Annotated in this window: 62 protein-coding genes (1 of these 62 cut by a window edge); 31 read left to right on the forward strand and 31 right to left on the reverse strand. The window is 66.0% G+C overall.

Going from position 1 to position 54340, the window contains the following annotated elements; translation table 11 throughout:
- Nucleotides 1–101: 101 nt before the first annotated feature.
- On the reverse strand, nt 102–1076 hold the full coding sequence (locus VB777_RS10710) for a choice-of-anchor I domain-containing protein (RefSeq protein ID WP_416238346.1): 975 nt from the start codon (nt 1074–1076) through the stop codon (nt 102–104).
- 493 nt (nt 1077–1569) lie between these two features.
- Between VB777_RS10710 and VB777_RS10715 the strand changes: the two genes are divergently transcribed.
- Nucleotides 1570–1776, forward strand: coding sequence for a hypothetical protein (locus VB777_RS10715; RefSeq protein ID WP_322758028.1), 207 nt, complete (start codon nt 1570–1572; stop codon nt 1774–1776).
- Nucleotides 1777–1806: 30 nt separating this feature from the next.
- Here VB777_RS10715 and VB777_RS10720 read toward each other — a convergent pair whose 3' ends face one another.
- The 3 genes from VB777_RS10720 to VB777_RS10730 form a co-directional block, all read right to left on the reverse strand.
- Complete coding sequence (locus VB777_RS10720; protein WP_197171123.1) at nt 1807–2421, reverse strand: TVP38/TMEM64 family protein; 615 nt, start codon at nt 2419–2421, stop codon at nt 1807–1809.
- Nucleotides 2422–2495: 74 nt separating this feature from the next.
- Entirely contained in the window at nt 2496–3203 is a 708-nt protein-coding gene (locus tag VB777_RS10725; RefSeq protein WP_323248843.1) for a molybdopterin-dependent oxidoreductase, read from the reverse strand.
- Nucleotides 3204–3245: 42 nt separating this feature from the next.
- Nucleotides 3246–3860 (reverse strand): cytochrome b/b6 domain-containing protein, encoded by a 615-nt coding sequence (locus VB777_RS10730; RefSeq protein WP_322758029.1) that lies wholly within the window; start codon nt 3858–3860, stop codon nt 3246–3248.
- 170 nt (nt 3861–4030) lie between these two features.
- Here VB777_RS10730 and mscL (VB777_RS10735) point away from each other — a divergent pair, with 170 nt between their 5' ends.
- From mscL (VB777_RS10735) to VB777_RS10755, 5 genes are all read left to right on the forward strand, one after another.
- Nucleotides 4031–4411, forward strand: coding sequence for a large conductance mechanosensitive channel protein MscL (mscL, locus tag VB777_RS10735; RefSeq protein ID WP_197158144.1), 381 nt, complete (start codon nt 4031–4033; stop codon nt 4409–4411).
- Nucleotides 4412–4823: 412 nt separating this feature from the next.
- Entirely contained in the window at nt 4824–4988 is a 165-nt protein-coding gene (locus tag VB777_RS10740) for a hypothetical protein (protein ID WP_323248845.1), read from the forward strand.
- Between the two features lie 12 nt (nt 4989–5000).
- Nucleotides 5001–5390 carry a hypothetical protein gene (locus VB777_RS10745; RefSeq protein ID WP_323248847.1) on the forward strand — a complete coding sequence of 130 codons (390 nt, stop codon included), beginning with the start codon at nt 5001–5003 and terminating at the stop codon, nt 5388–5390.
- A 359-nt stretch (nt 5391–5749) separates the two neighbouring features.
- Entirely contained in the window at nt 5750–6028 is a 279-nt protein-coding gene (locus VB777_RS10750) for a cupin domain-containing protein (RefSeq protein WP_197158150.1), read from the forward strand.
- Between the two features lie 22 nt (nt 6029–6050).
- The gene (locus VB777_RS10755; protein ID WP_197171111.1) at nt 6051–6287 is read left to right on the forward strand and encodes a hypothetical protein; all 237 of its coding nucleotides are present in this window, start codon (nt 6051–6053) and stop codon (nt 6285–6287) included.
- A 176-nt stretch (nt 6288–6463) separates the two neighbouring features.
- Here VB777_RS10755 and VB777_RS10760 read toward each other — a convergent pair whose 3' ends face one another.
- The 8 genes from VB777_RS10760 to VB777_RS10795 form a co-directional block, all read right to left on the reverse strand.
- The gene (locus tag VB777_RS10760) at nt 6464–6700 is read right to left on the reverse strand and encodes a chlorophyll a/b-binding protein (RefSeq protein ID WP_197158154.1); all 237 of its coding nucleotides are present in this window, start codon (nt 6698–6700) and stop codon (nt 6464–6466) included.
- 240 nt (nt 6701–6940) lie between these two features.
- Complete coding sequence (locus VB777_RS10765; RefSeq protein ID WP_197158156.1) at nt 6941–7084, reverse strand: chlorophyll a/b-binding protein; 144 nt, start codon at nt 7082–7084, stop codon at nt 6941–6943.
- A 7-nt stretch (nt 7085–7091) separates the two neighbouring features.
- Nucleotides 7092–7451 (reverse strand): hypothetical protein, encoded by a 360-nt coding sequence (locus VB777_RS10770; RefSeq protein WP_323248849.1) that lies wholly within the window; start codon nt 7449–7451, stop codon nt 7092–7094.
- A gap of 49 nt (nt 7452–7500) precedes the next feature.
- Nucleotides 7501–7719 (reverse strand): hypothetical protein, encoded by a 219-nt coding sequence (locus VB777_RS10775; RefSeq protein WP_322758033.1) that lies wholly within the window; start codon nt 7717–7719, stop codon nt 7501–7503.
- A 57-nt stretch (nt 7720–7776) separates the two neighbouring features.
- Nucleotides 7777–8349 carry a MarC family protein gene (locus VB777_RS10780; protein ID WP_323248851.1) on the reverse strand — a complete coding sequence of 191 codons (573 nt, stop codon included), beginning with the start codon at nt 8347–8349 and terminating at the stop codon, nt 7777–7779.
- 108 nt (nt 8350–8457) lie between these two features.
- Nucleotides 8458–9300, reverse strand: coding sequence for an alpha/beta hydrolase (locus VB777_RS10785; RefSeq protein WP_323248853.1), 843 nt, complete (start codon nt 9298–9300; stop codon nt 8458–8460).
- A 16-nt stretch (nt 9301–9316) separates the two neighbouring features.
- Nucleotides 9317–10039: a lysophospholipid acyltransferase family protein gene (locus VB777_RS10790; RefSeq protein ID WP_323248855.1), complete on the reverse strand. Its 723-nt coding sequence runs from the start codon at nt 10037–10039 to the stop codon at nt 9317–9319.
- 89 nt (nt 10040–10128) lie between these two features.
- Nucleotides 10129–10392, reverse strand: coding sequence for a hypothetical protein (locus VB777_RS10795; protein WP_322758036.1), 264 nt, complete (start codon nt 10390–10392; stop codon nt 10129–10131).
- A gap of 168 nt (nt 10393–10560) precedes the next feature.
- Here VB777_RS10795 and VB777_RS10800 point away from each other — a divergent pair, with 168 nt between their 5' ends.
- The 8 genes from VB777_RS10800 to VB777_RS10835 all read left to right on the forward strand — a co-directional run bounded on the left by VB777_RS10800 (nt 10561) and on the right by VB777_RS10835 (nt 15200).
- The gene (locus VB777_RS10800) at nt 10561–11211 is read left to right on the forward strand and encodes a DoxX family protein (protein ID WP_323248858.1); all 651 of its coding nucleotides are present in this window, start codon (nt 10561–10563) and stop codon (nt 11209–11211) included.
- A 467-nt stretch (nt 11212–11678) separates the two neighbouring features.
- Nucleotides 11679–11933 carry a transposase gene (locus tag VB777_RS17440; protein WP_197158168.1) on the forward strand — a complete coding sequence of 85 codons (255 nt, stop codon included), beginning with the start codon at nt 11679–11681 and terminating at the stop codon, nt 11931–11933.
- The gene (locus tag VB777_RS10810; RefSeq protein WP_323248860.1) at nt 11875–12177 is read left to right on the forward strand and encodes a hypothetical protein; all 303 of its coding nucleotides are present in this window, start codon (nt 11875–11877) and stop codon (nt 12175–12177) included. Before VB777_RS17440 ends, VB777_RS10810 begins: the two co-directional genes overlap by 59 nt.
- 181 nt (nt 12178–12358) lie before the next feature.
- Nucleotides 12359–12739 carry a large conductance mechanosensitive channel protein MscL gene (gene mscL / locus VB777_RS10815; RefSeq protein ID WP_197158170.1) on the forward strand — a complete coding sequence of 127 codons (381 nt, stop codon included), beginning with the start codon at nt 12359–12361 and terminating at the stop codon, nt 12737–12739.
- A 194-nt stretch (nt 12740–12933) separates the two neighbouring features.
- On the forward strand, nt 12934–13413 hold the full coding sequence (locus VB777_RS10820) for a hypothetical protein (RefSeq protein ID WP_323248862.1): 480 nt from the start codon (nt 12934–12936) through the stop codon (nt 13411–13413).
- A gap of 235 nt (nt 13414–13648) precedes the next feature.
- The gene (locus VB777_RS10825) at nt 13649–13915 is read left to right on the forward strand and encodes a hypothetical protein (RefSeq protein WP_197158174.1); all 267 of its coding nucleotides are present in this window, start codon (nt 13649–13651) and stop codon (nt 13913–13915) included.
- Nucleotides 13916–14246: 331 nt separating this feature from the next.
- Nucleotides 14247–14675: a hypothetical protein gene (locus VB777_RS10830; protein WP_323248864.1), complete on the forward strand. Its 429-nt coding sequence runs from the start codon at nt 14247–14249 to the stop codon at nt 14673–14675.
- Between the two features lie 48 nt (nt 14676–14723).
- The gene (locus VB777_RS10835; RefSeq protein WP_322758042.1) at nt 14724–15200 is read left to right on the forward strand and encodes a hypothetical protein; all 477 of its coding nucleotides are present in this window, start codon (nt 14724–14726) and stop codon (nt 15198–15200) included.
- Here VB777_RS10835 and VB777_RS10840 read toward each other — a convergent pair.
- From VB777_RS10840 to VB777_RS10850, 3 genes are read right to left on the reverse strand one after another with little or no spacing between them, the layout of a single operon-like run.
- Nucleotides 15112–15702, reverse strand: coding sequence for a molybdopterin dinucleotide binding domain-containing protein (locus tag VB777_RS10840; protein WP_323248866.1), 591 nt, complete (start codon nt 15700–15702; stop codon nt 15112–15114). The two genes, VB777_RS10835 and VB777_RS10840, sit on opposite strands and share 89 nt — an antisense overlap.
- Nucleotides 15703–15744: 42 nt before the next feature.
- Nucleotides 15745–16032 carry a hypothetical protein gene (locus tag VB777_RS10845; protein WP_322758044.1) on the reverse strand — a complete coding sequence of 96 codons (288 nt, stop codon included), beginning with the start codon at nt 16030–16032 and terminating at the stop codon, nt 15745–15747.
- A 40-nt stretch (nt 16033–16072) separates the two neighbouring features.
- Nucleotides 16073–16195 (reverse strand): hypothetical protein, encoded by a 123-nt coding sequence (locus tag VB777_RS10850; RefSeq protein WP_323248868.1) that lies wholly within the window; start codon nt 16193–16195, stop codon nt 16073–16075.
- Nucleotides 16196–16237: 42 nt separating this feature from the next.
- Between VB777_RS10850 and VB777_RS10855 the strand changes: the two genes are divergently transcribed.
- Both VB777_RS10855 and VB777_RS10860 read left to right on the forward strand, forming a co-directional pair.
- Nucleotides 16238–16672: a hypothetical protein gene (locus VB777_RS10855; protein ID WP_323248870.1), complete on the forward strand. Its 435-nt coding sequence runs from the start codon at nt 16238–16240 to the stop codon at nt 16670–16672.
- A 37-nt stretch (nt 16673–16709) separates the two neighbouring features.
- Nucleotides 16710–17321 carry a GNAT family N-acetyltransferase gene (locus tag VB777_RS10860; protein WP_323248871.1) on the forward strand — a complete coding sequence of 204 codons (612 nt, stop codon included), beginning with the start codon at nt 16710–16712 and terminating at the stop codon, nt 17319–17321.
- Between the two features lie 37 nt (nt 17322–17358).
- Here the strand turns inward: VB777_RS10860 and VB777_RS10865 are convergent, their stop codons facing one another.
- From VB777_RS10865 to VB777_RS10875, 3 genes are all read right to left on the reverse strand, one after another.
- On the reverse strand, nt 17359–20229 hold the full coding sequence (locus VB777_RS10865) for a valine--tRNA ligase (RefSeq protein ID WP_323248873.1): 2871 nt from the start codon (nt 20227–20229) through the stop codon (nt 17359–17361).
- Between the two features lie 76 nt (nt 20230–20305).
- Nucleotides 20306–20980 carry a 2OG-Fe(II) oxygenase gene (locus VB777_RS10870; protein ID WP_323248875.1) on the reverse strand — a complete coding sequence of 225 codons (675 nt, stop codon included), beginning with the start codon at nt 20978–20980 and terminating at the stop codon, nt 20306–20308.
- Nucleotides 20971–21513 (reverse strand): protein phosphatase, encoded by a 543-nt coding sequence (locus VB777_RS10875; RefSeq protein WP_323248877.1) that lies wholly within the window; start codon nt 21511–21513, stop codon nt 20971–20973. Before VB777_RS10875 ends, VB777_RS10870 begins: the two co-directional genes overlap by 10 nt.
- A 69-nt stretch (nt 21514–21582) precedes the next feature.
- Between VB777_RS10875 and VB777_RS10880 the strand changes: the two genes are divergently transcribed.
- The 6 genes from VB777_RS10880 to VB777_RS10905 all read left to right on the forward strand — a co-directional run bounded on the left by VB777_RS10880 (nt 21583) and on the right by VB777_RS10905 (nt 28600).
- On the forward strand, nt 21583–21837 hold the full coding sequence (locus tag VB777_RS10880; protein ID WP_197158187.1) for a hypothetical protein: 255 nt from the start codon (nt 21583–21585) through the stop codon (nt 21835–21837).
- Nucleotides 21838–21842: 5 nt separating this feature from the next.
- Nucleotides 21843–22676 carry a methyltransferase domain-containing protein gene (locus VB777_RS10885; protein ID WP_323248879.1) on the forward strand — a complete coding sequence of 278 codons (834 nt, stop codon included), beginning with the start codon at nt 21843–21845 and terminating at the stop codon, nt 22674–22676.
- 3 nt (nt 22677–22679) lie between these two features.
- Nucleotides 22680–24074 carry an extracellular solute-binding protein gene (locus VB777_RS10890; protein WP_323248880.1) on the forward strand — a complete coding sequence of 465 codons (1395 nt, stop codon included), beginning with the start codon at nt 22680–22682 and terminating at the stop codon, nt 24072–24074.
- Nucleotides 24071–25330, forward strand: coding sequence for a mechanosensitive ion channel family protein (locus VB777_RS10895; protein ID WP_323248882.1), 1260 nt, complete (start codon nt 24071–24073; stop codon nt 25328–25330). The genes VB777_RS10890 and VB777_RS10895 overlap by 4 nt, the downstream gene beginning before the upstream one ends.
- A 24-nt stretch (nt 25331–25354) precedes the next feature.
- Complete coding sequence (locus VB777_RS10900; protein WP_323248884.1) at nt 25355–28150, forward strand: HAD-IC family P-type ATPase; 2796 nt, start codon at nt 25355–25357, stop codon at nt 28148–28150.
- A gap of 81 nt (nt 28151–28231) precedes the next feature.
- The gene (locus VB777_RS10905; protein ID WP_323248886.1) at nt 28232–28600 is read left to right on the forward strand and encodes an AbrB family transcriptional regulator; all 369 of its coding nucleotides are present in this window, start codon (nt 28232–28234) and stop codon (nt 28598–28600) included.
- An 89-nt stretch (nt 28601–28689) separates the two neighbouring features.
- Here the strand turns inward: VB777_RS10905 and VB777_RS10910 are convergent, their stop codons facing one another.
- A complete protein-coding gene (locus VB777_RS10910) occupies nt 28690–29550 on the reverse strand; it encodes a CsgG/HfaB family protein (RefSeq protein WP_197158199.1) in 861 nt (286 codons plus the stop codon).
- Nucleotides 29551–29908: 358 nt separating this feature from the next.
- Here VB777_RS10910 and VB777_RS10915 point away from each other — a divergent pair, with 358 nt between their 5' ends.
- Nucleotides 29909–30385, forward strand: coding sequence for a redox protein (locus VB777_RS10915; RefSeq protein WP_197159013.1), 477 nt, complete (start codon nt 29909–29911; stop codon nt 30383–30385).
- A 38-nt stretch (nt 30386–30423) separates the two neighbouring features.
- Here VB777_RS10915 and VB777_RS10920 read toward each other — a convergent pair whose 3' ends face one another.
- Together VB777_RS10920 and VB777_RS10925 are read right to left on the reverse strand one after the other, a co-directional pair.
- Complete coding sequence (locus VB777_RS10920) at nt 30424–32619, reverse strand: putative bifunctional diguanylate cyclase/phosphodiesterase (RefSeq protein WP_323248888.1); 2196 nt, start codon at nt 32617–32619, stop codon at nt 30424–30426.
- Between the two features lie 163 nt (nt 32620–32782).
- On the reverse strand, nt 32783–34948 hold the full coding sequence (locus VB777_RS10925) for a putative bifunctional diguanylate cyclase/phosphodiesterase (protein ID WP_323248890.1): 2166 nt from the start codon (nt 34946–34948) through the stop codon (nt 32783–32785).
- A 208-nt stretch (nt 34949–35156) separates the two neighbouring features.
- Between VB777_RS10925 and VB777_RS10930 the strand changes: the two genes are divergently transcribed.
- Complete coding sequence (locus tag VB777_RS10930) at nt 35157–36251, forward strand: HD-GYP domain-containing protein (protein ID WP_197158204.1); 1095 nt, start codon at nt 35157–35159, stop codon at nt 36249–36251.
- 96 nt (nt 36252–36347) lie between these two features.
- Nucleotides 36348–36572, forward strand: coding sequence for a hypothetical protein (locus tag VB777_RS10935; RefSeq protein ID WP_323248893.1), 225 nt, complete (start codon nt 36348–36350; stop codon nt 36570–36572).
- 37 nt (nt 36573–36609) lie between these two features.
- On the opposite strand, the gene VB777_RS10940 is transcribed toward VB777_RS10935, so the two are convergent.
- From VB777_RS10940 to VB777_RS10960, 5 genes are all read right to left on the reverse strand, one after another.
- The gene (locus tag VB777_RS10940) at nt 36610–38823 is read right to left on the reverse strand and encodes a transglutaminase family protein (protein ID WP_323248895.1); all 2214 of its coding nucleotides are present in this window, start codon (nt 38821–38823) and stop codon (nt 36610–36612) included.
- 70 nt (nt 38824–38893) lie between these two features.
- The gene (locus VB777_RS10945) at nt 38894–41332 is read right to left on the reverse strand and encodes a glycogen/starch/alpha-glucan phosphorylase (protein ID WP_197158210.1); all 2439 of its coding nucleotides are present in this window, start codon (nt 41330–41332) and stop codon (nt 38894–38896) included.
- Nucleotides 41333–41455: 123 nt separating this feature from the next.
- The gene (locus VB777_RS10950; RefSeq protein WP_323248897.1) at nt 41456–42337 is read right to left on the reverse strand and encodes a transglutaminase family protein; all 882 of its coding nucleotides are present in this window, start codon (nt 42335–42337) and stop codon (nt 41456–41458) included.
- A gap of 31 nt (nt 42338–42368) precedes the next feature.
- Nucleotides 42369–43349 carry an alpha-E domain-containing protein gene (locus tag VB777_RS10955; RefSeq protein ID WP_323248899.1) on the reverse strand — a complete coding sequence of 327 codons (981 nt, stop codon included), beginning with the start codon at nt 43347–43349 and terminating at the stop codon, nt 42369–42371.
- Nucleotides 43343–44800 carry a circularly permuted type 2 ATP-grasp protein gene (locus tag VB777_RS10960; protein ID WP_323248902.1) on the reverse strand — a complete coding sequence of 486 codons (1458 nt, stop codon included), beginning with the start codon at nt 44798–44800 and terminating at the stop codon, nt 43343–43345. Before VB777_RS10960 ends, VB777_RS10955 begins: the two co-directional genes overlap by 7 nt.
- Nucleotides 44801–45496: 696 nt before the next feature.
- Between VB777_RS10960 and VB777_RS10965 the strand changes: the two genes are divergently transcribed.
- Nucleotides 45497–45880 carry a PilZ domain-containing protein gene (locus VB777_RS10965; protein ID WP_323248922.1) on the forward strand — a complete coding sequence of 128 codons (384 nt, stop codon included), beginning with the start codon at nt 45497–45499 and terminating at the stop codon, nt 45878–45880.
- A 66-nt stretch (nt 45881–45946) separates the two neighbouring features.
- On the opposite strand, the gene ureC is transcribed toward VB777_RS10965, so the two are convergent.
- The 4 genes from ureC to VB777_RS10985 form a co-directional block, all read right to left on the reverse strand.
- Nucleotides 45947–47674 carry an urease subunit alpha gene (gene ureC, locus VB777_RS10970; RefSeq protein WP_323248904.1) on the reverse strand — a complete coding sequence of 576 codons (1728 nt, stop codon included), beginning with the start codon at nt 47672–47674 and terminating at the stop codon, nt 45947–45949.
- Nucleotides 47675–47742: 68 nt separating this feature from the next.
- Nucleotides 47743–48060: an urease subunit beta gene (locus VB777_RS10975; RefSeq protein WP_197158221.1), complete on the reverse strand. Its 318-nt coding sequence runs from the start codon at nt 48058–48060 to the stop codon at nt 47743–47745.
- 54 nt (nt 48061–48114) lie between these two features.
- Entirely contained in the window at nt 48115–48417 is a 303-nt protein-coding gene (locus VB777_RS10980) for an urease subunit gamma (protein WP_197158223.1), read from the reverse strand.
- Nucleotides 48418–48490: 73 nt separating this feature from the next.
- Complete coding sequence (locus VB777_RS10985; protein ID WP_323248907.1) at nt 48491–49366, reverse strand: urease accessory protein UreD; 876 nt, start codon at nt 49364–49366, stop codon at nt 48491–48493.
- 68 nt (nt 49367–49434) lie between these two features.
- Between VB777_RS10985 and ureE the strand changes: the two genes are divergently transcribed.
- The 4 genes from ureE (at nt 49435) to urtA (VB777_RS11005) (ending at nt 52691) form a co-directional block, all read left to right on the forward strand.
- Entirely contained in the window at nt 49435–49980 is a 546-nt protein-coding gene (ureE, locus tag VB777_RS10990; RefSeq protein WP_323248909.1) for an urease accessory protein UreE, read from the forward strand.
- Nucleotides 49934–50632 (forward strand): urease accessory protein UreF, encoded by a 699-nt coding sequence (locus tag VB777_RS10995; RefSeq protein WP_323248911.1) that lies wholly within the window; start codon nt 49934–49936, stop codon nt 50630–50632. The genes ureE and VB777_RS10995 overlap by 47 nt, the downstream gene beginning before the upstream one ends.
- On the forward strand, nt 50629–51237 hold the full coding sequence (gene ureG, locus VB777_RS11000) for an urease accessory protein UreG (RefSeq protein ID WP_323248924.1): 609 nt from the start codon (nt 50629–50631) through the stop codon (nt 51235–51237). Before VB777_RS10995 ends, ureG begins: the two co-directional genes overlap by 4 nt.
- A 158-nt stretch (nt 51238–51395) precedes the next feature.
- Nucleotides 51396–52691, forward strand: a complete 1296-nt coding sequence (urtA, locus tag VB777_RS11005) for an urea ABC transporter substrate-binding protein (protein ID WP_323248925.1) — start codon at nt 51396–51398, stop codon at nt 52689–52691.
- Between the two features lie 151 nt (nt 52692–52842).
- Here the strand turns inward: urtA (VB777_RS11005) and VB777_RS11010 are convergent, their stop codons facing one another.
- Nucleotides 52843–53721, reverse strand: coding sequence for an MOSC domain-containing protein (locus VB777_RS11010; RefSeq protein WP_323248913.1), 879 nt, complete (start codon nt 53719–53721; stop codon nt 52843–52845).
- Nucleotides 53722–54311: 590 nt separating this feature from the next.
- On the opposite strand from VB777_RS11010, the gene urtA (VB777_RS11015) reads away from it, so the two are divergent.
- On the forward strand, nt 54312–54340 hold the 5' end (the start) of the coding sequence (gene urtA, locus VB777_RS11015) for an urea ABC transporter substrate-binding protein (RefSeq protein WP_323248927.1). It continues 1276 nt past the right edge of the window; only the first 29 of its 1305 coding nucleotides appear in the window; it begins with the start codon at nt 54312–54314; its stop codon lies off the right edge, out of view.

Here is a 54340-nt window from a genome sequence, read left to right on the forward strand (position 1 = left end):
CGAGATGCCATCGCTGTTGCCGAATCCCTGAATCGGCTGTCATCGATCGTGGTGTCTGTGGTCGCTCGTTGATCAACGATCAGGGGTGGAATGCTGCGCTGCTACGTCACGGCCCCTGAACGGGTACAGCCGACAAAATCCTGTCCCAGTTGGGGCAGGAAGTCCTCGCCACCGTTGCTGCCATCTCTGTCGGAGAGATCTACGGCCAACTGGCTGTAATCGACTGAGCCCAGTTCGTGAATCGCCACGATGCGGCGGGTCCTCAGATCAACTATGGCCACGCCGTTGTTTTCCTGAAGGGTGACGTAGGCTTTGTCACCGAGAATGCTGATGTACTCTGGCTCGATGTCCTGGGATGCGGTGGTGCCGTCGGGGCCGGAGATGCGCAGGCCAGTGGGTAGATCCAGGCCGTCAAAGCTGAGATCCGTATAGTTGAAGCGAGGGCTGAGTCTGGAGCCCTTGATGTCGATAATGCCAATCGAGCCCGCAGGATCGATGCCGTAGTCACCGCTGGGCTGGGCCTCATTGGCGATTACCAGTTGGCGTCCATCCTTGCTGAAGGTGATGCCGTCAGGCAGATAGCCGACTTCCACATCGCGCAACTGGGTGAGCCGGCCGTTCCTCCCCATCCGGAAAAAGCGCACCAGGCCCTTGGAGGGGATGTCGTCGTAGTCCGCCGGCGTGAGGGCCACAGCCACCAGGTTTCCGTAGGCCGCCACTGAGGTGCTGTTGTAGGCACCGCCGTAGCTCCGGCGCTCCACCAGTTGCGGCGAGGCCGGATTGGTTGCATCGGTGATCTGAAGCGTTTGACCTCCCCCCGAGGAGAGCAGAAACAGCTTCTTGCCGAGTCGCACATAGGCAGAGATCTCGGTCTGGAGCTGTTCGCCAGTGGTGCCGTCTGGCGAAAGATCGAGACTGCCAAGTAAGGGATCGGCAGGGTCCGCATTGAAACGGAACCTGCGAGCAAACCTGGAAAGCTTGTCCTCAAATCGATCGAAGGAGAATGACCTCCGGCGTCCACGTCCACCATGCAGCGCTTGATTCAGACCGAAGAAGCCGTTTGATGAAGTGACCATGGATGAAATCCTAGGCTCTTAAAGCTCTCAGAGGCCCCGCCTTGTGATCACTAACAACTGTTTAAGAGCCTGAAATTATTCTGGCAAAGGTGTTTGCTGACATGTCGGCTTGTGTTCCTTGATGCACTGAGCCCTGTGCTGAGCTGGATCAGAGCGATTCCAGGGCCAGAGGCGTGCCGGTGGGCCCACCCGCAGAATCCAGGAGGGAGGACAGAGAGCTGCTGAGCTCCTGTTGAGCTCTGATCACGACTGAGCGGTTGACCCATGTCGCAGACAGGACATGGTTTTTCAGCGAACTCTTAGGAGACTGCTGAAAAACCCCTTCAAGGGCCATTCAGCCCGGGAACGCCTGACTCCGAGCCCAGTGTTCACGGGCGCTGCGCCCAGAGGTCAGACTCAAGTCATGGCGACCTCGGGACTTTTTCAGCAGGCTCTTAGGCCAACCTGGCGCATGCGGCCCTTGCCGCTTCTGATTTGACCGTCTCTTTGTCCGATGCCCAGACCTCCTGCCTCCTCTGCGCCCCCGCCTGTCCCTCCGGCCGTTTTCCGCTGGATCAAGACCGAGTGCGGCCGGGCCAGCTACCTGGAGCTCGCCTCGCGCCCCGGCTTGCCGGCCAGGCTGCGGCTGGCCTGGTTCGTGCTGATCGCAGCGATCCGCGACTGGCCCCTGCCCGATCCGGACGTGCAGACCGGGCCCTGAACCCGGGCAGGGATCCTGGCGCGAGGTGCTTCAGCTGGATTCCTGCTGCTCCAGCGCCCGCCGGGCCGCCCTGCCCACCACCCACACCGAGCCCACCGTGGCGATCACGCCCAGGATCCGCAGGGCCCAGGTGCCGGCATCGGCCTGGCCGTGCAGCACGTCCCCGAAGCGGGCCACGTCGCCGGCCAGGGCACCGAGGGCACAGAAGAGCACGGTGCCAGGGAGGATGCCGATCAGGCCGATGCAGTAGTCGCGCAGGCTCACCTCGCTGAGCCCGTAGGCCAGGTTCAGCAGGCTGAAGGGAAATGCCGGCGACAGGCGGGTGAGCAGCACCAGGCGCAGCCCCTCGCGGCTCACGGCCACCTCGATCGCCTGCAGCTTCGGCACCGTCGCCAGCCGCCGGCGGGCCCAGTCGCGCAGCCAGTGGCGGCCCAGCAGGAAGGCGGCCACCGCCCCGAGGCTGGCGCCCACGAACACCACCACGCTGCCCCACCAGGTGCCGTAGAGGGCGCCCGCCAGCATCGAGGCCCACACGCCGGGCAGCAGCAGCGTGACCCAGAGGGCATACAGCGGCACGAAGGCCACGGCGCCGGCGGGGGAGCGCAGGGCGGGAAGGATCTGCTCGAGCAGGCCGGAGGCATCCATGGCACGAGCCCGGGAACGCAGCATTCTGGGGACATGGACAACCCCTCCGCCACGCACTGATCAGGCGGCGGACCTCAGAGCCCCGCAAACCACTCGTAGCCCTGGTCTTCCCAGGTGCCGCGGCGCTCGCCCAGGCTGGAGGCCACCCGCAGGCCCGTGACCCACTTGCTGAGCTTGTAGCCCAGTTTGATCGGGGTGGCGATCCGCACCGGGGCCCCGTTCGCCGCCGGCAGGGGCGCGCCGTTCATGCCCGTGGCCAGCAGGGTCTGGGGGTGGAGGGCCGAGGCCCGGTCCCAGCTGGAGAAATACTGATCGGCCGAGCTGATCTCCACGTAGCCCCCCAGGGGCGAGATCCCCGCCAGGCTGAGCACATCGGCCAGGCGCACGCCCGACCAGGCCACGATCGCCGACCAGCCCTCCACGCAGACGTGGCGCATGACCAACGTGTGTTGGGGCAGGGCCGCCAGAGCCGCCAGACCCAGGCTCTGGGGACGGCTCACCAGGCCATCGACCCGCAGGCGGTAGCTGTTGGGATCAAGCCTGGGCACTCCATTGAAGCTGTTGATCAGCAGGGCAGCCGGATCCACCTGATCGGGCCGGAACAGCGGCACCGGCCCCCGACCCTGCAGCAGGGCTTCGAGACGTTCGTTCAGGGGTTGGGTGGCGTCGCCCACCGAGGAACTGAGGTCATTGAGCGCACAACCGCCCAGCAGCAGCGAGGAGCCACCGGAGATGCCCAGGCCCAGGAGCTTGCGGCGGCTGAGAACGGGTGTGCTGGGCATGGCAGGGCTCAGGCGGGCATGGAGATTCAGACGGGCCTGCACTCAAGCGAGCATCGAGCGCAGCAGCCGCATCCCACCGATCCGCCACGACAACAGCACGTGGGCGATCAGCAACAGAGCGATGGCAGGGATCGTGGCGAAATGGCAGACCCGCAGGGTCTGCCAGGCGGTGACACCGAAGGACTCCCCGAAGGAAAACAGGCCCGAAAGCCACCAGAACTGGGCCGGCTTGTACATCGCCAGGCCGGTGATCAGGCTGAAGCCCAGCAGGATCAGCATCAGGCTGTACACCAGCCGGTGGCTGGCCAGCTGGCGCTTGCCAGCGTTGCCGCTGCCCTTGAGGGTGCTCAGATCACCGGCTTGGGCCAGCCGCCGCCGCCGCTGGACCAGCAGCAGGGCGATCCAGACGCCGAGGTTGAGGGCGTAGAGCCCCATGAACCCGAAGTGCCAGTCGCGCCCCCCCGCCAGCCAGCCCCCCAGCGTCAACAGATCCGGAATGGTGGCGCCTTCGCGGCCGCCGAACACGGGATTGGCGTTGTAGATCTGCAGGCCACTGGCCGCCATCACCACCAGCACCAGCAGGTTGAAGCCATGGAAGGCCCGGGTCCACCAGGGGGCGTGCCGGATGCGGGCGGACTGGACCGGAGCCTCGGGCATGGGTGAAGGCGAGCCTGAAGGGGATACCGGTGAGCCTGGCGGATGGATTGTTGGAAGGGTTCCACTGATCTTGGCGCCATCGCTGACACGCCATTGCCACCGATGCTGCCGTGAGGGTTGTCCGTTCATCCGACCGGTAGGTTGTCGCGAGTCCTCCGGATGTTCGGCTGATGGCCCCGCGTCGCTCCAGTTTCCTTGCCGATTTCAAGGCCTTCATCAACAAGGGCAATGTGGTTGACCTTGCTGTAGCGGTGGTGATCGGCGGCGCCTTCGGCAAGGTGGTCGACGCAGTTGTGAGCCTGGTGATGACCAGCCTGCTGGAGCCCGCGCTCAAGGCTGCCCAGGTCGACTCGATCAACGCCTGGCCGGCCGGCGCCGTGATCGTGGCGCTGATCAACTTCCTGGTGATCGCCTTCGTGGTGTTCCTGATCGTGCGGGCGATCGAGGCCACCAAACGCAAGGAGGAGGCGGTGGCACCTCCCGATACTCAGGCCCAGCTGGCTTCGGCGGTGACAAGGCTCGCCGAGGCGCTCGACCGCAAGGGGCTGTAGGAGACGGCCGCAGGAGCCGCTGCAGATGGGGGTTGTCAGGCAGGCCCCCAGTTCTCGATGCAGAGGTCTTGAAGGGTCCACAAATCGGCTCGCACGCCGCCCAGCGCACCTGTCGGTCCGTGCGGTGGGGCAACCAACTGGGGAGTCCCGTGACCCCATAGCAGTCCGACGTTCCCGTCCCGTCAATGGCCTGTCCGTCTGCCCGGCTGGTTGCACCCCCTCCCGTTCCCAGCCGCCATGAGCGCAGAGCCAATGGCGGCCGGCTGAGCAGCCTCAAGCTGGTTGCCAAACGCAGCGGCTACCGGGAGCGGATGCGTTGGGCTGCTGAGTTTGGGAGTCGCCCGGTGTTCCTTGGAGGGTACCGGTTGCCACGGCGCCGGTCTCTGCTGCGCGCTGCTTCATTGACGGCCAATTGATCGTCATTCCCAAGGCAGGACATGACCTGGTGGAGATGATCCGCATGCTCAAGGTGATCAAGGATTCAGCCACCGACAACCGCACCGCGGCCCTCCATCAGTTGCACGCCATCGTCGTGACGGCAGCGGCAGCGTTGCCGGAACGCCTGCAGCGGCTCTAGGGCAAGGAGCTGGTGGAATGCTGCAGCGGTCTGCGTTCTGGAGAGATCAGCACACCGCTGGCCGCCGTCAAGATGGCCCTGCGCAACCTCGCCCGCCGCATCCAGCAGCTGGATCGACTGACGATGCAGCACTGCCCGGAGCTGCGCAACACCGACGGGGTGGGTGTGGATATCTCCGCCACCCTCGTCGTGGCAGTCGGCGACAACCAGGAGCGGATGAAGTCGGAGGCCTTCTTCCCTGCCCGCTGCGGTGGCATCAGCAGGCCAAGGAGATCATCCGGGCTTCGCTGCCGCGACAGGGATGGCGCTGCAGAAGCTCCAGGATCCCGATCTCCTGCAGCTCAGGGGTGCCGCTGGGATCGCGTACTAACACGGCGTCGGCATCGGTGGCGCTTTTTTTAGCCTGCTGGGATGGGAAGCCAGCTCGATCAGGCCTTCTGCAGCATCGATGATCTGCGTCAGCGCCCTATGCTCGGCCACCAGAGTGAACGTGGTCTCGGTCAATTCCTCAAGCGGCAAACGCGGGGCATCCACGTCGTTTCGTACCCGATCGATAGTCTCCAAGAGGAGAAGCAGGTTCGATGTAGTGATCGGCTCCACAGAATGGGCAAGGCGTTATCGGTTCGATCCTGGCTCAGCTGTCGTACCCCTCAAGTACCGGGCAACCACCAGCCGATGACGGAGGTGAGGCGGGGCTTGACAGTCCATAGGAGTGTCATGCTGGAAGCAGACAATGGCCTCTGGTTCTCAAGCAGACAGCCATGGCCTCCGGCATCACGGTTACGTCCAATCCAGATCCGGCTCAGCTGGCCAGCCTGGGCGTGACGAGCTGGCCGACCTGGGGATGTGAGGTCAGTACCTTTCCCTGGACCTACGACGAGCAGGAGACCTGCCTGCTGCTGGAGGGGGATGTGACGGTCACCCCCGATGGCGGTAAGCCGGTGCGCTTTGGGGTCGGTGATCTGGTGGTGTTTGACGCCGGGCTGAGCTGCACCTGGGAGGTGCACGCCCCGGTGCGTAAGCACTACCGCTTTGGCTGAGCACTGCCGCAGAGTGGGACAGATGCAGACACCACCCCGCCCCGCGCCCCGTGAGACCACCGAGGCGATGGTGCGCAACATCGGCCGGGAGCTGGCGGAGATCGAACAGGCCATCGGTCGCTGCCGCGGCGATCTCATCGCGGAACCCAAGCTGACCGGCACCTGGATGGCCCACCTGCTGATCAGCACCACGGAGCTGCTGCGCAACCTGCTGATCGAGTCGGCCAAAAGGCCCCAGCGGATCAACGGTTCGGGGTGACGGGCCGCGTCCAGCGCCGGTAGAACCAGACCCCGCCGCCGCCCCAGCCCAGCACTTAGGTGAACAGGAAGCCGATGACCTCGAGGTTGCCCGTCATAGGAGTGAGAGGGGAGTGGTGGCCATCAAAAACCCCCGGGGTTGCCGGGGGTGGTGGGAAGCTTGAGCGGAGCAGGAGCTCAGAAGCAGAAGGGCAGGAACTGGGTGCGGCAGGCGGCGTAGCCATCCACCAGGGCGCCGAGGCCGATCTGATGGGCGATTCCAGAACCGGTGAGGCCTTCCACCACGATGCCGATCACGATCCCGAGCATGGCGGCGCGGCCGTTGAACAGTTCAGCGCGCTTGAGCTGCTCCATGTGAATCAGCTGCTCGGCGCGGTTCTCGAACCATTTGTCGTTGGCAGGGGTGTTGGTCATGGGAGCTCCGGTGCGGTGGATGGTGGTCTTGGACGAATGGCTCAGTCGGCCGGTCGGGGCTGGAGCAGGGCACCTGTGATCCAGGCGCCGATCAGCAGGAGAGCGAGAGTGCCGGTCATCGCTGGGGGGTGGGGGCGAGATCGCTGGGGCGGGTCAGAACGAAGGCGGTCATGCCGGTGAGCAGCACCACCAGGGCGACGACGGCGGTGATGGCGGCGGAGTAGTCGGTGCTCATGGCGATCAACCGAGCCCGATCTGCTGAAGGATGCCCTGGCCGGTGAGCAGCTCGGTGGCAAGGCCGATCACGAAGCCCAGCATGGCCAGGCGGCCGTTCCAGGTCTCGGCGAAGGCGACAAACCCGAAGCGGGGAGCGGGATCAGTCATGAGTGTTTCAGTTCGTTACGACAACTGTAACGCCATGTGAAGCGGTTGGGACATGGCGGATTCCCGCATGGGTGCCTGAATGGTGGGAGCGCCGGGCCGGCAGGGTGATCCATTCCCCCGCCGGCAGCGGGCTGGAGAGCTTGAATCCCGGCACCAGCAGCTGCAGGCCGGCCGGGATCGGCGTGGTGGAGCGGTAAACGGGCAGCAGCAGGGTGGTGCCAGCCGGCATCGGTTCCTCGCTGGGCCAGCTGGCCAGCTCCGGCTTGAATTGCCACAGCAGGCTCAGGCTGAGATTCGGCTTGGCCGCCACGCTGCTCAAGGTCTCGCCCTCAGCGGTGACGTAGGCCTCGCTCTGCTGCAGCACCACCAGCGCGAGCGGAACTGGAACTGGCTGGCAGCTGAGCTGCACCAGAGGTTCAGGCCTCGTGCAGCAGGCCCAGGGCCTGCATCACTTGGAGACGGATGCCGCTCAGTCGGCTCCAGGCTCGCACCGCATCCTCTCTGCTCCGGTAGGGACGCCAGTCGTCTTCAGCGATGCGGCGTTGCAGATGGGCCGCCACGCGTTGCGCGACAGTCACATCGCTGGGCCTTGCCAATCGCAGCGTTTTCCTCCCGATCACCACTTCGGCAGCCATGGCACTCCGGATCACCGCTGGAAGGCAGTGTTCATTGTCCAGCCTTGCCAGATCCTCTCAGGCCAGGATGGGGAAACAACCCTTCAGCCCGTTCACCAGAATCTGCACCGCCACGGCAGTGATCAGGAGCCCCATCAGGCGCTGCAGCACCCGTTCGCGGGTCTGACCAAGCCATTGCCACAGCCGCGGCGTCAGCAGCAGGAACAGGAAGCGTCCCATCGCCATCGCGCAGATCACAAGGCTGACCAGCAGTCGCCCGGTCCAGGCCTCTGGGGCTTCCGCCACCACCAGTGAGATGGTGCCGGGACCTGCCATCAACGGCACCCCGATCGGCACAATCGCCGCTGCCGGATCGTCTGCCAGGCCACTTCCCTGCAACACCGGCTGACCCTCCAGCAGCCTCAACCCCAGGGGCAGCAGGATCAGCCCCCCAGCGATTCGGAAGGCCTGCAGGCTGATGCCGAACAAGCCGAGCAGCCCCGGCCCCCACCAGCAGGCCACGAGCAGAACAGCCCCATAGGTGAGCACCGCCAAACGACTGAGGCGCCGTAGTCGGGGCCCGCTTCCGGCACCGGCCTGGCCCACCACGCTGAGCAGACCCACCGGGTCACTCAGCGCCAGCAGACCCACCGCAGGACCTCGTCATATCAGACTGCAGGTGCCAGGCCGTGAGCAGGGTTTTGGCGATGCGCCTGAGCTCGGCAACGTGGTTGCAGGCATCGCCAGGGCCGCCGGGGGCTACCGGAGAACTGCGGCAGGCTGGACTGGCGCGCCCATCGCCCGGGTGAGTGACATCCGATCAGACCACTGAGCCTGCGACTTGAGGATGGCAGATAGATGGACCTGACTCTCTATCAGGCACGCATGCCCGCTATCGGGAAGCAGCAGGGTCGTTGCCCTCGGAAGACAGCGTTCCAATCGCCACGCCTCGTGCTGGGAAGGGAGGAGGCGATCCGCTCCTGAGGCCAGGATCAGAACAGGCTGACGAACGCGATCGATTGCAAGATCCTCCAGACGAAACTGCCGGAGCAATGCCAATCGCCAGGCGGCACTCTGGGGGCTGACTGCCTGCATGGCAGCCAGCAGCCGCTGCCGTCGTGGCCTGCTGACCCGGTGGGATGCAATCAAAAGATTGCAGAGACTGAGGGTGGAGAGTCGGTAGAGCGGTGCCGGCAACAGCTGAGTCAACGAACTGCAGGCACTGATCCATGGTTGTCGCCCGGCTGATGAAGCGGGATTGACCAGAATCAACTGGTCACACAGGTCTGGAAAGCGCGAGATCAGGCTCAACGCCAAACAACCTCCAAACGATTCGCCACAAACTGTGGTCGTGTGGCCAGGATGCCGTTGCTGCTCCACCCTGATCAGAGTGGCCACCCGCTCGGTCAGTTCGCCCCATCCTGTGCGGTCGTCTGGGGGAATGGACAGACTGCGGATATCAAAGTGCGGGCTGAGTCCGGCAACCTGGGATTGCAGCAAGGTGCCGCTGCCGTCCATGCCCGGCAAAAAGACAAACAACGGCCGAGATGGTGTTGCAGGCGTGCAAGGGATCAGCCGTAAAATCTTGGAGGTGGTGATCATGAATCTGGAAGCCTCATCAGCAGCGTCTGTGAGCCAAGAATTCAGCAATCTGGCTCCAGCAGACCTGGGTGATTTCTCTGACAACAGTGGCTCCGCTGCTGCCTCGATAGCGGGATCGCAAACCCTTATCGATCAGCAGAGGATAGCCAAAGAAAACATCAACATGGCGATAGACGACCGCAGAATGCCAGCCATCACCTTGAAACAGTGCTTCCGATGGATCGAAACGCCGAAACCATTCAAGTGGTGCAAGCTTTCCCTGCTTTTCATCCCTTGAAGCGATGGCAACTGGCAGAATCGCCAGGTCATCCACCGGCACCCTCAGGGCAAGATGGGCAAAACCCCTGTGGAACGGGCTCAGCTGATGGGGGGCGTTGACCTTCACCATCGGATCCGCGCCTTCGGGAAACACGCCTACCACCTGATTGTCTTGCAAAAACCTTGCTGACTTCAGAAAGAATGACGACTGCCTTCCTTGACCAGTCTCGAGCGGGAAGGCGCCCATCAGCATCATTGCCTGCTGCAGTAGCGGCACTTGACTCATGTAATAGTGATAGACGAACCGCACCGGCCGACTGATCGCCGTCATCAGCAGGGGAGCATCAAAAAGACTGCGGTGGTTGCTGACAATGAGTAATCGATTCCTGGTGGGAATTCTCTCAAGATTGTGCAATGACGCTGAAATCCCTGCGGCACCCAGCAGGCTGCGTGACAGTTGCAAGGGGATGGGGTGTTGCATGCTTGCGATCTTTCCAGTCTCAGCAACGTGAGGGGCAAGCGGCTGGTTCCACCTGGCTGGAAGGACGCCACCTGATGCTGGCCTTGCCGTCAGGTGGTTCGGAGCAGGGAGGATCTGCGCCGCAGGCCCAGCGGCTCGAACCACTCGCGCAGCACCTGCCGTTTCCCTTGCCAGTGCGGTGCAATTCGGCACCCCAGTTGGATCTGCCCATGATCCAGCAGCCGTCCCAGCCGCTGCATCGCCGCTTGTTCGGACCTCGAAAAGCGACCCTGCTGGCTGACCAGCCAGTCGATCTCGGCCTGGGTGATCACCCCGGAACTGAGGCTCTCGAGGAACAGCTCGCCAGCGGTCATCGGCTTGTAACGGATCTGTTACATCCTGGCGATTCGGCGGGACCTCCGCGAGGTCTCCGCCACCGATCTGTTGCTCGGATGGCCTGCTGTGACTTGGCCCGGCCGCGCACCCGGCGCTTCACGTTCCTTCATAAGGCTTGCCATGATTTTTGCAAACGTTTCCTCCCAGTGTCCACGTCCACCCTGCTCGAGCTCTTCGTGGCCTTCATGGCCGCCTGCTTCGCCCTGTGGTTCGTCGCCCTCGGCAAGTCCGTCACCAGCTTTGCCCCTCCGGCTCGGCTCACGGCGCTGGCTCCCGCGGTGAAGGCCTATCTGAGGCCCGGCCCCATGGCGTCCTTCGGTCTGCTGCTGCTGCGGCTCACTATCGGCGCCCTGATGATTCACCACGGCCAGGAGAAGCTCGCCGATCCCCAGCAATTCGCCAACACCTATGTGGCCTCGCTGCATCTGCCCTTCCCGCTGTTTTTCGCCTATGCCGCCGGTTTCTCCGAGCTGATCGGCAGCTGGCTGGTGATCCTTGGCCTGCTCACACCCCTCGGCGCCCTGGCCCTGAGCGGCACGATGACCGTGGCGGCCTACCAGCACATCTCCACCGCCGGCTTCAACATCTACGTGCTCGAGCTGGTGCTGCTGTACCTGGGCGGCAGCCTTGCGCTGCTGTTCAACGGCCCTGGCCGCTTCTCCTTTGATGCCGGCATCATCCCGGCAGTGCTCGATGACATGAGCGTTGTCGCTGCCTCCGACTCGACTGTGTCGTCTGGCGACGTTGGCGACCTGCTCGCGATTCCCGTGCCCGTGACCCACAGCCCCCGGGGTTGAGTGCCCTTGCCTGATGAGGCGGCGCCAGGCTGCAGGGCCAAGCAACGGTGTCGCTCTGCGGAGCTTCAGTCGGGGCGCTGCCCATCCTGACCTGGGCCTGCGTCCCATCGATGGCCACCTCATCGGGGAACAAGGCCGCCACAGCGGCTGGAGAACGATCGCACTCAGCCTCTTCACAGACGCCCCGTAATCTGCCCAGATCCCAGTGACTGCAATGGATTCGGGCGAGAGAATACGGTGTGCAGAAGCCCAGGTTCTTCCGTCCATGGCAGCCGGAGCAGACCACCTTGCTGCCGCCATCACCGAGTGACTGGCTCCCGGATGACCACCGGGTGTAGTTCCGGCTGGATCTGGTCGATGCGCTGGCTCTCTCACAGGTCTTGATCCCCGCTCTGGCCAAGGATCCCCGCGGGGAGAAGGGCTTTGATCCGCGGATGTAGCCGCAGGCTTCCGCGCAGCGGTTGACGATGCGGCTGCTTTACGCCTGCTACGAGGATCTGGCGTTCCGCGTGCTGACCGGTAATCAGCAACCTGATCACAGCCGCATCAGTGAAGTCCGGCGCCGCAACCTTGATGCCCTCAAAGGCCTGTTCATTCAGATCCCTGGCCGACTGGCCATCTCTGCCGTGGGGCACCAGAGAACTCGAGCAATCCAAACCACGCATGGATGCCCAGCCCTTCCTGCACGTTCGATCAGCCGGGCTGCGGATTCTCCCCGGTGAGGATCAGGAGCTGGTGAACGAAGGCACCTACGGCAAGGCCTGTGCCCTCTATCTGCAGGCGCAGCTCACGGCTCGGGGGTATACGGTTCCATTCTGCACCTGCGAAGACTGGGGTTGGTGGGTGGAGATCCAGGGCCTGGGAAGGATCTGCGGGATTGGGATCTACGACAGGACCCTCGATGATTCCGAAGATCTTGATCTCTGTGTCACCGTACTCACGCCCAGCGCCAGTCGATGGGCCTGATTTTAGCGCTCAAGCGCAGGACTCTTCGCCCGAGATTGCACGGCTGCAGGAACTGGTTCGAATGATCTTCGAGGTCGATCCAGAAAGTCACGATTTTTGGTGAATCATCTGAGTTCCCCCCTAGAGGGTTGTCCGTTCTTCCGACCGGTAGGTTGTCGCGAGTCCCCCGGATGTTCGGCTGATGGCCCCGCGTCGCTCCAGTTTCCTTGCCGATTTCAAGGCCTTCATCAACAAGGGCAATGTGGTTGACCTTGCTGTAGCCGTGGTGATCGGCGGCGCCTTCGGCAAGGTGGTCGACGCAGTCGTGAGCCTGGTGATGACCAGCCTGCTGGAGCCCGCGCTCAAGGCTGCCCAGGTCGACTCGATCAACGCCTGGCCGGCCGGCGCCGTGATCGTGGCGCTGATCAACTTCCTGGTGATCGCCTTCGTGGTGTTCCTGATCGTGCGGGCGATCGAGGCCACCAAACGCAAGGAGGAGGCGGTGGCACCTCCCGATACTCAGGCCCAGCTGGCTTCGGCGGTGACCCGGTTGGCCGATGCCTTGGACAGGAAGGGTCTGTAGGGGCGGCCGCAAGAATCACCCGCTCGATCTCCAGCTCGAGATCACTGCGCGCATAGGCGAGCTCAGCTGGGCCGACCGCACCTCGGATGCACCTACGGTGACTGAGCTGAATCTGGGAGTCGACCACCATCGGCCGCCGCGAGCGATCCACCACCTCAGGAGCCAGCCGAGGCTTTGCCTCCGGTCCACGAACCGTGAGCGCGCCACCGGGCGGTCCGGAAGAGCAGCTGGTGCAAAAACTGCGGCGGATCGAGGCCCTGTTCTCCAGGCCTGGCACAGACGGCGAGCGGATGGCGGCCGAGCGGGCCCGCGAGCGCATCCAGGGCCGTCTGCGGGAACTGGCGGCCGAGGAGCCCCCGGTGGAGTTCCGATTTTCCCTGGCTGACCAGTGGTCGCGGCACCTGTTCGTGGCCCTGCTGCGGCGCTACGGCATCCAGCCTTACCGGTATCGCGGCCAGCGGCGCACCACGGTGATGGCGCGGTTGAGCCGCCCCTTCGTGAATGAGACGCTCTGGCCGGAATTCCAGGAGCTGCAGCAGACCCTCTCGGCCTACTTCGATGCCCTCACTGACCGGGTGATCGAGCAGGCCCTGGATGTGAAGGCGGGTGAAGCGGAGGAGCGGGCCGAGCCAGCGCAGCTGGAGCCGATGGACCATCAGGGGTCGTTGCTGTAGGGCGGCACCCGACGCCGCCCAAAGGCTCAGATTCAGATCAACCCGTACTCGATCCACAGGCCTGGCCTGCCAGAACAGATCACTGTGATCAAGGCCCTCTTGTCAAGCGTCAATCTGGGCAAGGCTGCCAACAGGAAACTTTCACCGGCCGATGTAAACGGAAGCGGGAGAAGCGCCATCTGGCTTGACAGATCAAGTCAAAGGCAAGACGATGCAAGCAAGAATCGGAGTCTTGATGACCTATATCCTGTCTGACTTCTTCCCTGGCGCCAGCGAGCAAGAGTACAGGGACGAGATTGCCGCAGTTCATCCCGGTGAGGGCTTGCCGGAAGGGCAGCTCCATCATTTTGCCGGTCAATCCGATGATGGTGTTCTGATCGTGACGATCTGGGATTCCAAGGAGTCTGCCGATCGATTCCTTTCCGACGTTCTGATGCCGCGCGTTTCGGCGTCGAATGGTCTTCGCGGTGAGCGTCAGCACCGTGGCGCCGTTGGTTTTTGATCTTTCGTTGGCAATACCAGGGGCGTGTTCGCCGATCGGCCCGACCCTTGCGGCCAGGCCCAGGATGCGCAGGGCTCGGGTGATGGGGTCCGTTTGGCCTGAACGCACCTCACCGAAGCGGGTCCCATCACCGGCAGACTGCACCAAGGTTTCAATGCCTTCCGATGAGTATCATTGCTAAGGTATTTGATACTCCTGTGGCCCTGTCGAGGGTGCCCCTCCTCGTCGCCAGCCGGGCACAGAGGGAGCTGGGTTTGCAGGGCAGTCCACCCCGGCCGGCTGGCCATCTCTGCCGTGCGGCACCTGAGAACTCGCGCAATGCTAAGCACGCATGGATGTCCTTCCCTTCCTGCACATCCGATCAGCCGGGCTGCGGATGCTCCCCGGTGAGGATCAGGAGCTGGTGAATGAAGGCACCTACGGCAAGGCCTGTGCCCTCTATCTGCAGGCGCAGCTCACGGCTCGGGGGTATGCGGTTCCGTTCTTCACCTGCGAAGACTGGGGATGGTGGGTGGAGATCCTGGGCCTGGGAAGGGTCTGTGGGATTGGGATCTACGGCAGAACCATCGATGATTCGGAAGATCTTGATCTCTGTGTCACCGTGCTTACGCCCCTCGCCAGTCGATGGCCCTGGTTTGGCGCTCGGGCGCAGGAATCTTCTTCCGAGATCGCCCGGCTGCAGGAAAGGCTTCGAATGATCTTTGAGGAAGATCCAGATATCTCGATCCTTGGTGAATCTTCTCAGTTCCCCCTAGGGTAAAGAGCATCACTGCCCCGCCCTGGAGGGAGGCCTGCTCCCCAGACCACGATGGAACCATCCGCTCTCGGCTGTCCGGCCCCACGTGATCGATTCCCGGGCCGCGAGAGGCTCTATCCCTGGATCTACAAGATCCGGGAAGACTTCGTATTCCAGAGCATCCATCGGGGTAAAACGTTTCACGCCGAATGGCTGCGGCTGGAGCCGGATGGAACAGTTACGATCAAGGCCAATGCCACCGGCTACGCCTGGGATGGCTGCACGCCCAAGTTCAGTGTGCTCGGCCTCTTCATTCTGGGCACGCCAGACGGACACATCGACATTGAGACCGGGAAGTCGCTCACCTATCACGCCTCCCTGGTTCACGATGCGTTCTATCAGTATCTCGAGGATGTTCCGATTCCCAAGCGGGAGATCGATCGCCAGTTCTACGACATGCTCAAGGAGCGGCGCTTTCCTCTGGCCTGGCTCTACTACAGGGCTGTTCTGTACTTCGGGGGCTGGGGGGTGAAGCAGCGCAACCTTTAACCAGCACCGGCACCCGCTTGAAGGCAGGTGTGCCGCTCTCGGGATCCTTGTGCGGCCGCATCAGCACATTGGCCTCGGGGTAGAACATCAGCCCCGCGCCGCGGCGGATCGAGCCGGGGATCAGCTCGATCCCCTCCAGGGCGCCGGCCTCGCCCTGCACCAAGACGCGTTCATGGGCCCGCAGACCGCTGGCGGCCAGATCCTCGAGATTGATCAGCAGAGTGTGGCGGTGCGGCATGCCGCGGTACTGGTCGCCGGTCTTGTACACCACGGTGTTGTGCTGGCCGTAGCTGCGGGCGGTGATCAGGCTGAGCACCAGGCCCCGCTCGCCTTCCGCCAGGCCGCCGAAGTGCTCCGGGCCCGGCAGGGTGAGGTCGGGCAGGGGCGTGACGGCGAGCTGGGCGCGGCCGCTGGGGGTTGGGAAGCGCGGCTCGTGGAACACCCGGCCGGTCACCTCGAACTCGCGCCGGCTGGCGGCGCCATTCGATCGGAGCGCTGCCATTCCGGCGGTGGGCCAGCTCCGCCAGGAACTCCACCTCGCTGATCAGCTGGCCGCCACCTCGCGGGGCACCGCCGGTTGCAGTTCGGCGCCGATCGCCTCCACGCTCTTGAGGCAGCGCTGCAGCGGTTCCCCCAGTTCATCGCGGAAGCCGCCGTTCTGGCCGCCGGTGCCCCAGGCGCACGACAGGAAGGCACTTTTGTGGGTGAGGGTCTGCCAGAGCCGGGCTCCGGAGGGGCGGCGGCCGGCTGAGCTGCGGTTGGATCGGCTGCCATGCCGGGTGTGGCCGGGGGGTGCAGTGGCTATGCCGGCAGGGTTGTGATCGGTCAGCACGCCCGCTGGAGGATTCCGAGGAAACCATGAATCAACGGATTCAGAGGGCCTCTGGTCCTCCTCCCTCCGGGTAAGTTGAACCCTTGCTGTCGTTGTCGGCATGAACGTCGGTCTCCGCGTTGCCCTCCTTGCCGGGCTGGGCCTTGCCCTCTCCGCGCCCCATGCGTGGACGGCGGAAGTGCCCAGCGCCGCCACATCAGCCTGCATGACGGCGATCAACACGCAATACGCTGGCAAGGTGCGCAACCTCAAGGTGGTGCGCAGCGAGTTCTCCCAGGCCAATTCCGAAGTGATGGTGAAAGCCATCGGCGTGCGGGGTACCAGCGAGAACGAAACCTGGAGGTGCCTGGTGTCGAACAGCGGCAAGGTGGAAGATCTCTCCGTGGTTCCCTCCGCCCCGCGCAGCAGCAGTTCCAGCTCGGTGAGCGAAGCGGCCAAATCAGCGTGCATGACTGCGATCAACACGCAATACGCCGGCAAGGTGCGCAACCTCAAGGTGGTGCGCAGCGAGTTCTCCCAGGCCAACTCGGAGGTGATCATCAACGCGATCGGCGTGCGCGGCGGCTCCACCAATGAGAAGTGGCGCTGCCTGGTGTCGAATTCCGGCAAGGTGCAGGACCTGAGCGTGCTCGGCAACTGAAGACGCTGGCCCTGGTTCTTGCATGACGCCGCATGGAATGCAATCCGCCTCCCTGCCGGACCCTGAGCAGCCGCGGCCTCCTCGAGGCGCCCAGCGCGCCATGCAGGAATGGGAGGTCAGCCTTCTCGGCAGAGACTGCCGGGAAGTGGTGAGCCAGCTCTTCACCGAGGTGTTCACAGCCTCCGAAGGTGCGCAGGAAGGCTTGCTGGTGGGCCGGCTTGCCTCTGCACTGTCCGCCCTGATCGACGATCAGGAGGTGATCGCCTTCGGGGCCCAGCAGGCAGGCTCCCTGCTGGGCTGCCTCTTCTTCACCCGCCTGCACTTTGCGCAGCATCAGATTCGTATCGACCTGCTCGCTCCGTTGGCGGTGAGCACGGCCCATCAGCGCCAAGGCATCGGCCTGGGGCTGATCCATCACGGTCTGCAGGAGCTCAGGCGCCGCTCGCTGGCGGCGGTGCTCACCTACGGCGACCCCGCCTTCTATGGACAAGCGGGATTCAGGCCTCTGGCGCAGGAGGTGATCCAGCCGCCGCTGCAGCTCTCTCGGCCGGAGGGATGGCTCGGCCGTTCGCTCACGGCAGAGGGCATTCCCGCCATCCCGGAGCGCCCCACCTGCGTGGAGCCCTTCCGGGATCCGGTGTACTGGTGATGCCCTGCCCCCAGGCGGTGTCCAGAGGCGGCTGGGCTCAGCCCAGCCCTTCCAGTCGCCCCCGGGCCAGCGTCGCCTGAGCTTCGGCTTCGGCCAGGTTGGCGCGGCACTCCGCCACCACCTCCGGGGGAGCCTTGCCGGCGAAGTTGGGATTGGCGAGGCGGCTGGCCAGGCCCTTGATCTCCTTCTCGGCCTTGGCGATGTCCTTCTCGAGGCGGCCGCGCAGGGCATCGAGATCCACCAGGCCCTCGATCGGCAGCAGCACCTGCAGTTCGCCGCTCACGGCGGCGAGGCAGCGTTCGCTCGCCGCAGCCTGGGTTGAGGCAGCTGGATCGCGCACCTCCACGGAGGCGGCGCGGGTGAGGGCGGTGATGTCGCCGCTGGCTGCGTTCAGCACCGCCGCCAGCTCCGGCCGTCCGGTGACGAACACCACCGGCGCCGGTTGGGAGGGCTTGAGGCCGGCCACGGCCCGCAGGTTGCGCACCACCCGGATCGCCTCGATCAGTTCGGCGAACTGGGCTTCCAGGGAGGCGTCAAGGGCGGCCTCGTCCACGGCGGGCCAGGGCTGCAGGGCCAGGAAGGTGCCCTCGGGTGCGCCGGTGAGCCCGTGCCAGAGCTCCTCGCTGAGGTGGGGCATCAGCGGATGCAGCAGCACCAGCAGCTCCGTCAGCACCTTGGCGAGCACCTGGCGGGCCACACGCTGATCGGCCAGGGCTGCGGCGCTGAGCGGCTCGCCCGGGGTGCAGGCCTCGCTGGCAGGGCGGGGATTGAGCCGCCGCTTGAGCAGCTCGATCGTCCAGTCGCACACCTCGTTCCAGGCGAACTCGTAGAGCCCCTTGGCGGCTTCCCCGAGGCCGTAGCTGCCGTAGCGCTCGGCCGTTTCGCGGTTCACCCGCGCCAGGCGCGAGAGGATCCAGCGGTCCGCCAGGGTCAGCGCAGCCGGATCGGGATTGCCGAGGCTGGCGGGGGTCTCCCCCCCGAGATTCATCAGGGCGAAGCGGGTGGCGTTCCAGAGCTTGTTGGCGAAGTTGCGCGCCGCCTCCACCGTGGCGGAGCTGCCGTCCTTGCGGTCGTAGTCGAGGCGGATGTCCTGGCCGGCGCCGGCCACTTCGCGCACCAGGGCGAAGCGCAGAGCGTCGGCGCCGTAGCGCTCGATCAGGGGCAGGGGGTCGATGCCGTTGCCGGCGCTCTTGCTCATCTTGCGGTTGTTTTCATCCCGCACCAGGCCGTGAATCATCACGTCACGGAAGGGGATCCAGGTGTCGCGGCCGCCGACCGGTACCTCGCCCTCCTGCAGAAAGGCGCCGGAGAGCATCGTCATCCGCGCCACCCAGAAAAAGATGATGTCGAAGCCGGTCACCAGCACGCTGGTGGGATACCAGGTGGCCAGATCGGCGCTGCTTTCATCGGGCCAGCCCAGGGTGGAGAAGGGCCAGAGGCCGCTGGAGAACCAGGTGTCGAGCACGTCCGGGTCCTGCTCCAGCTGTAGCTTCCGGCCCGCCGCCCGGCTGGCTGCACCGAACTGAGTTTCCGCCTTGGCCTGGGCTTCGGCGGCATCGCGGGCCACCACGTAAGGAGTGGCGTCAGTGATCACGCCGCCGGTCTCGCTCACCACGAACCAGGCGGGGATGCGGTGGCCCCACCAGAGCTGGCGACTGATGCACCAGTCGCGGATGTCGGTGAGCCAGTCGCGGTAGACCTTCTCCCAGCGCTGGGGCACGAAGCGGGGTTCGCCTTGATCAAGGGCCTCGCGGCAGCGGGCCGCCAGCGGCTCGGCTCGTGCGAACCACTGGGTGGAGAGCAGCGGCTCCACCGGCACCTTGCCCCGATCCGAGAACGGCACGCTGTGGCGGTGGGGTTCCACCTTCACCAGGAAGCCTTCGGCCTCCATGGCCGCTACCACCGCCTTCCTGGCCTCGAAGCGATCCAGTCCGGCGAAGCGGCCGGCGGCGGCGTTCATGGTGCCGTCCTTGGCCATCACCGTGATCAGCGGCAGCCCGTGGCGGGAGCCGATGGCGAAGTCGTTGGGGTCGTGGGCGGGGGTCACCTTGACGCAGCCGGTGCCGAAGGCGGGATCGACGTGCTCATCGGCCACGATCGGAATCGTGCGGCCCACCAGCGGCAGGGTGATCGTCTGTCCCACCAGGGCGGCGTAGCGGGGGTCGGTGGGGTGCACCGCCACGCCGGTGTCGCCCAGCAGGGTTTCGGGCCGGGTGGTGGCGACCACCAGATGGTCGACGGTTTCGGCACCGCTCTCGGTGCCATCGGCGGCGGCACCGCCGCTGAGCGGATAGCGGAAGTGCCAGAGGTGCCCGTCGAGCTCCTTCATCTCCACCTCCAGATCGCTCACCGCCGATCCCGAGGCCGGGCACCAGTTCACCAGGTATTCGCCCCGGTAGATCAGCCCCTGCTCGTGCAGGCGCACGAAGGCCTCCACCACGGCTTTGTTGAGGCCCGGATCGAGGGTGAAGCGCTCCCGCTTCCAGTCCACCGAATAGCCGAGCCGCCGCAGCTGACCCACGATCGTGCCGCCGCTCTCGGCCTTCCAGCTCCAGGCGCGCTCCAGGAAGGCGTCACGGCCCAGGTCGTCCTTGCTGCCGCCTTCGGCCTTGATCTGCTTCTCCAGGATCGACTGCACTGCGATCGAGGCGTGGTCGGTGCCGGGCAGGCAGAGCACGTTTTTGCCGCGCAGCCGCTGGAAGCGCACGATCGTGTCGATCAAGGCCGTCTCGAAGCCATGGCCCATGTGCAGGCTGCCGGTCACGTTCGGCGGCGGGATCACCACCGAGAAGGGCTCACCGGGCGCGTTCGGATCGGGGTGGAAGGCACCGGCCGCTTCCCAGGCCGCCTGCCAGCGGGCTTCGGTGCCGGCCGGGTCGTAGGTCTTGGGCAGGGCGGCCTCGGCCATGGAAACGGTGCACCGGCGGTGGCCCCATGGTCTCAAAGCGACCCCGTCCCTGCGCTTGCTTCGGCGGCGCCCCAGCTCAGCCCTCCGCCAGCCTCGCCAGGTAATCCTCCAGCCGGCCGGCATTGATCCAGCCGGTGGCGATCGTTTTGGTGTGGGTTGGACTCACCCGACCCCGGTGAATGTGGGAGAGCCCGGCCGGAAAGATCACGAGCTTGCCCCGCTCGGCCTCCTCGTGGTGCTCCTGCCAGTGGAACTCGGTGCCCCCCTCCGGCAGGCTGTTGCCATAGAGGATCCAGGCGAGCACGCGGCGATTCGGCTCGGTGGCCTCCTCGCTCAGGGTCCAGTCGCAGTGCCAGCTCCTGAAGCCTTCCCCGGGGGCGTACCGCTGCAGGTTGAAGATCGGGTTGACGAACAGGGCCTGCTCCGGGCAGCACTGGCGCAGCAAGGGACGCTCTTTCAGGTACTGGTTCAGGCCGGCGGTCACACCGCGCACGATCACCTCCGCCAGGGCAAAGGCCTCCGGATCGCTGCGGTCGATGGCCACCAGGCTGATGTCGGTGGAGATCTTGTCGGGCTCCTGGTCGCCGCCGGCCGCTGCCGTGCCCTGGCCTTCTGTGCTCTGCCCCTCTGCGCCGCCTGAGGAGAAGGCCACACCGCGGCGCTGCAGGTCGGGGCGGCGATCGAAGAAGGCGATCACCCCATCGGCAAGGGCTTCGTAGCCGGCATTCCGGTAAGAGGCGATCAGGCGCATGGGCCCTCTCCAGCCGTGCCGTCCGTGCCGTCCGTGCCGTCCGTGCCGCCCGCGCTGCCGGGGGCGTCGCCGTGTCCGTTCCCGTTCTGGGCCCAGGGCACCGCCAGCACGGCCTCCAGGGCCTGCCAGCGCTCCGGCTCCACCACCCGCTCACTCAGGCCCAGCTGCTCCAGGGCCGCTGCCGCCGCCTGCCGATCCACCGGCCCCTCGCCCGCCAGGGGCAGCACCAGCACCTGCTGCTCGGCCGGATCCGCCATCACTTGCAGACCCAGATCCTCCAGCTCCCGCTCGAAGAACAGGCGCCGCATCCGGCGGGTCAGCACCGGCCCCAGGGCGGCAGCGAAGGCCTCCAGGTCGTCACGATCGTGGCCGGCGCCGCAGTTGAGCGCCAGCCAGATCAGCAGTTTCGCCCAGCTGTCGCGGGTCCACAGGGGCGCAAAGCTCTGGCGGTGCTGACGCACCAGTTCGGCGATGGCGAAGTCGAACAGGGTGGCCTGCAGCGCCGCAGCTGAGGCCTGGGAATCGGAAGCCATCGGCCCATCTTCCCGCCAAGGTCGCCGCCAGCGGGCAAACTGCAGAGGCAACGTCCCTGGAGACGCCTGATGCCCCTGGATCTCAACGACCCGGAGCTCGAGTTCGCCGATCTGGTGACCGCCTACCAGAGCTGGGTGATGGCCGTCATCAACGACGAGAAGCTCGGTGGTGAGCCCCTGCTCACCGAGGACATCGCCGACGATGCCCTGAATGCGATGCGCTTTCTGCCCGACGTGGTGACCAGCGCCATCGAAACCACCCTGGCCCGCGTCTACGACGTCGATCCCGACGAACTGGCCTCGCTGCTCTACCCCGAGGACTGACCAGCGTGGCCGCCGCCGCCTACGTGCTCGGAACCGAGCCACCCGAGCGGGAGCGGCTGCGCCTGCAGCATGAGGTCTGGTTGCCCCTGGCCCAGGCAGCCTGGGAGCGGTCCCAGCTGGCACCGGGTCAGCGGGTGCTCGATCTGGGGGCTGGACCGGGCTTCTGCAGTGTGGAGCTCGCCCGGGCGGTGGGGGCGAAAGGGCGGGTGCTGGCTCTGGAGCACAGCGACACCTACGTGGACCACGCCCGTGCGGCGGCTGCCGCCGCCAACCTCGCGCAGCTGGAGGTGCGCCGCCACGATCTCGCCGGCGATGGCCCGTTCGACTGGGGGCGGGAGGCCGGCAGCTTCGATCTGGCCTGGAGCCGCTGGCTGGCCATGTTCCTCCCCCGGCTGGAGCCCTTTCTGGCCCTGCTGGGGGAGGGCCTGAAGCCGGGCGGCCGCTTCGTGGCCCATGAGTACGTGCACTGGGACACCTTCGCCCTGCACCCCTATGGCGAGGCCGTGGACCGCTTCGGCAGGGCCGTGCGGGCCAGCTTCCGCGAGGCCGGTGGCGATGAGGATGTCAACCGGCGCCTGCCGGCCCTGTTGGTGAGCCGTGGCTTCCGCATCGACGATCTGCGGCCCCTGCCGGTGCTGGGACGCGGCGGCGATGGCTGGTCTCAATGGATGGAGCGGTTCGTGAGCCTCTACGGCGAGGAGCTGATCCGCCAGGGCCGCTGGAGCGAGGCCGATGCCGAGGAGGCGGCGGCGGAAATGGCGGCGGCACGCTCCGATCCCGGCAGCTACTGGGTGGGCCCCACGGTGCTCGAACTGCGGGCCACGCGGGTGGGCACCTGACGGATGGCTGAGCGGCCTTGGCAGAAGCGACGCTTGCAGCTGTGGCTCCGGCACCATTCCCCTGTGGCCCTGCCCCTGGCGGTGCTGCTGCTGGTGATCGGGGGCTTGTCGCTGAGGAGCGCGGTGCAGTGGCTCGGCCGGGATGGTGATTCCGCCAGCCCTGCACTGCGCTCGAAGCTCCAGGGCATGGCCCTGGGGAGCCTGGAGCTGGTGTCCGGTCCGCAGCTGAGGGGCACCCTCTACATGGGAATCGTGATCGACCCGGACCGAATCCTCAACCCTGAGGCCTATGGGGATCTGACCAAACGGGTTCAAAGTCTCACCAATTCATTCCGCACCGTTCATCCCGGCGTGACGGTGCAGCTGCAGTTGTTCCGCAGTGACAGCCTCATCCCGAAACTGAAAGCCAGGGTGCGCAGCGGTCTCGGTCCTGACCTGCTGGTGGCCAGTGGACTGATCGCCGGTGATCTGCATGCCATGGGTCTCTCCGACTCCGTGCAGCTGACGGCGCAGGAACAGCAGCAGTTCCATCCGGCATCCCTCGCTCGCCTGCGACTGCCGAATGGGCGGCTGAGCGGCGTGCCTCTGTTGTATTTCCCCGAGGTGATCTGCTTCAACCGCAGCAAGCTGAAGACCAGTCCAGCCACTCTTGAGGAGCTGCTGCAGGCCAGTGCAGAGGGCCTGCGGGTGGGGCTGGCCACCAATCCGATCAACATCTACTGGACGGCCGGTGCCCTCGGCGCCAATCAGGCCCTCGTCACGGTGATGCAGGGCAAACCACTCCAGCCGGAGCTGCGCCAGCGGCTGCTGGGCTGGCTGCGCTGGTTGCAGTCCGCCAGCCTGCAGCAGCGGGTCACCTTCTATGCCGATCAGGGTCAGGTGCTGGACGACTTCCTCCACGACCGGCTCGATTGGATCGGCTGCAGCAGCACCAACTTCACGACCCTCCAGCGCCAGCTGGGTCCGCGGCTGGGGGTCGCGACCATGCCCTCCGGCCCCGGCGGTGAGCCCACCCCGATTTCGCGGGAGCGGGTGATGGTGCTCGGCAAGGGCTCCAGCCCGGATCAGCGCCGGATTGCCATGGCGATGGCGAGCTTTGCGATCAATCCCCTGATTCAGCGCAGCATGACGATCGGCACCTTCTCCCTGCTGCCGGTGAACAGGTTCGTGCCGCCACCGGTGAGCAGCTCCTCGACCCTGGAGGCCCTGGTGGAATCCCAGCGCCAATCGAATGCCACCGAGCCGTTGCTGGATCTGCTCGATCCTGGGGATCCCCGTCTGGACGCGCTGGCCCAGACCCTGGTGCAGCTGGTGTTCGGTGCCCTCAGCCCTGAGGCGGCCACCGAGGCCCTGATCCGCGATCTCCGGCCTCTGCCTTCCCTCCCGGCCAGCCCATGATGCAGTTGCTGCAGGATTTCTTCGGCTGGTTCGGTTATCTCGAGCGGCCCTCCGTGCTGGGCCAGGTGTTGCTGGTGCTCCTGCCTCTGGTGGGGCTGCATCTGTTGCGAAGGCGGTTGCGCCGCCGCTCTCCTCTGGTTCCTCTGCTTCTGCCCCTCACCCTGGCTCTGATCGGTCTGGGAATTGGCCTGCTGGCCTGGGCTGGTCAGCCCTACGGGTTGGCCCTGCTTCTGCTGCAGCTGCGTGCAGCCTGGTTCGGGCTGGATCTGCTGCAGCTCCTGCTGACGAAGGTGCTCCCTTCCGGACTCCTGCATCAGCTGCAGAGTCGTCTGATTCGTCCGGCTTTTCTGGTGCTGGCGGGAATAGCCCTGATCGACCAACTCGACACCCTCGACGATCTGGCGCTGATCTCAGTCGGCACCTGGTTCGGAGTGCCGCTGGATCTGAGCAGGCTGTTTCTGGCGCTGGTGATCCTCTATCTGGTGGTGGTGGGCTCAGGCCCTCTGGCGGCGGCCCTGGCCCTGTTGGTCAAGAAGGTGCTCGAGATCGATGAGGGCAGTCGCCGTGCCGTGCAGTTGCTGTTCCGCTACCTCGTGGTGGCGATCGGCGTGATCTGGGTCTGCAGCCATCTCGGCCTCAATGCCACCGCGATCCTGGCGATCGCCGGCGGGCTCTCGGTGGGGCTGGGCTTTGGCATCAAGGAGGTGTTCTCCAATTTCGTCAGCGGCCTCTGGCTGCTGTTCGAGGGGTCGGTGCGGCCCGGTGAAGTGCTGTTCATCGATGGGGATCCCTGCGAGGTGCGCAGCCTCGGTCTGCGGGCGGCGGTGCTCTGGCGCGACCGCGACAACGCCGAGCTGGTGATCCCCAACCAGACCTTCTTCACCAGCACCACCACGACCTACACCGGCAGCGATCGCATGCGGCGCTCCCAGGTCAGTGTGGGAGCGGCCTATCGCCATGATCCCGAGCAGGTGGTGGCGCTGCTGGAGGCCACGGCCCGGGCCCAGGCGCGTGTGTTGCCCTCGCCGCCGCCCAAGGCGCTGGTGCTCGCTTATGGCGAATCGTCGATCGATTACGCCCTGCGTTTCTGGATCGCCAACCCGATGGACAACGTCTCGATCTGCAGCGAGGTGAATATGGCCGTGTGGAAGGCCTTTGACGCGGCGGGCATCGAGATTCCCTTCCCCCAGAGGGTCGTCAAGACCATCGAGGCGCCCAGTTCCGTTGCCGTTCCCCCCTCGGCGCCTGATCGATAGGGTTCGGGCACCTGCCGGATCCCGATGAGCACGCTGCCGTCCGCTCCGCCGGGTCTCCAGGCCCAGTCCGCGCAGGAGGAGCTGATCGATGCCCATGCCCGTGCCGGCCCGGAGCTGCTGACCAGGCTCGGCAGTGATTCCAGTGCAGGCCTGGCGGCCGCCGAGGCGGAAGCCAGGCTGCGGCGCCAGGGCCCCAATGCTCTCACCAGTCGCGGCGGGCAGCCGGGCTGGCTGCGCTTCATCGGCCAGTTCCACGATCCGCTGCTCTACACCCTGCTGGCGGTGGGGGCGATCAAGGCCCTGATCGGTGATCCGCGCGAGGCCCTGGTGATCTGGAGCGTCACCCTGATCAATGCCGTGATCGGCTACGTGCAGGAGAGCCGGGCCGAAACCGCCATCGCCGCCCTGGCCCGCTCGGTGCGCACGGAGGTGACCGTGATCCGCGGCGGCCAGCCCCAGCGTCTGCCCTCCGAGCAGCTGGTGGCCGGTGACCTGGTGCAGCTCGAGGCCGGCGACAAGGTGCCGGCCGACCTGCGGCTGCTGCAGGCCCGTTCGTTGCGGGTCGATGAATCCGCCCTCACCGGCGAATCCCTGCCTGTGGCCAAGGGCACGGCCGCCGCACCCCTGGACACCCCCCTGGCGGAGCGCAGCGGCATGACCTATGCCGGCAGTTTCATCACCGCTGGCCAGGGCCAGGGCCTGGTGGTGGCCACGGCCGATGCCACCGAGGTGGGACGCATCTCCACCTCGCTGCAGGAGCAGGTGAACCTGAGCACGCCGCTGACCCGGAAGTTCGCCCGCTTCAGCACCACGATTCTGCGCTTCATCCTGGTGCTGGCCGTGCTCACTTTCCTGGTGGGGCTGCTGCGGGGCCGCGCTCCAGCCGAGATGTTCGATGGCGCGGTGGCCCTGGCGGTGGGGGCGATTCCCGAAGAACTGCCGGCGATCGTGACGATCACCCTGGCGATCGGGGTGAACCGGATGGCCCGCCGCAACGCGATCATCCGCAAGCTGCCGGCGGTGGAAACCCTGGGCAGCACCACCGTGATCTGCTCCGACAAGACCGGCACCCTCACCCAGAACCGGATGACGGTGCGGGAGGTGTACGCGGGAGGGGTGGTGCTGCGGCTGGAGGAGCTCTGGCCCGAAGCCCCCGGGGCGACTCCCGCCCCCGCCGAACCCCAGCCCGTCGCAGCCCACACGGCCGATCCCCTCGCCGCCAACGTGGCCCTGCGCGAAACCCTGCTGGCGGGCCTTCTCTGTAACGACGCCCGCCCCAGCCACGATCAGACCCTGCTGGGGGATCCCACCGAAACCGCCCTGCTGGTGGCGGCCCAGTCCGCCGGACTCGACCGGGACCGCTCCCTCGATCGCCACCCGCGCCGCGATGCCATTCCCTTTGCGGCGGAGCAGCAGTTCATGGCCACCCTGCACGGCAACGAGCGGATCCTGGTGAAGGGATCGGTGGAAACGGTGCTGGCCCGCTGCAGCCACCAGCTGGCGGCCGATGGCCGTGAGGAACCCCTCGGGGTGTCGAGGATCGAGGCAGTGGTGACGGCCATGGCCGGCCGCGGTCAGCGGGTGCTGGCCTTTGCGGTGGGGCGGGCCGAACCACGCCAGACGCGGCTTGAACCCGACGACGTGGCTGCTGATCTGGTGTTTCTGGGGCTGCAGGGCATGCTCGATCCGCCCCGGCCGGAGGCGATCCAGGCGGTGGCGGCCTGTCAGGCCGCTGGCATCACCGTGAAGATGATCACGGGGGATCACATCGAAACCGCCCGTTCGATCGCCCGTCAGATCGGCCTGGGCCGGCCCGCCGCTGCGGGGCAGGGGCGGGAGGTGCGGGCTCTGGAGGGTCGGGAGCTGGAGGCGATGAGCCCCGATCAGCTGGCGGCCTGCGTGGGTGAAACCGATGTCTTCGCCCGGGTGGCCCCGATCCAGAAGCTGGCCCTGGTGCGAGCCCTGCAGGCCGGTGGAGCCGTGGTGGCGATGACCGGCGATGGCGTCAACGATGCCCCTGCGCTCAAGCAGGCCGATATCGGCATCGCCATGGGCCGCGGCGGCACCGAGGTGGCCCGCGAGGCCGCCGACATGCTGCTCACCGACGACAACTTCGCCTCGATCGAGGCGGCGGTGGAGGAGGGGCGCGCCATCGCGCTCAATCTGCGCAAGACCCTGGCCTTCGTGCTGCCCGTGAACGGGGGCGCCTCGATGACGATCCTGTTTGCGGCCCTGTTCGGCCTGGAGCTACCGGTCACGGCGCTGCAGGTGCTCTGGCTGAACATGATCAATGCCCTGCTGATGTCGGTGCCGCTGGCCTTCGAGCCCAAGGCGCCCCTGCTGATGCAGCAGCCCCCCCGGCCGCCGGGCCAGCCGTTGCTCACCCCCGCCCTGATCCAGCGGGTGCTTCTGATCTCCCTGTTCAACTGGGCGCTGATCTTCTCGCTCTTTTCCTGGGGACAGGCGCAGGGCAGCTCTCTGGCGCTGTCGCGCACGATGGCGATCCAGGGATTGGTGCTGTCTCAGGTGGTGTATCTGCTGAGCATCTCCCAGATCGGCAAGCAACCGATGCGCTGGATCCGTCGTGGTTGGCAACAGTTCACCCAGGCGCCGGTGTTGATGCTGGGTCTGGGTCTGGCGATGCTGTTCCAGGTGGTGTTCAGTCAGCTCGGCTGGATGAACGCCTTCTTCGGAACGGCACCGTTGGGCATGACGCAGTGGTGGATCTGTGCATTGCCGATGCTGCCGATGATTCCGCTGGCCGTTCTGGCGGAGTGGCTCGATCCCACCACGGGTCGGAATGAACGCTCGGCCAGGTGATCGGTCGCATCGTGTAGGACCTCCGTAGCTGCCTGAATGACGATGACCCGCTATGTTTAATGCGTTCATCACATCGACCCAATGCTCACGGGATCCGATCTACTCGCCAAGGTCAAGGAACTGGGCGATGTCTCCAAGTCCGAACTGGTCCGCAGCTGCGGCTACGTCAGCACCAAGAAAGACGGCAGCGAGCGGCTGAACTTCACTGCCTTCTACGAAGCTCTGCTCGAAGCCAAGGGCGTCAGCCTCGGCGACGGCGGCAGCAAAGGTGTTGGCAAAGGCGGCCGCAAGCTGAGCTACATCACCAAGGTGCAGTTCAACGGCAACCTCCTGGTGGGCAAGGCCTACACCGCCATGCTCGGCCTGCAGCCCGGCGAAGAGTTTGAAATCAAGCTCGGCCGCAAGCAGATCCGTCTCGTGCCGGTCGGCGGCGTCGACGACGAGGAGTGAGCCGCCAATCGGCTTGACTCCGAAGGGCGGCGGGTTGCAGTGGCGCCTGTCCTGCTTCCCGCCTGCCCGATGCCTTGCTTGTCCGGCAATCACTCCAGCTGCAGCGTGCCCCGGGTGCGCTGGCGTCGCTCGAAGTCCTGAGACTCATAGCGGGCCATGCAGTCTCCCTGAGGCACCAGCAGGCAACTCACGTAATCCGAGGCTTCCACAAGTGCCGCACGGATCGCTTTCGCCGCCGGTGTGCGTTGTGTTTCGCTGCTGTTGTTGCCGAAATTCAATGTGCCTGCGGCGCCGGTGAGTGCCTGGCCTGTCCGCCCCATGTTCGGTGCCAGATAGAGAGCCAGTCCGGCCGCCGGCAGGAGACTCCCCCCTGATTCGCGCGCCTCGCTCACATTGCTCGCCCGTCCTTCAACGGTGCGACGGCCCACCACCTCGCCGCTGGTGCTGTCGACCACTCGCACATCGATCGCCACGTAGTCCTTGGTTTCGAGCTGCTGTTTGCGAGTGCCGAAGCCCAGCAGGCCGAAGTTGCTGCCCGAGCTCTTGCTATCCACCGTTGAGTCGTAGGAGGTCACGGTGCCAAGCACGATGTAGCGCGCCCCGGTCATTCGCCCTTTCTGTGCCGCATTCGTGCCCTGGCGCACAATGCCAAGCTCAGTCAGTTCCTGCTCTGACAGCACCTCCTGCAGTTGCTGCCGCTCCACCACCTGCAGGGTGCCGGTGGCCTGCAATTCGTTGGCCAGTGCCGCGGCCAGATCCGTCGCCACAGGGCCCTGCCACCACCAGGCTGGCTGTGTCACGGTGTTCTTGAAGTTCGGCACCGAAACGGTGGGTTTGCCGCCACGGATCGCCTGCTGAGCATTCGCGGCGGGCGAGCCCAGCAGCAGAGTCAGCAGGGGCAGGGCGAGGGACAGCCGGATCCAGGGCGCCGCCATGGGTTGTGTGGTCATCTGCGGGTTCAACTCTGCGGAATGTTGTCGTTCTGGCCCTCAGGGACTCTGCGCTGCATGGCTGGTGTCCCCCGACGACCACTCCGCATTCTGCGAGTCCTTCTCCCCCGCTTGCCTTGGTTGGAGCGTCAGTTGCCAGGCTGGTGTCAATGCCCGAACTGGACGAGGCTGGGCGGCATTCCGTAGTGACGCCCACGTTCCAGGGGGCCAACGGTTCGGTTCACTGGAGTCACTCAGCCCTTGATCCGTCCGATACGGATCTCCTGCCATGACCGCCACCCCCCTCTCCGCGGCAGCCCATCCCTCCCCTCTGCCCCTGCAGCAGGAGCGTGAACGATCAGCGCCGAGGCCGGCGCCGATGTTCGAAATGATTCCCTACGAGCGCTTCCGCGATACGCCGGCGGTGCGCTTTTACGACATCACCGTGCCCACCTCCAATGCCCGCGATCTGGTGGTTCACAGCGGCCCGGCGATCAGCCCACCGGATGATCCTGAGACCGGCGCCTGGCAGTTCTATCTGCATCCCCACCAGGAGGACAACCTGCTCGCCCTGCACGGCGGCCGCACCTTCTATCTGGTCAACCTGGGCTGGAACTATCCGTTCCACATCGTGCGCTTGCAGACCGGAGGCGACATTCTCCGCATTCCCCCCGGTACCTTCCACCGTTCCGTCTCGGACCCCAATGGCTCAGTGGTGATCAACCAGGCCGTTCGCGACGAGGGGGCCAGCGTGGTCCGGGAGTTCCGTGTCTACAACAGCCATGACATCCCCCGGCTGTTCGCCACCACCTCCCGCACCGCTCCCCTGCCGAAGCTTCACGGCGTCCGCTGGTAAGGGGCCTTGGTGCGTGCAGGCCTGCTCGGCACCGTCGTTCAACCGGCGGTGCCCTGCAACTTGCTGGCGAACTGCTCCGGGGGCAGGGGCCGATCGAACAGGTACCCCTGGAACAGATCGCAACCCAGCTCCTGAAGCAGGTTCCACTGCTGCTCGGTTTCCACGCCTTCGGCCAGGGTGCGCAGGCCCAGTTCGCGCGCCATGCTGATGGTGGCGCGCAAGATCACGCGATCGGTGATCGTCTGCTCAAGGCGGTCCACGAAGCAGCGATCGATCTTGAGTTTGCTCAGATGCAGCGAATGCAGCGTGGCCAGAGAGGAGTAGCCGGTACCGAAATCATCGATGGCCAGCTTGAAGCCCATTGCTGTCAAAGCGTTCAGCTGTTCCGACGCTTCCTTGGGATAGGCCATCAGGGCCGTTTCGGTGATCTCCAGTTCCACCTGCCTGGCTGCCAGGCCATGCCGCTGCATGGCCGAGCGCACGGTGTCCGGCAGGGAGGGAAGGCGGGGTTCGAGTTGCACGGCTGAGACGTTCACGGCGATCGGCGGCACGATCAGTCCCTGGTTCTGCCAGCTGAGGATCTGGGCGAAGGCTGCTTCGATCACCCAGGCCCCGATCGCATGGATCTGGCCGGTCTGCTCCGCGAGTGGAATGAATGTGTCGGGAGGAATGGTCACCCCCTGGTGATTGGTCCAGCGCACCAGGGCTTCGGCGCCCACGATCACCCCCTCCCCATCCACCTGGGGTTGGTAGAGCAGGCGCAGCTGCCCCCGTTCCACGGCATGCTCCAGCTGGGTTTCCATCTCCAGCCTGGCCCGCAGTCGCTGGCTCACAGTTGTGGAATAGGCCTGCATCTGGTTGCGGCCACGGCGCTTGGCTTCCATCAGGGCTGAATTGGCGCACTGAAGCAACGTGTGGGCATCACTCCCATGCTCCGGGCAGCTGCTCACGCCGACGCAGGCGGTGGGCTGCACCGGCAGGGTCTGGCCCACGAGCCTGCCTGACGCAAGCTTGCTCTGCAGTGCGTGCCCCAGTTCGACCGCCGCCCCCAGCGAGGTGATGCCGCGATGGCGGATCACCAGGAATTCGTCGCTGCCCAGCCTGGCCACCCAATCGTCCGGCTGCAGCAAATCGCGTAGCGTCAGAGCGGTGGAGCAGAGCACCCGGTTGCCGACCTCGGGCCCGAAGGTCTCGTTGACCGAATCGAACTGATCGAGATCCAGATTGATCAGGGCGATGGATTCGTTGTAAGTCTTGCTTTGCAGAAGCCCCTCCAGATGGCGCAGCGTCGCGGCTTTGTTGGGCAGATCGGTGAGTGAATCACGGTAGGCGGCATCCTCGAGCTGGCGCTCGAGTTCGTGCATGGTGGTCACGTCCTGTACGGTGCCGATCGTGGTCAGCGGCCATCCCCGGTTGTCGTAGGTGGTTTTGCCCCGCTCGAGCACGTGTTTCTCGCGTCCATCCGGGAAGAGCAGGCGATGCTGGATGCGATAGGCATTGCCGCTCAGGAGGGCCTTCTGATAGGCGGCGTCCACGGCCCTGCGATCGTCAGGATGGACCAGCGTCAGGAAGTTTTTGTAGGTGTTGGGCGGGGCGTTGGGATCGACTTCGAAGATCCGGAAGGTCTCATCTGACCAGCTCAGATGACCGCTGGCATGAATCAGCTCCCAGCTGCCGATGTGGCTGATCTCTTCGGCTTCGCTCAGCTGCCGGTTCATCTGGGCGAGCTTCCAGCTGATCTCCCCCTGCTCGGTCTGATCCAGAAAGGCCTGCAGGATGATCGGTTGCTGATCCACCTGCACCCGCAGAAACCGTACGGTCACGTTGCGGATCAGCCCTGTTTTGCTGCGGTGAAGGGAGGCAAAGCTGCCATGCCCTTCCTGCAGCATCCGGGCCGCCAGTTTGGCGAGCCAGACGCAGGCCTCGTTGTGGTTGGCCTGGATCTCGGCGGGGTCGAGGGCGAGAAATTCCTCCCGGCTGTACTCAAGCCGTTCGTGGGCGGAACGGTTGCAGTCGAGGAAGCGGAGCGCTATGGGATCGAACAGCACGTAGTCGTCGCCACTGACCTCCGGGGCGTAGCGGAACACATCAGCGAGGCTGAGGGCGCGGGGGATGAATGGATCCGCCGGCTCGTCGGTAGGGTTCTCGGTCGCTGGGCCGCTGGCCCTGAGAACCAGAGGGACCTTGGTTCGCAGGGGATCGTGCGGATTCGACGACGCTTGAGGCCCGACCATGGTCACCCCGAGCCAGCCTCCCCGGTGCCGAATCCATCCACTGTAGTCAGGCCAAGGCTTTCAGCTACGGCCAGTTTGACGAGGGACACAGCTTGGTACGTCCTGGAGCATTTCTTCGCAAGGTTGCCCGCGATTCAGGTCGAGCCGGCGGTCTGCGCCGGGCTCAAGCGGTCTGCGCGGAGGGGGTGAGGGGCTCGAGCAGCCGTTGTGCAAAGGCCTCTGCCGTCAGGGGGCGATCGAAGAAATACCCCTGGAAGCTGGTGCAGCCCAGCTGCTTGAGCAGCTGCCACTGCTGAGCCGTCTCCACGCCTTCGGCCAGGGTCTCCAGCCCCAGCTCCCGCGCCATCGACAGCGTGGCGCGCACGATCACCTGATCGGTGAGGTCGGTCTCGAGGGCGTTGATGAAACAGCGATCGATCTTGAGCTTGTTGAGCGCAAGGGCGTGCAGGGTCTCCAGGGAGGAGAAGCCGGTGCCGAAGTCGTCGATGGCCAGGCGAAATCCCTGATGGGCCAGTTGCTGCAGCTGCTGGCGCGCTTGCTGGGGATTGCTGATCAGGGCGGTTTCCGTGATCTCCAGCTCGATCCGCTGCGGGGGAATGGCATGCCGTGCCAGGGCCGCTGCCAGGGCCGCCTCCAGGGGTGGGTCCTGCGGCTCCAGTTGCACGCCGGACACATTCACGGCCAGCAGCGGCAGCCTCAGGCCCTGCAGGTCCCACTGCCGCAGCTGCCGGCAGGCTTCCTCCACCACCCAGGCGCCGATTGCGTGGATCTGGCCCGAGCGCTCCGCCAGGGGGATGAACTGATCCGGGGGTACGCAGGTCGCGGGCGTCTTGAACCAGCGCACCAGGGCTTCGGCGCCGATCAGCCGCCCCTCCCCATCCACCTGGGGCTGATACACCAGCCGCAGCTGCTGGCGCTCCACGGCATGGCTGAGCTGCATCTCCAGATCCAGTTGTTCGCGGATGCGGGTGCTGAGGCTGGTCGAATAGGGGTGCAGCTGGTTCCTGCCCCTGCGTTTGGCCTCCATCAGGGCGGTGTTGGCGGCCTGCAGCAGCAGATGGGGGTCGATGCCGTGTTCGGGGCAGGTGCTCACGCCGAAGCAGGCGCTGGGTTGCACCGGCAGCAGCGGGGCCAGCTGGGCCGTCTGGATCAACGACTGCTGCAGTTCCTTGGCCAGGGCCACCGCATCTCCCAGGGAGTTGGTTCCGTTGCCGCGGATCACCAGGAATTCATCGCTGCCCAGTCGAGCGATCCAGTCGTCGGGCTCCAGCCGGTTGCGCAGCCACATCGCCATGGCGGAGAGCAGGTGGTTGCCGGCCTCCGGTCCAAAGCTGTCGTTGATCGACTGGAAGCTGTCGAGATCGAGGTTGATCAGGCCGATGCACTGGTTGTAGGGCCGCCCCTTCAGCAGCTGCTCGAGATGGCGCAGGCTGGCGGCCTTGTTCGGCAGTCCGGTGAGCGGATCGGTATAGGCGGCCTGCTCGAGCTGGTCCTGCAGGGCGTTGATCTCAGTGATGTCCTGCAGCGTGCCGACCGTGTGCAGCGGCTCGCCGTTCGCGGCGTAGTCGGTCTCGCCCTGCTGCCGCAGGGTCCTGCGGGGGCCATGGGGCAGCTGCAGGTGGTAATCCACCTGGAACGGATCGCCGATCTGGATGGCTCGTTCATAGGCGTGCAGCAGCCTGGTCTGATCGTCGGGGTCGAGCCGGGCCAGCAGGCTGGCGAAGCGCAAGGGTTCATCGCCGCTGTCCTCCAGTCCCCAGATCCGGCGGGCCTCCCTGGAGCAGACCAGCGCATCGGTGGCGTGCACATGCTCCCAGCTGCCGATGTGGGATTGCCGTTCGGCTTCGTTCAGCAGATCGTTCAGGTGCTGCAGCTGCACGGCCGGCGGAGACCCCAGCGGCGGCTGGGGCTGATGCAGCACAAGCAGCAGCACGTCCAGAGAGCCGCTGTCGCTCTCCAGGCCCTGCAGCCGATAGGTCAGCTCCACAGGCAGACCTGGATCCGCTGCCGTCCACAGGGCCACGGCGCGGCCCATGGGTTGCTGCCGCAGCTGGCTCAGCGGCGGCAGCTGAGCCAGCAGAGCGGACAGCACCGCAGGATCCGCCGGGGCGGCGGGATTGGAGCTGGCGGCGCCTGGTCCACCCGAGCCGCTGCCAAGCAACCGGCGGGCGGCTGGATTGGCCTCGATCAACGCACCGCTGGTCGCCTCGATCAGCAGGATGGCGTCGTGAACCAGCTCCAGGCTGGCCGCAGCCAGGTCATTGAGGCTGGCCAGGATGCGTCCTTCATCTGAATCACCGCCCTTGGTTTTCGGCGTTGATGAGGGCATCGACACGTCTTGCTGGGCCCGGGTTCTGAGCTGCTGCCTGGCCTGGATGGTTTGAATCTAATGGTTGGAGTGGAACGCTTTATTGAGCGTTCCGGCCCGCCCCGGCTGGGGTGAACACAGTGAAGCTGGGTTCCCTGTCCCCTGCTCCAGTTCCGGCAACGAATCTGCTGGACAGGTTGTTCTTCTTCCGGTTCGGTCCGTCAGCTGCATGGCCACCCTGTTTCCTCAGCCTTACACCAGCCTGGACATCCGCCAGCCCCTGGACAGGCGTCTGGCTGAGTTGCACGGGCAGATTCGCAGGCAGGTGCCGGCTGTGGAGCGGCTGGCCTTCGCGCTCTATGAGCCCCGCAATGATCTGCTCAGCACCTATGCGAGCCACAGCTGCATCACCCCCAACCTCACCTTCTACGACCATCAGCTCGCCACCATCCCCAGCCTGTCTCAGCTGGCCGCGTCACGCCAGTGTCGGGTGATCGACGACATGCTGGCGGAGCTGCCCCCGATCTCGCTCCACACCCGCTGGCTGCTCCAGCAGGGCTGGCGCAGCTCCTACACCGTGCCGCTCCATTGCGGCGGTGAGCTGCTCGGTTTTCTCTTTCTCAATGCGATTGAGCCGGGTCTGTTCACGGCCGATCTGTTGCAACGGCTCCAACCCTGGGTGGAACTCAGCGCCAGCCTGATCCTGCAGGAGATGGGCTTGGTCCATGCGCTGCGGCAGGCGGTGCAGCTGGCCCTGCACCTGGCGGATCTTCCCGAGGGCGGCAGTGCCGATCATGTGGAGCGTGTGGCGCTCTACAGCCGTCTGATCGCCATGGAACTGGGGCACCGTCGACCACTTCCCCCAGACTTTGCCGCCGATCTCTATGGCTTCGCCTCCCTTGCCGATGTGGGCCGGCAGCTCACCACCGTCGCCCTGGCCAGCAAGCCCGGCCGCCTCAGCGTGGAGGAGCGCCGTGCCATGGACGCTGAGGTGCTGCGTGGCGTGGAGCTGGTCGACGCCCTGATCGCGGGGCTGCGCCTGGTGGCCAGCCCCAAGGCGCAGATGCTGCATCGCATGCTGGCGGGCCGCCACGAGCTGCTGGATGGCAGCGGCTATCCCTTCGGCCTGGAGAACGGGGCCATTGCCCTGGAGGCCCGCATCGTGGCGGTGGCGGACATCTACGACGCCCTTCCCGCGGAGGCGGCCGAGGCGACCTTGCTTCAGATGGCGACTGACGGCAAGCTCGACCGCGCCTGTGTCGATGCCCTGCTTGGGGCCAGGCAACAGCGCCATGCCATCGCGGCTGCCTATCGGGATCCCTAATCGGCGAACTGCCACTACGGTTGGGCCTCCTTCAACCGCCTGCGGACTTCCGCCAGCGGTCTTCTGGCGTCTGCCGCAGCGCCTTGCCTCCCCGCCATGTCCCTGCAGCTCTCTCAGCAGACCTGTGCCAACTGCCGTTTTGCGCGGCGCTCGGCGGCGTTCGATGCCGATGGCCTGCTCTCCTGCCGCTATCTGCCACCCCAGCCGAGCAGGGACCACAACTGGCGGATCGTGCCCGAGAACTTCTGGTGCGGATGCTGGGACTGGGGGCCGCCCGATCCCTTGGTGGGACCGGTGCCGCCCGTTCCGCTCGAGTCATGACCCGCTTGCCGTTGTGCCGAGGCGGACGACTCCAGGTTCAGGCCAGCCGTAGGTCCACCGTGCAGAGGCCTTCAGCGGGCAGGGTCCAGGGAGGGGCATCGCCTTCGCCGACCCAGCCACTCCGGATGATCGGTTGGAATGTGGTGCCGTCGTCGTCGAGGCAGAAGCGGGCCACCGTGTTCAGGTTGCCCTCAGGGTTGGGGCTGTGCTGCTCGATGCTCAGCTCCAGCGGCATGTGGGGCTCGATGGCCGGATGCATGCAGGGGTAGAGCCTGTGGTGGCGGTAGCGCACCGCCAGCGGTGGTTCCTCACCCCCCGCTGCCAGCGGCGCCAGCGGCAGCAGGCGGCCATTGAGACGGAGGTGGTGGTGATCGCGGAAGCTGCCGCTCGCTCGGATCTCCAGGCGGCGCAGCGAGGCATCCACGAAGCGGCTGGTGAAGCCCCCCTCCACCGGGGTGTCGCAGATCAGGGGCCAGGGTTCCAGGGCGGGGCGGATCTCCAGCCAGGCGGCGCCGTCCTGCCAGTCGAGCAGGGGCGGGAAGCGCCAGTCCCATAGCTGCTGGAAGGGGGTGGGATCGAGCCCAAGGCCATCCTCCGCCAGGGCCGCCAGCACAGTGTCGAGATCGGCCCACAGCTGGCTGGGCAGCAGCATGCGGTCGTGCAGTTCAGTGCCCCAGGGGCGCAGCTGCTCCGGCCGGTGGCGAGGATCGAGCAGGTGGGCCGCCAGGGAGCTCCAGAGCAGGGCGATGGCGCTGCTCCACTCCACCCGCGGCAGGGATTCCAGGGCCCTGAATTCGATCAGCCCCAGGCAGCCCGCCGGCGCCCCCGGATTCCAGAACTTGTCGAAGCTGATCTCGCTGCGGTGGTTGTTGCCGCTGCGATCGGCATGGAGGTGGCGCAGGGTTTCGCCGATCAGGCTGCGGCGATCGGCGCCGGCGTCGGGCGGACCATCGGGGTTGCCCGCATCCGCCTGCTCGATGCAGCTGTAGGCCAGTTCCAGGTCAAACAGGGAGCCGATCGCTTCATCCGGCCGTGGTGCCTGGGAGGCCGGCCCCACGCAGGCGCCGCTGAACAGGTAGCCCAGGCTGGGATGGTGCTGCCAAAAACGCAGGATGCCGCTCAACCAGGCCGGTCGACCGAAGAAGGGATTCTGCTCCAGGCTGGCGCCTCCCCAGAGCAGATGGTTGCCGCCGCCGGTGCTCTCCTGGCGTCCGCCCCCGGCGCTCTTCCAGCTGCGCAGGCCCACCGTGGTGCAGGCCATTTCCAGCCGCCGCAACCAGCCGTCGTACTCAGCCCAGCTGTGGCACACGGGCAGGTTCACCTCCAGCACGCCAGGATCGGCGGTGAGGCCGAGCACCTGCCAGCGCCCTGGTCCATCGCTCGGCAGCACGCCGCTCAGGGCCGGGGCCGCCAGGGGGGCGCCCGGCACCGCATCCGCCAGGCCATCGGCCACCGCCTGCAGCAGCAGCTCCAGGGGCTCGCTCAGCAGGGGGGGAAGAAACAGATCCCAGCTGCCGGCAGCCACCGCCCCATCAGACTCGATCACCTCCAGGGTGAGCACCTGGCGGGGGGCGTGGTCGGGGAAGTGCTCAAGCGGCAGGCGCAGGCCGGCTGGTCCGGGCGCACCGCTGAGCTGGCGGTGCACCTTCGCCAGGGGCCAGGGCACCGCCAGCCAGGCGGGGTGTTCGGGATCGCGGCCCTCCGGTGGGGTTGCATCGTCGATGGTGAGTGGCACGGCCCACACCCGCCGGTGAGGATCCAGCGGGTCGCTGAGTTCGACCGGATGCAGCTCCACCCCCAGCCGCGCCCCCAGGTCCGCCAGCCAGGCGGTCGCCTCGGCGGCAGTGAGAGGCTTGCCCAGATCACCGGGCTGACAGGGTTCGGGCCAGCGCACCGGCGGTGGACTGCCCTCAAGGCCGCTGATCAGCCGTAGCGCCCAGCGGGGATTCACCTCTCCCTCGTAGCGCTTGCCGGGGCAATACAGCAGGGTGCTGCCCGGCCACACCTGCTGCTGCAGCTCCCGCGCCAGGCGCTGGGCGATCGGCAGCTTGGTGGGGCCATCGGCGCAGACGCTCCATTCGGCACCCTCCGGCTCGAATGGCACGTAGGTGGGCTCGCCGCCGAGGGTGAGGTGGATGCCGGCGGCCCTCAGCCGGGCCTCGGCCGCGGCGGCTGCCGACGCTCGTTCCGGCTGGTTGTCAGCGGCGGGGGCGTGAACCGAGGAGTGGTGGTGGACCGGAGGCTGGGACAACGGTGGCGCTGAAGAAGGACGGAACCCAGGGGTGGTAGGGCGGACAGCGACCGACCGTTGCCGGACGGCCTCAGGAATGGCGCCCGTCGCCGGAACCCCCCACCACATTGCAGGCTCGCACCGGTGCTGGCTCCACCTGCCAGATCCGCTCGGCGTATTCGCGGATGGAGCGGTCGCTGCTGAAGAATCCGCAGCGGGCCGTGTTCAGAACCGACATGGTGCCCCAGCGGCTCGGATCACTCCAGGCCGCGTCGACGGCATTGTGGGCACGGCGGTAATCGCCGATGTCCGCCATCACCCGGAAGGGGTCGCTGCTGCAGAGATTAGCCAGCAGGGGATGGAACAGGTCGCGGTCCCCCTCGCTGAAATGGCCCGAACCGATCAGGTCGATCGCTTCGCGGGTCACGGGGTCGTTCTCGAGCCACGGCATCGGGTGGTAGCCGTTCCGGTTGATCACGGCCAGTTCCTCGGCCGTGTGGCCGAACAGGAAGAAGTTGTCTTCGCCCACCCGCTCGCGGATCTCGATGTTGGCGCCATCGAGGGTGCCGATGGTGAGAGCGCCATTGAGAGCCATCTTCATGTTGCCGGTGCCCGAGGCCTCCTTGCCGGCGGTGGAGATCTGTTCGGAGAGATCCACCGCCGGGTAGATGCGCTGCGCCAGCTTGACGTTGAAGTTGGGTAGGAACACCACCCGCAGGCGCCCATCCATGGCCGGATCGATGTTGACGATCTCGGCGATGCCCACGATCAGGCGGATGATCAGCTTGGCCATGGCGTAGCCCGGCGCCGCCTTGCCCCCGAAGATGAAGGTGCGGGGCGGCAGCTGCTCGCCATTGCGGATGCGCAGATAGCGCTCCACGATCTGCAGGGCGGCCAGGTGCTGGCGCTTGTATTCGTGGATCCGCTTCACCTGCACGTCGAACAGGGAGGTGGTGTCCACCAGCACCCCGGCCTCCTGACGGATCGCCTGGGCCAGGCGCTGCTTCGCCTGCTCACGCACCCCCTGCCAGCGCTCCAGGAAGGCGGCGTCGCTGGCCAGGGGCTCGAGCCGCTCCAGCTGATCGAGATCCCGTCGCCAGCCCGAGCCGATCGCCTCATCGAGCAGGGCCGCCAGCGGCCGGTTCGACACCGCCAGCCAGCGCCGCGGTGTGACGCCATTGGTGATGTTGCAGAACCGCTCCGGCCAGAGGGCGGCGAAGTCGTGGAAGAGCTGCTCCTTCACCAGCTTGCTGTGCAGCTCCGCCACCCCATTGACGTGCTGGCTGCCCACCACGGCCAGGTGGGCCATGCGCACCCGGCGATGCTCGCCCTCCTCGATCAGGGAGAGCCGCTCCAGCAGATGGGGCTGGCCGGGATGGCGCAGCCGCACCATGCGCAGGAAGCGGGAGTTGATCTCATAGATGATCTCCAGCTGCCTTGGCAGCAACTGCTCGAACAGCTCCACTCCCCAGGTTTCCAGGGCCTCCGGCAACAGCGTGTGGTTCGTGTAACTGATCGAGGCGGTGGTGATCGTCCAGGCGGTGTCCCAGTCGACGCCGTGCTCATCGATCAACAGGCGCATCAGCTCCGCCACCGCGATCGCCGGATGGGTGTCGTTGAGCTGAACGGCGAACTTCTTGTGGAAATCGGTCACCGCCAGGCCCTGCCCCTGCAGGATGCGGAACATGTCCTGCAGGGAGCAGCTCACGAAGAAGATCTGCTGGCTGAGCCGCAGGCGCTTGCCCTGCTCCATCTCGTCGTTGGGATAGAGCACCTTCGAGAGGGTCTCCGACTGGGTCTTGCGCAGCACCGCCTTGGGGTAATCGCCGGCGTTGAAGGAGGCGAAGTCGAAGTCGTCGGGCGCCTGGGCCGACCACAGCCGCAGGGTGTTGGCGGTGTGCACGCCGTAGCCCAGGATCGGCGTGTCGTAGGCCACGCCCAGCACGATCTGACCGCCGATCTCCACCGGGTAGCTCCACTCCGGCCGGATCACCTCCCAGGGGTTGCCGCGGCTCAGCCAGGGGTCGGTGCTCTCCACCTGGCCCGTGGGGCCGATTCCCTGGCGGAAGATGCCGAACTCGTAGCGGATGCCGTAGCCGATCGCCGGCAGCTCCAGGCTGGCCATCGACTCCTGGAAGCAGGCCGCTAGCCGTCCGAGGCCGCCGTTGCCCAGGCCCGGTTCCGGCTCCTCGGCGATCAGGTCCTCAAGATCAAGGCCCAGTTCCTCACAGGCGGCCTCGGCGTCATCCCGAATCCCCAGGTTGACCAGGTTGTTCTCCAGGTGGGGGCCCAGCAGGTACTCGGCCGAGAGGTAGATGGCCGTGCGCACCCCCTGCTCGGTGTAGGACTCGGCCGTGTCCACCCAGCTCTGCAGCAGCCGGTCGCGCACCGCCAGGGCCAGGCTGCGGTAGTGGTCGTGGCTGGTGGCCAGCGACGGGGCCTTCGCCTGGCTGTAGAAGAGATGCCGGCGCATCGCCTCGGCAAGGCCATGGCTGGACGCCGTGCCCGAGGACTGGGGGGAAAGAACCATGGAAAGGGCGCGGCACAGTGCCGCATCTGGATCAAAGGGTGGTCCCTTCATGCTCCCCGCTGGGGTGGCGATGCTGCACTAATCGCTACCGAAGATGGGGGTTTCGGCATCTCTTCGGCTTCGTCAGACGGCCGCCAGCGCCTCTGTCATGGCCAGGTCTTCGGCCTCGATGCTCCACTCCAGCTCACTGGTCACCTTGGGTGGGCCGGAGAAGCTGCCGGTCACGGCGGCGGTCAGTTCGGGCTTCGAGGAGGTGGCCACCGGGATGTAGCGGTCGTCGATGGCGCCCATGCCGCTGGGATCAAAGGCCCGCCAGCCGGCCCCCGGCAGGTACACCTCCGCCCAGGCATGCAGGTCGTAGCGTTTCGGCTTCGGCTCCACCAGGTGATAGCCGCTCACGAAGCGGGCCGGCAGGCCCACACAGCGGCAGGTCTCGATCATCAGCATCGCCAGGTCGCGGCACGACCCCACCCGCTCCTTGAGCGTGCGGCCGGCCGGCCAGGCCGGGCCGATGTGGCGCTGGGTGTATTTCACCCGGTCCTGGATGATCTCCACCAGCTGGTTCAGGAACATCAGCGCCCGCTGGTCGGAGCCCATCAGCGCCTCCTGGGCCAGGTCCACCGCCGCCGGATCGTGCTGACCATTCGGTAGCCAGCCCTGGAGACTTCCCAGCAGATCACTGTTGAGATGGCCCATCGGATAGGGCAGCAGCGGCTCGTTCTCCTCGAGGCAGACCGTCAGGGGTGCCGGCACCAGGGTGTCCACCACACTGGTGGCCTTCACCTCAAACAACTCGGTGGAGTCGAGGAAGCGGGCCCGCAGGATCTCATCGCCGCTGGCGGCGATCAGGGGATAGAGGCGGCTGGGTTCGGGGGTGACGCTCAGCTCGAAGGAGCGCAGGTGCTGAAAGCCGTGGCCGCGGGGCCGCAGGCAGAAGCGGTGCGGACCGAGCAGCACCGGTGCGCTGTAGCGGTACGTGAGGGTGTGGGTGACGCGGGCGCGCATGCCGGTGGAGTGGAGCCGCTGAATGGGGAGGTCAGGCGTCGGAGCTGTCGCTGCTGTCTGAGCTGGGGGGGATGGCCACCTCGAAGTACCGCGCTTCGATCAGATCGTGGATGGCGTTCAGATCGCTCTGAAAGGCATCGATCGCCTCGTGCAGACCGGTGGCGATCAGATCGTCGATGCGGGTGTAACTCCAGCGGGCCAGGGTGAGGCCGCTGAGGCATTCGAGCGCATCGGGAGCGCCGGGCACGGAGCGGCCCTGCACGATCCTGAGGGTGTCGTGGATGCGCTCCAGGCAGTAACGCACCGACCGGGGAAATACCGGATCCAGCAGCAGGAAGGCGGCCACGGCCTTGGGTTCGATCGCCCGCTGGCTCGACTGGCGGAACATCTGATAGGCGCCGGCTGAACGCAGCAGGGAAATCCACTGCAGTTCGTCGAGCACCCCCCCCACTTCCTCCGGGCTCGGCAACAGCAGGAAGTACTTCACATCGAGGATGCGGGTGGTCTTATCAGCCCGCTCGATCAGGCGACCCAGCCGGCTGAACTGCCAGGAGAGATCGCGGCTGAGGGTGGCATCGGTGATGCCATAGAACAACTGGCAGCCCCGCCGGATTTCATGCAGTTGCTCCTGGGGAGGCTTGCGCCAGAACGCCTCGTTTTCCTGCAGGGTCCAGTAGAGATCGTTGATGTGCTCCCACATCTCCGTGGTGATCACCTCGCGGATCTGGCGGGCGTTCTCGCGGGCGACGGCGATGCAATTGACGATGCTGTTGGGGTTCTCGACCTCGTGCACCAGAAACTGCACCACGTCGGTGGGTGAACCCGCTGGGCAGAGCTTGTCGAACAGCTCGCGATCCCCACTGGCGTCGATCAGGGGCAGCCAGGGTTCGGCGCTGCCGGGCGGGCAGTCGAGCGCCATGGCTTCACTGACCTCCACGAAGCGGGAGATGTTCTCGGCCCGCTCCACATAGCGGTTGATCCAGTAGAGCGATTCAGCGACGCGGCTCAGCATGCGCCCGCCTCCTCGGCCTGGCGTTCATCCACGATCCAGGTGTCCTTGCAACCTCCACCCTGGGAGGAGTTCACCACCAGGGAGCCCCGCCGCAGGGCCACGCGGGTCAGTCCCCCCGGGCTCACCCAGGCCCCCTTGCCGCGCAGCACGTAGGGCCGTAGGTCGACATGGCAGGGGAAGAGTTCGCCTTCACTGAGGGAGGGAACGGTGGAGAGATCCAGGGTGGGCTGGGCAATGTAATTGCGGGGATCGGCCTTGATCTTGTCGGCGAATTCGCTGATCTCAGCGGCGCTGGCGTGGGGGCCGATCAGCATGCCGTAACCGCCTGCTTCGGCCACGGCCTTGACCACCAGCTCGCCGAGGTGGGCCAGCACGTAGGCCTGATCCTCGTCGCGCGAGCAGAGATAGGTGGGCACGTTCTCGATGATCGGCTCCTCGTTGAGGTAGTAGCGGATCATCTCCGGCACATAGGCATAGATCAACTTGTCGTCCGCCACGCCGGTGCCGGGAGCGTTGGCGATCGCGACGCGGCCGGCGCGGTAGGCGGCCATCAGGCCGCGCACACCCAGCATGGAGTCGCTGCGGAACACCGCCGGATCGAGGAAGTCGTCGTCAATACGGCGATAGATCACATCCACCGCCTCCAGGCCGCTGGTGCTGCGCATCCAGACCCGGTCGTCCTGACAGATCAGATCGCGTCCCTCGACCAGCTGAATGCCCATCTGCTGGGCGAGATAGCTGTGCTCGAAATAGGCACTGTTGAACACACCGGGCGTCAGCAGCACCACCTTCGGCGTTTCGGTCCAGGGGGCGAGTTCCCGCAGGGTCTGCAGCAGATGGGAGGGGTAGTCGTCGATCGGCTGGACGGTGCGGCCCTGGAAGAGGCTCGGGAACATGCGCTTCATGACGCGCCGGTTCTCCAGGAAGTAGGCCACCCCCGAGGGGCAGCGGAGGTTGTCCTCCAGCACGCGCCAGGTGCCTTGGCCGTCGCGCACCAGATCGAGGCCGGAAATGTGGCACCAGCGGCCCAGCGGCAGCTCGAAGCCCTGCATCTGGGGCCGCCAGCCCTGGGAGCTCTCGACGTCGGCGCGGGGGATGACACCGTCGTTGAGGATCTTCTGGTCCCCGTAGACATCGGCCAGGAAGTGGTCGATCGCTTCGAGGCGCTGAATCAGACCCAGTTCCAGCCGCTGCCATTCCCCGACGGCGATCAGCCGCGGCAGCGGATCAAAGGGCAGAATCCGCTCGACGCCGCGATTGCCGGAATCATTGAGGCGGAAGGTCGCCCCGAGGCGCTTGAGCAGCATGCCGGCGGCGGCATGGTTGCGGTTGAGTTCTTCGAGCCCCAGGTTGCCGAGCGAGGAGAGCAGGGGCCGCAGCGCCGCCCGGGGTTCATCGGTGGAGCTGAAGTACTCGTCGTAGCCGCGGTTGGGTTTGTACTCGGTAAACATGTCCCGGCTCCGGCTGACCTTGCCGGATCATGCTGAGCGCCGGGGGCACCTCTGAGTATGAATGGCTACGGAATGGCTGCTTGGCGTCAGGAGCTTCATGTCATCTTCCGCTGTTTTTCCGCCAGGCGGTTCGTTTCGAACAGTGTGGATAGCTGAATCCAGTTACCGACGCCGAACGTCTGCCCCGTTCCGAGGCTGCCGCCCTGGCCCCGCTCTGCTCCTGAGGTTTGTGGGAGGCGGGTCGCCCGGGGCCGGGGGCTACTGGTTGCCTGACTGGCTTCCTGATCCGTTGTGAAGGCGATAGGTTTTTTCAAAGCGCTGCGCCTAGACTGCTTTTACCCTGTAGATGAATGTGAATTGATTTTGTGCAGGGGTCAGTCCTGTACGAACGCCAGGGTCGTCGGCTCGACCCATCGCATCAGAGGCAGGGTGACGATCCGGCTGTTTCAGTGTGTCTTCCCCTCCGCCGCTTCTCCTGGGAATGCCTTTCCCTGCAGAAGCACAGTCGATTGGAAGCCCTGCGGATTCAGCACACCCCCGAGCCGAAACAGCGCCGCACCACCTGGCCAGCTCTCGTTCTGCACCCCACTGTCATGACTTCCCTGGGCCACTATACTCCCGTTCAATGAGCCGGATGGCGGACTGGCCCCGGAATACCCAGGCAGCTTCTTCGCAGGCACGTCTCTGCAGCCGTCGATCGTCCCCAGCGACGAGCAGGAGACCCGCCAGCATCTCCGCAATCCGGTGGAGGCCTGCCGCCCGATCGCCGTGCAGGTGCTGGATGAGGATGGTCAGCCAGCCTCCGCCTGGTATTTCGCCGACATCCTCGATGTGAGTGTGGGTGGTTTCTGTCTGCTGATCACGGAAGATCAGCCCATGCCCCTGTCCCAGCTCCTGCGGATGCGCCTGGATGTGCGGCCCCATCCCTCCTTCGGCGTGGATGTGATGCAGGCAGAGCTGCGCTGGTTCGTGCGCGCCGGCTTCGTGGTCACCCTCGGAGTGGGATTCGAGAAGCCGCTGGAGACCCTGCCGCCCCTGCTGCCCTGCCGCCGGACCACCAAGCGGGAAATCGCCGCCTGAACAGGTGTTCCGCAAAAGGTTTCAGCGCAAGCCTATTGCAGTGTCTGAGCAGGCACTCTGAAGGCGTCAGAGCAGGAAATAGCGCTGGGCCATCGGCAGCACCTCGGCGGGCTCGCAGGTGAGCAGTTCGCCATCGGCGTAGACCTCGTAGGTCTGGGGGTCGACCTCCATTTTGGGTAGGGCCGTGTTGTTGCGCATCGCTTCCTTGTCGATGCCGCCGCGGGTGTTCACCACCGGCACGCAGGGCCGGCTCAGCCCCAGTCGCCGCGGCAGGTCGTCGTCCAGGGCGGCCTGGCTCACGAAGGTGAGGCAGCTGGGGGCCAGGGCCTTGCCGTAGGCGGCGAACATCGGCCGGCCGTGCACCGGGCCCGGGGTGGGGATCGAGGCGTTGGCATCGCCCATCTGGGCCCAGACGATCGAGCCGCCCTTGATCACCAGTTCCGGCTTGACGCCGAAGAAGCCCGGTTTCCACAGCACCAGGTCGGCCAGCTTGCCCACCTCCACCGAACCGATCTGGCTGTCGAGGCCGTGGGCGATGGCCGGGTTGATCGTCACCTTGGCGATGTAGCGCTTCAGGCGGCAGTTGTCGTTGCGGCCGCCGCCGGGGCCCGCCGCATCGTCCGGCAGGGAGCCGCGCTGCAGCTTCATCTTGTGGGCGGTCTGGAAGGTGCGGATGATCACCTCCCCCACCCGGCCCATGGCCTGGGAGTCGCTGGCGATGATGCTGAAGGCGCCCAGATCGTGGAGGATGTCTTCGGCGGCGATCGTCTCGCGGCGGATGCGCGACTCGGCGAAGGCCACGTCTTCCGGGATGCGCGGATCGAGGTGGTGGCACACCATCAGCATGTCGAGGTGCTCTTCCAGGGTGTTGCGCGTGTATGGACGCGTTGGATTGGTGGAGCTGGGCAGCACGTTGGCTTCACCGCAGATCTTGATGATGTCCGGCGCGTGGCCGCCGCCGGCCCCCTCGGTGTGGAAGGTGTGGATGGTGCGGCCGCCGATGGCGCGGATCGTGTCTTCCACGAAGCCGGCTTCGTTGAGGGTGTCGGTGTGGATGCAGACCTGCACATCCATCCGATCCGCCACCGAGAGGCAGCAGTCGATCGCGGCCGGGGTGGTGCCCCAGTCTTCATGCAGCTTCAGGGCGCAGGCACCGGCCCGGACCTGCTCCTCCAGGGCTTCCGGCGTGCTGGCGTTGCCCTTGCCGAAGAAACCCAGGTTGACCGGCAGTCCTTCGGCGGCCTGCAGCATGCGGGCCAGGTGAAAGGCGCCGGGGGTGCAGGTGGTGGCATTGGTGCCGGTGGCCGGGCCGGTGCCGCCGCCCAGCAGCGTCGTCACCCCGCTGGCGAGGGCGGTTTCGATCTGCTGCGGGCAGATGAAGTGGATGTGGGTGTCGATCGCGCCGGCGGTGAGGATGTGCCCCTCGCCGGCGATCGCTTCGGTGCCCGGGCCGATCACGATGTCGACGCCATCGCTGATGTCGGGGTTGCCCGCCTTGCCGATCGCCACGATTCGGCCATCGCGCAGGCCGATGTCGGCCTTGACGATCCCCCACCAGTCGAGGATCAGGGCGTTGGTGATCACCGTGTCCACGGCCCCGGCGGCGCGGGTGGTCTGGGCCTGGCCCATGCCGTCGCGGATGACCTTGCCGCCGCCGAACTTCACCTCATCGCCATAGGTGGTGAAGTCGCGCTCCACCTCCAGGATCAGCTCGGTATCCGCCAGCCGCAGGCGGTCGCCGGTGGTGGGGCCGTAGGTCTGGGCGTAGGAGCGGCGATCGATGCGGTAGGGCATGGCCGGAGCTTGGGGGGAGACCGGCCAGGGCCGGGAGGCGGAGGACTGGTGGAGTTGGAAACGGAGGATCAGTCCAATGGACCGTTCACCAGGCCGTTGAAGCCGAACACCTGGCGCTCTCCGGTGAACGGCACCAGCTGCACCTCGCGGCTGTCGCCAGGCTCGAAGCGGATGGCGGTGCCGGCCGGGATGTCGAGCCGCAGGCCCCGGGCGGCGTCGCGGTCGAACCTGAGGGCACTGTTGGCCTCGTGGAAATGGAAGTGAGACCCCACCTGGATCGGCCGGTCGCCGCTGTTGGCCACCAGCAGGGTGGTGACCGGCCGCCCGGCGTTGAGTTCAAGCGTGCCGGGTTCGCTCAGCAGTTCGCCGGGAATCAGGGGGGCCATGGTGGGCAGCGGCGGCGGGGGGACAGGAAACGGCTGGGGGTGGGTGAGGGTCGATCAGCGGATCGGGTCATGCAGGGTGACCAGCTTGGTGCCATCAGGAAACACGGCCTCGATCTGCACCTCGTCGATCAGTTCAGGCACGCCTTCCATCACCTGCTCGCGGTTCAGCCAGGTGCTGCCTGTGGCCATCAGATCCGCCACGCTGAGGCCGTCCCGGGCTCCTTCGAGCACCTGAAAACTGAGCCAGGCCACGGCCTCGGGATAGTTCAGCTTCAGGCCTCGGTTGAGGCGACGCTCCGCCAGCAGGGCAGCGGTCACGATCAGGAGCTTGTCTTTCTCCTGGGGGGTGAGATGCATGGCGGCGGCACGGCGGCTCCACTCTGGCAGCGATCCGCGGACTCGACCGGTTCAGCTGGAACCGAATGGCGCCTCACGACCCGCAGGACAGCAATGGCTGCTCCTGGAAGGGCCACACCCGCGGCAGTTCCGGCGGCGGCAGACCCTGGCTGAGGCGGATGCGCTGCCAGATCCGGGTGAACCAGAAGCGGGCCGCCTGGCTGGAGGGGCCGCGGTAGCGGGCCACCAGGCCCTGATCCAGGGCGCCACAGGCCATGTCGCCCTCCAGGCCGCTCCGGTCGTTGCGACAGTCCTCCAGCAGTCCGTCAAGTTGCTCGGGAGCCAGGGGGGCAGGCGACGCCCACACCAGCGAGCCGAACACCGGCTGGCCGGCCATGCCATGGACGCTGTCGAGGGCGGCTCCGCCCAGCTCAAGGCGATCGACCAGCTCCCAGCGGGGGCCGATCGGTGTCTGGCGTCGGATCTCCAGCGCCGAGCGCCAGCGGCCTGGCCCCAGGTCTTCGCCGGCGGCGGTGAGGCCGAGGCGCACCACCTCCATCGCCAGAAAGGAGGCCCCGTCGCTCAGATCCACCCGTAGATCCTGCTCAAACAGTCCACCGCCGTAGAGCACCAGTTCCTGGGGCAGCCACTCCAGATCCGCCGCCGCGGCCAGCGTGAAGCGCAGGTCTTGCCGGGCCCAGCTGCCGGCGGGGGCGCGGCGGGAGCGTCCCACCGAGCCGTAGACCTTCTGGGCCGCCACGCTGGTGAGCAGGGCGCGGCTGCCGGCGTCCAGGTCGGCCTCGATCGTGAGGCGGTCGCCGCCCACCAGGCCGCCGGCGGTGTGCAGCAGCGGCAGCTCGCAGCGGCCGTCGCCCTGGCGGAAGGCCCGCTGCAGCTTCAGCGGTGCCGTTGCCCAGCCCTGGTGGAGCGAGCCGCGGTCGGGGTCTGCAGCGGCCAGGCTGAAGCGCAATCGGGCATGGCCGTGCCACGTTGCGCTGGCGGGTGGGGTGGAGATACTCAGCCCAGCGAGTCACCGCCATGATCCCCGCCGCAGCCTCCCTGTCGCCAGATCCGCAACCGCCGGTGCTGACCCGCCGCTTCTTCGGCGGCAACCCCGCGGCATTGCGGCTGGCCCTCAGTGCTGAGGAACGCCAGTGCCTGCGGGGCCGGCGCCACAGCGTCTGCGGCAGGCCCCTGCTGTTGCACCTGCCCCGCGGCGAGGCCCTGCAGCCCGGCGAGCTGCTGGCGCCAGCCTCGGGGGAGGAGCTGCTGGTGCGGGTGGAGGCGGCGCCGGAACCGCTGTTGCAGGTGCGGGCTGCTGACCCCCTGGCGCTGCTGCAGGCGGCCTATCACCTCGGCAACCGCCATGTGGCGCTGGAGATCCAGCCCGGCGAACTGCGGCTGCTGCAGGATCCGGTGCTGGCCCATCTGCTGGAGCACCGAGGCCTGATGCTGCAGGCGATCGTGGCGCCCTTCCTGCCCGAGAGCGGCGCCTACGGCCACGCCGATGGACACGGCCATGCTCATGGGCACAGCCATGCCGCTGCTCACAGCCATGCCGATGGCCACCGCCATGACGGCTGATCCCGCCGCCGCCCTGGCCCGGCTGCGGCTGCACCAGTTGGTCAGCCCGGCCTTGCCGGTGGGCGCCTTCTGCTACTCGGAAGGCCTGGAGGTTCTGGTGCAGCAGGGCACCCTGGCCGATGCCGCCGCCGTGCGGACCTGGCTGGAGGCCGAGCTGCGCGGCGGCACGGTGCGGCTGGAGGCGGCAGCTCTGTCCAGCCTGATGCAGATGGAGGATGCCGCCGCCCTGCTCCGGCTGGATGGTTGGCTGCTGGCGATGCGGGAGGCCCGCGAGCTGCGGGCCCAGCAGCGCCAGATGGGTCAGTCGCTGCTGCAGCTGCTGCGGGCGCTCGGATTCGTGGTGCCCGCTGAGGATCTCGCCTGGCCCGCCGCCTTCGCCCAGGCCGGCCGGGTGCTGGAGATCGGAGCCGCGGAGCTCACGGAGGCCTACCTGTACGGCTGGGTCGCCAACCAGCTCAGTGCCGCGGTGCGGCTGGTGCCGCTTGGCTCCACCGACGCCCAGCGGCTGCAGCTGGCCCTGGCACCCCTGATCGCCTCAGAGGCCGCCAGGCTCGTTGAAGCGGATCCCCAGACCCTCTGGAGTGGCGGGGTGGGTGCTGCCCTGGCCCAGTTGCGCCATGCTGAGCTCTACTCGAGGCTGTTCCGGAGCTGATGAGCAAGCTGCGGGTTGGAGTGGCTGGCCCGGTGGGATCGGGCAAGACGGCACTGGTGGAGGTGCTTTGCCGCCGCCTGCGCCAACGGCTGGAACTGGCAGTGGTGACCAACGACATCTATACCCAGGAGGACGCCCAGTTCCTCACCCAGGCGGGGGCCTTGCCGCCGGAACGGATCCGGGGGGTTGAAACGGGAGGTTGTCCCCACACCGCCATCCGGGAAGACTGTTCGATCAACCGGGCGGCGGTGCAGGAGCTGGAGCAGCGCTTCCCCGATCTCGATCTGGTGCTGGTGGAGAGCGGCGGCGACAATCTGGCTGCCAGTTTCAGCCCGGAACTGGTGGATCTGTGCATCTACGTGATCGATGTGGCCGCTGGCGACAAGATTCCGCGCAAAGGTGGACCCGGTATCACGCGATCCGATCTGCTGGTGATCAACAAGATTGATCTGGCGCCCCATGTGGGGGCCAGTCTGGCGGTGATGGAGCGCGACACGCTGCGGATGCGGGGGGAGCGGCCCTGGTGTTTCACCAACCTCCACAGCGGTCAGGGCGTCGATCGGGTCGAAGGATTTCTGCTGCAACAGCTGCCCGGCCTGGCTTGAGACGACTTGGATTGAGACAAACCTCAAGGTGGATGGATGGTTGAACAATCAGTAGAGGCGGCTAAAATGATTGAGTCCACTTGCTTCTTGCCGTCTGCAAAAACAACGAGTCTTACAACATGTCAATTTTCTGGAAGTCCTCTATGAAGCCCTTCGTGATGCAGGAATTTCCCCTGCGTCTTATTGCTGGCGCGACCGCGCTGGCCGCTGTTTTCAGCCTGGCAGCCTGCGGTGACGGAGACCGTGGCGGTGACGAGTCCATCTCCGGCGGTTTTGACGGTGAAGTGAAGGTGGGGATTCTGCATTCCCGCTCCGGCACCATGGCCATCTCCGAGAACACGGTGGTCGAAGCCGAGTTGATGGCGATCGACGAACTCAATAAGGAAGGCGGTCTCAAGATTGGCGATAAGAAGCTCAAGATCGTCCCGATCGAAGAAGATGGGGCTTCCGACTGGCCCACTTTCGCCGAGAAAGCGAAGAAATTGATCGATCAGGATCAGGTGGCTGTGGTGTTCGGTGGTTGGACCTCCGCCAGCCGCAAGGCGATGCTGCCGGTCTTCGAGGCCAAGGACCACTTCCTCTACTACCCGATCCAGTACGAGGGGCAGGAGTGCTCCAAGAACATCTTCTACAGCGGTGCGGCTCCCAACCAGCAGGCTGAGCCTGCGGTGGAGTGGCTGTTGAAGAACAAGGGCAAGGATTTTTTCCTGGTGGGCTCGGACTACGTCTATCCGCGCACGGCCAACACCATCATGAAGGAGCAACTCAAGACGCTCGGTGGCACGGTGGTGGGTGAAGATTATCTGCCCCTGGGCAACACCGATGTGGCTTCGATCATCGCCGAGATCAAGCAGGCTCTGCCCAACGGCGGTGTGATCGTCAACACCCTGAACGGCGACAGCAACGTGGCCTTCTTCAAGCAGATGAAGGCTGCGGGCATCACCCCCGCCAACGGCTACTCGATCATGAGCTTCTCGATCGCCGAGGAGGAAGTTGCGGCGATCGGTCCTGAGTATCTGGAAGGCACCTACGCCGCCTGGAACTTCTTCCAGAGCCTCGATACCCCTGGATCCAAGAAGTTCACCGAGGCCTTCAAGGCTAAGTATGGCGATAATCGGGTCACCAGTGACCCGGCTGAATCCGCCTACATGATGGTCTACCTCTGGGCCAAGGCTGCCGAGAAGGCCGGCACCGTCGATAACAAGGGAGTTCGAAAGGCCTTAATCGGTGTCAGCTTTGATGCTCCTCAGGGCACGGTCACGGTGCAGCCCAACCACCACACCGAGAAACGTGTGCTGATCGGCGAAGTCCAGAAAACTGGCATGTTCAAGATCCTCGAGGACAAGGGCTTCGTCAAGCCCGTGGCCTGGAACCAGTTCGTGCCCGAAACCAAGGGCTACACCTGTGACTGGACCCGTACTGACGTGCCCGATCCCGGCAAGTTCAAAATGTGATCGAGCCGGAAAGGATGTGGGCGACAGCCTGGTGTTCAGCGAGGGTATTCCGGCTCTGGACCAACCCTGCTGCCGGCCTGCGGAACGCACCTTCGCCGTCGCTGGGATCCCGAGGGCCTTCCAACTTGTCAGGGATTGCCCTGCGATGATGTCACCCCAACAGAGCAATTGGATCCCCGAGCGCCACTGGACCCGGTCGGAGCACCGAGAGCCGAATGCCTGCCTCCACGTTGTTGTGACGGGCGGTGGTCCGCAGAATCTCGAGGTCTTGGGGTAGGTCCCCCTGGGCCAGGGTCGTAACGACACAACGTGGGCAGGCACCATCGACCCGTAGCTCCAGCTGAGATCCCACTCGCAGGGTGTGGCCAATCCAGGACGCTTCGACAAAACCCGTGGAGCCATCGGCCGGCTCGATCAGCAGGTTGGGACGGAAGCGCTCTGGTGCGAAATCGAGACCGGGGGCAAGAGCACCCAATCTCTCCAGGGTGGCGGTGCTGATGGCGTGGATCGGGCAGGCATCAAAGAACGTGCCGCTGGGAAGAACGAGTTCGTTCACCACGTCCTGGAACTCGCGCTCGGGGACTGGGGGCCAATACTGATTGAGACTGGCGCCAGCAGGAGCCTGGTCCAGCAGGCTCACCTGACGTCCCAGCAGGCTCGAGAGACGCTCAGCCACCTCTGGATCAGAGCTGGAGAGATGATCGTCATCGGCTTCTCCCCCAACGGGCATGGCTGGGCTTACTGCAACATTTTTGGTCGCGAAACCCACAGGTGTGATGGCCACCGGCGGGGGCGGCGCCTCGGGCATGGGTTCAGCCAGGTAGCGGGCCCGGTAGCCGAGCAGCTCCTTCCACAAGTGCGGATTCTTGGCGCTGGCCACCCGGGAGGTGGCGTGGTCCCACAGCGCCCAGGCTCGGTCGCCGCAGACCCCGCGGCCGTCGACCCAGAGCCGCTCAAGCGACTCACCCAACATCGACTTGACGGGATAGCGCCAGAGTGCCACCACCTGTCCCACCGGCTGATCCGTCATCTCTTCGCTGGTCTGGGCCGATGCTGCACCAGATATCTAAGCTCCATCTGCGTCTCCTCGGGGTTCAGAGCAGACGGATGGGCGGAGGGAGCGACCATCTCCTGCCTGAGCGACACAACTCTGAGACGTCTTGCGACAGCATGAATTCCCGTCGATGAGGTGTCCCAGGTGAGATTGGCCGCTTGGGCTGTCACACCAAGTCAAAATCCCGTTGATTTCCCAGACCCGGCTTCAAGTTGAGCTGTCGGCCATCTGCGTCAACACAGCTGACGCAACTCTCGCCGCTTGGTCACCACGGACTGGAAGGTGGCTGGACCACTGGTCAGGCATCGCCAGATCAGCTGGGGCTTGAGCTGGAGCTGCCGAGGTCGTAGTTGTGCGCCGAGGATCTGTCATGGGCCCAGAACTGTCGATGCCAACAGCGGCTTTTCCAGCAGCGCAGACCGACTGCCAGAGCCTCACCAGCAAACCCACACATGCCGAACGCCACCAGATTTTCTGTGTCGGCGGATACACAGCGAGCCGGGCCCGATCGGTAGGTTCCGCCTTGCCGTCAGCATTGCGGCATCCCCATCATCTTGACAAAGCCAATGGTCCAGCAAATCTCAAGGCGGCTGTT

This window comes from Synechococcus sp. CCY9202 (genome assembly GCF_034931685.1).
Lineage (GTDB): Bacteria > Cyanobacteriota > Cyanobacteriia > PCC-6307 > Cyanobiaceae > CBW1002.

Coding starts and splice junctions, on each gene's coding strand:
- VB777_RS10720 (WP_197171123.1), bottom strand. CDS start 2,421: ATGGATGCCTCCGGCCTGCTCGAGCAGATCCTTCCCGCCCTGCGCTCC.
- VB777_RS10755 (WP_197171111.1), top strand. CDS start 6,051: ATGCAGACACCACCCCGCCCCGCGCCCCGTGAGACCACCGAGGCGATG.
- VB777_RS10775 (WP_322758033.1), bottom strand. CDS start 7,719: ATGGCTGCCGAAGTGGTGATCGGGAGGAAAACGCTGCGATTGGCAAGG.
- ureC (WP_323248904.1), bottom strand. CDS start 47,674: ATGCCCTACCGCATCGATCGCCGCTCCTACGCCCAGACCTACGGCCCC.
- ureE (WP_323248909.1), top strand. CDS start 49,435: ATGATCCCCGCCGCAGCCTCCCTGTCGCCAGATCCGCAACCGCCGGTG.
- VB777_RS10950 (WP_323248897.1), bottom strand. CDS start 42,337: ATGCGCGCCCGCGTCACCCACACCCTCACGTACCGCTACAGCGCACCG.
- VB777_RS10935 (WP_323248893.1), top strand. CDS start 36,348: ATGTCCCTGCAGCTCTCTCAGCAGACCTGTGCCAACTGCCGTTTTGCG.
- VB777_RS10980 (WP_197158223.1), bottom strand. CDS start 48,417: ATGCATCTCACCCCCCAGGAGAAAGACAAGCTCCTGATCGTGACCGCT.
- VB777_RS10835 (WP_322758042.1), top strand. CDS start 14,724: ATGGAACCATCCGCTCTCGGCTGTCCGGCCCCACGTGATCGATTCCCG.
- VB777_RS10905 (WP_323248886.1), top strand. CDS start 28,232: ATGCTCACGGGATCCGATCTACTCGCCAAGGTCAAGGAACTGGGCGAT.
- VB777_RS10865 (WP_323248873.1), bottom strand. CDS start 20,229: ATGGCCGAGGCCGCCCTGCCCAAGACCTACGACCCGGCCGGCACCGAA.
- VB777_RS10860 (WP_323248871.1), top strand. CDS start 16,710: ATGCAATCCGCCTCCCTGCCGGACCCTGAGCAGCCGCGGCCTCCTCGA.
- VB777_RS10880 (WP_197158187.1), top strand. CDS start 21,583: ATGCCCCTGGATCTCAACGACCCGGAGCTCGAGTTCGCCGATCTGGTG.
- VB777_RS10765 (WP_197158156.1), bottom strand. CDS start 7,084: ATGACTGATCCCGCTCCCCGCTTCGGGTTTGTCGCCTTCGCCGAGACC.
- VB777_RS10930 (WP_197158204.1), top strand. CDS start 35,157: ATGGCCACCCTGTTTCCTCAGCCTTACACCAGCCTGGACATCCGCCAG.
- VB777_RS10915 (WP_197159013.1), top strand. CDS start 29,909: ATGTTCGAAATGATTCCCTACGAGCGCTTCCGCGATACGCCGGCGGTG.
- VB777_RS10925 (WP_323248890.1), bottom strand. CDS start 34,948: ATGCCCTCATCAACGCCGAAAACCAAGGGCGGTGATTCAGATGAAGGA.
- VB777_RS10975 (WP_197158221.1), bottom strand. CDS start 48,060: ATGGCCCCCCTGATTCCCGGCGAACTGCTGAGCGAACCCGGCACGCTT.
- VB777_RS10785 (WP_323248853.1), bottom strand. CDS start 9,300: ATGATCACCACCTCCAAGATTTTACGGCTGATCCCTTGCACGCCTGCA.
- VB777_RS10955 (WP_323248899.1), bottom strand. CDS start 43,349: ATGCTGAGCCGCGTCGCTGAATCGCTCTACTGGATCAACCGCTATGTG.
- urtA (WP_323248925.1), top strand. CDS start 51,396: ATGCAGGAATTTCCCCTGCGTCTTATTGCTGGCGCGACCGCGCTGGCC.
- VB777_RS11010 (WP_323248913.1), bottom strand. CDS start 53,721: ATGACGGATCAGCCGGTGGGACAGGTGGTGGCACTCTGGCGCTATCCC.
- VB777_RS10875 (WP_323248877.1), bottom strand. CDS start 21,513: ATGGCTTCCGATTCCCAGGCCTCAGCTGCGGCGCTGCAGGCCACCCTG.
- VB777_RS10855 (WP_323248870.1), top strand. CDS start 16,238: ATGACGGCGATCAACACGCAATACGCTGGCAAGGTGCGCAACCTCAAG.
- mscL (WP_197158170.1), top strand. CDS start 12,359: ATGGCCCCGCGTCGCTCCAGTTTCCTTGCCGATTTCAAGGCCTTCATC.
- VB777_RS10750 (WP_197158150.1), top strand. CDS start 5,750: ATGGCCTCCGGCATCACGGTTACGTCCAATCCAGATCCGGCTCAGCTG.
- VB777_RS10920 (WP_323248888.1), bottom strand. CDS start 32,619: ATGGTCGGGCCTCAAGCGTCGTCGAATCCGCACGATCCCCTGCGAACC.
- VB777_RS10730 (WP_322758029.1), bottom strand. CDS start 3,860: ATGCCCGAGGCTCCGGTCCAGTCCGCCCGCATCCGGCACGCCCCCTGG.
- VB777_RS10850 (WP_323248868.1), bottom strand. CDS start 16,195: ATGGGGCGCGGAGAGGGCAAGGCCCAGCCCGGCAAGGAGGGCAACGCG.
- VB777_RS10715 (WP_322758028.1), top strand. CDS start 1,570: ATGCCCAGACCTCCTGCCTCCTCTGCGCCCCCGCCTGTCCCTCCGGCC.
- VB777_RS10870 (WP_323248875.1), bottom strand. CDS start 20,980: ATGCGCCTGATCGCCTCTTACCGGAATGCCGGCTACGAAGCCCTTGCC.
- VB777_RS10725 (WP_323248843.1), bottom strand. CDS start 3,203: ATGCCCAGCACACCCGTTCTCAGCCGCCGCAAGCTCCTGGGCCTGGGC.
- VB777_RS10890 (WP_323248880.1), top strand. CDS start 22,680: ATGGCTGAGCGGCCTTGGCAGAAGCGACGCTTGCAGCTGTGGCTCCGG.
- VB777_RS10760 (WP_197158154.1), bottom strand. CDS start 6,700: ATGACCAACACCCCTGCCAACGACAAATGGTTCGAGAACCGCGCCGAG.
- VB777_RS17440 (WP_197158168.1), top strand. CDS start 11,679: ATGCGGCTGCTTTACGCCTGCTACGAGGATCTGGCGTTCCGCGTGCTG.
- VB777_RS10995 (WP_323248911.1), top strand. CDS start 49,934: ATGCCGCTGCTCACAGCCATGCCGATGGCCACCGCCATGACGGCTGAT.
- VB777_RS10960 (WP_323248902.1), bottom strand. CDS start 44,800: ATGTTTACCGAGTACAAACCCAACCGCGGCTACGACGAGTACTTCAGC.
- mscL (WP_197158144.1), top strand. CDS start 4,031: ATGGCCCCGCGTCGCTCCAGTTTCCTTGCCGATTTCAAGGCCTTCATC.
- VB777_RS10825 (WP_197158174.1), top strand. CDS start 13,649: ATGACCTATATCCTGTCTGACTTCTTCCCTGGCGCCAGCGAGCAAGAG.
- VB777_RS10945 (WP_197158210.1), bottom strand. CDS start 41,332: ATGGTTCTTTCCCCCCAGTCCTCGGGCACGGCGTCCAGCCATGGCCTT.
- VB777_RS10795 (WP_322758036.1), bottom strand. CDS start 10,392: ATGACCGCTGGCGAGCTGTTCCTCGAGAGCCTCAGTTCCGGGGTGATC.
- VB777_RS10830 (WP_323248864.1), top strand. CDS start 14,247: ATGGATGTCCTTCCCTTCCTGCACATCCGATCAGCCGGGCTGCGGATG.
- VB777_RS10790 (WP_323248855.1), bottom strand. CDS start 10,039: ATGCAACACCCCATCCCCTTGCAACTGTCACGCAGCCTGCTGGGTGCC.
- VB777_RS10910 (WP_197158199.1), bottom strand. CDS start 29,550: ATGACCACACAACCCATGGCGGCGCCCTGGATCCGGCTGTCCCTCGCC.
- VB777_RS10810 (WP_323248860.1), top strand. CDS start 11,875: ATGGATGCCCAGCCCTTCCTGCACGTTCGATCAGCCGGGCTGCGGATT.
- VB777_RS10840 (WP_323248866.1), bottom strand. CDS start 15,702: ATGGCAGCGCTCCGATCGAATGGCGCCGCCAGCCGGCGCGAGTTCGAG.
- VB777_RS10900 (WP_323248884.1), top strand. CDS start 25,355: ATGAGCACGCTGCCGTCCGCTCCGCCGGGTCTCCAGGCCCAGTCCGCG.
- VB777_RS10895 (WP_323248882.1), top strand. CDS start 24,071: ATGATGCAGTTGCTGCAGGATTTCTTCGGCTGGTTCGGTTATCTCGAG.
- VB777_RS10710 (WP_416238346.1), bottom strand. CDS start 1,076: ATGGTCACTTCATCAAACGGCTTCTTCGGTCTGAATCAAGCGCTGCAT.